The sequence below is a fragment of the Micromonospora fluostatini genome, assembly GCF_050410825.1.
Lineage (GTDB): Bacteria > Actinomycetota > Actinomycetes > Mycobacteriales > Micromonosporaceae > Micromonospora > Micromonospora rosaria.
The window spans coordinates 921,573-979,243 of the sequence record NZ_CP191251.1; the positions used below are offsets into that span (position 1 = coordinate 921,573).

The window sequence follows — 57,671 nt, forward strand, 5'->3', positions numbered from 1 at the left end:
CGGGCGGAGAAGTCGTCCAGGGCGGCGAGCACGTCGGCGAGCGGCCCGGCCGGCCAGTCCCCGCCGAACCCGGTGACCAGGGCGCGCAGCGGGGCGGAGGTGACCCAGGCGGCGACACCGGCCCGCAGGACGTCCCCGGTCGCGCCGGCCGGCCCGTTCGGCAGCGGCACCTGGCCGGCCGGTTCGGCTGGCGGCGGCACCTGGCCGGCCGCCCGCTCGTTCGGCGGCGGCACGTGGACGTCGGGCACCGCCGGATCCTACCGGCGCTCCGGCCCGGCCGTCGGGTCGCCGTGACCCGCCGCGCGCCCGCCGTGGCGGGCGCGGAGCAGCCACAGCACGCCCGCGCCGGCCAGGTACGCCAGCAGGGCGGCGACGGGCATCCCCAGCGCCTCGGGCGCGGCCTTCGCCGTCTGGCTGTTCAGGACCAGGGCGGTGACCAGGGCGGCGTACCCGGCGACGACGAGCGCGCCCGGGACGACGGCGGTCCGGCCGGGGGCGGGCCGGTGCCGGCGCACGGCCCGAGCCTCGATCGGACCGAAGACGGCGACCAGCCCGGTGAGCACCGTGGCGAGCAGCAGCGCCCACGGCAGCCGCCAGGCCAGCCAGGCCGCCGACCCCGCCGGTGGGGTGGGCAGCAGGTGCACCGCGTCCAGCGCGCCGACCAGCAGGATCGCCGCGGTCAGGTGCCACAGGAACATGGTCAGGACCACCGTGTTGACGGCGATCACCGCCTGCCAGGGGCGGCGACGGTGCAGCCACCGCTCGGCCGGCTCGCGCAGCAGCAGAATCAACCCGAGCTGCGCGGTGGTCAGGGTGAGCAGGGCCAGGCTGGGCGGGCCCGCGTTGTCCAGCCGTTCCCCGGGAATGTTGAGCATGCTCACCGGGTACGGGCCGGGCCCGGTGAGCAGCACGGTCCCGGCGAGCCCGACGGCGAGCAGGGCCAGCGCCGCCGGCCGGCCGGTGGGCAACCGGCGGCGGCGTGGCCGCTGCCCGGTGCGGGCGTCGTACCAGGCGAACCCGAGCTGGTGCACGGCCAACCAGCCGAACAGGTAGTTGCCGAACCCCAGGGTCTCGGCCCCGGCGAGCCGGGCCAGGTCACCGACGGCGACCAGGACCACCAACCCCAGGGGTACGGCGAGCCCGAGACGCCGGTGCAGCGCGTACATCGGCGGGGTGAGCGGGACGACGACCAGGTAGGCGGCGAGGAACCAGAGCGGGATGGTGGCGAACCAGACCACCGTGCGTACCTCGGTCGGTGTGGTGCCGAGCAGCGACGCGGCCAGGGCACCGGCCGTGAGGACCAGCAGCAGGGCGGTGGTCGGGCGGACCAGCCGGGCGCTGCGGTCGAGCAGCCACCCGGCGCCGTCCCCGCCCCGGGCCCGGAACGAGTGCAGCGAGGCGGCGTTGGCGTAGCCGCCGACCAGGAAGAAGACCGGCATCACCTGGGCCAGCCAGGTCACCGGGTACGCCCACGGCAGCGCCGGCAGCGCGGAGTGCCCGTTGGGCCGGCCCGCCGGGTCGTACTCGATGACGGTGACCGTCCAGTGGCCGAGGACCACCATGATGATCGCCAATGCGCGGAGCAGGTCCAGGTACCGCTCGCGCTCCGGCGGCGTACGCTCGGCGAGCTGCCGCAGGCGACCCATGCCCCCAGGCTAGAAGAGTCCGTGGACGTGCGGAGGCCGTGCGCCTCGTGGGTGCCCGCTGGCCTGGTGTTCGGGCCGGACGGGTGAGGCGTTTGTCGACACTGTCGAGCTGCCCCGGACGTGAGACCGCCTCCGCGCCGACCGGCAGTCCATGCTGTCCCCGGCCCCGGCCCCGGCCGACCCGGCGACCCCTCCGCGCCGACCCGGCGGCCCAGGCCGACCCGGCGACCCCTCCGCGCCGACCCGGCGACCCTGGCCGATCCGGCGACCCTGGCCGATCCGGCCGACCCGCCGATCCGGCCTCGCGCACCCGCCCTACCCCCTGTCCCGCCCTACCCCGGTGTCCCGTGTCCTTGTCGTCCTGGATCTCGGTGTCGCGGGCCGGCCGTCGGTCACCCGTGTCCTGTCTCGCGGCCTCAGGGGGCGCAGGCGTGCCCCGTCCGTGCGGGCAGCTCCAAAGGGTGCGTGAGTCGTTGTCGCGCCGCGAGCGTCGTCGCGCCACGAGCCTCGTCCGGCGAAACGGTCGCGGTGGTTGGCGTGGACGTTGCGTGGACGTCTCCGGGACATCGACGGTGCGCGACACCGTCGAGGGTGTCGACGTCGCCGGGGGCAGGTCGAACCGAGCCGCTGGTGGCAGCGTGTCGACCGACGGGAGGTCGGCCGGCGGGGTTCGGCCAGGGGTTGGCGGCCAGGGGGTCGGCGGGCGAGGGAGCGGCCGGGGATGTCGAGGTGTGCCTAGCCGGCCGGCGGGGTCCGGGCCGGTTCGGTCGGTGGTCGGGGGAACAGCCGGCGGTGCAGCGCGTCCGGATCGGTGACGTCGGGCAGTTCGCGGGCGGCGAGCCATGCGGCGGCGGCGGCGCCGTCGCCGGCGGTGAGCAGCGGGGTCCGGGGCCACCGGCGGGTCAGCTCGGCCCGGACAGCGGCGGCGAGCGGCGTGTCGCCGGTGAGCAGGCCGCCGGCCAGGACGACCGGGTCGGCGGCGTCGGGTGGGCGGATCCGGGCGACGGTAGCGGCCAGGTGCTCGGCGGCCTCGGTGATCAAAGCGCCGGCCACCGGGTCGCCCCGGTGGGCGGCGGCGACGACCAGCGGGGCGAGGCGGGCCAGCTCGACCGGGGGGCGTCGGGTCACGGCCTGGACCACCGCGTCGACGGTACGGCGGGGGCGGGACGCCACCTCCGGTGAGCCGGTCAGCGCGGTGAGCACCTGGGCGGCGAGGTCACCCGGGGCGTGCGCCCGGTCCAGGTCGGCCAGGAGCCGGCGGACCGCCTCCCGGCCGAGCCAGAAGCCGGATCCGGCGTCGCCGAGCAGCCAGCCGTGCCCGTCGGCGGTCCGGTCCAGCCGCAGGTGACGTACCTCGGCGGCGATCGCCCCGGTGCCGGCGATCAGCACGGTGCCGTCCGGCCGGGCGGTGCCCGAGGCGTAGGCGACCAGGGCGTCGCCGAGGACGGTGTACGGGCAGCGGAGCCCGGCGGCGTGCCAGGCCCGGTCGAAGGCGGCCCGGCCGTCCGGGTCGGCGAGCAGTCGTCCGGCGCCGGCCAGCCCAATGGTGCCGGCCCGGACCCGGGTCGGGTCCACGGTGGCCAGTGCGCCGCGCAGGGCGGTCAGGATCTCGTCGGCGGCGCGTTCGGCACCGTGACTGGTGGGATTGCCACCTCCGCCCCGGCCGGTGCCCAACCGTTCCCCGGTGCGGGTCACGGCGAGCGCCCGGGTGGACGTACCCCCAACATCCAGACCAACCAGGACGGTGTCGGACATCTGCGACGGACCTCCGGTCGGCGGCGTGGAGAGGGCGTATTCATGCTGGTCGGTCGGGGTGCGCGGGGGCAAGGTCCGGCGGGTGCGCCGGGTAACAGTTTGAAAACTTCATCCATGGTCTTGACAGGAAGGGGGCTTCAGTAAGAACTTTTACCACTAACAGTTAACACTCTTTCCCGAAAGGTGTTCCATGGCCGAACACGAAGTCGACGGCGCGGCGGTGACCGCGGTGGTCGACGCCGGGCCGGCCGACCGGCGGAGCACCCGAGGGATCGGCGCCGACAGCGTGCTGGCCAGGGTCAGGTCCGGGGTGGACGACCTGACCGGCGCCCTGCGGCGGGTCGCCGACCACGTGCTCAGCGACCCCGAGACGGCGGCCCGGTCGACCATCGTCGAGCTGGCCGAACGCAGCGGCACCTCGCCGGCCACCATCACCCGGTTCTGCCGGGCGATGGGCTTCGACGGGTACGCCGACCTGCGGCTGGGCATCGCCGCCGAGACCGGCCGGGCCCGCTCGGCCGGCTGGACCGTCGACATCGGACGGGAGATCCAGCCGGGCGACCCGCTCGACCGGGTACTGGAGCAGTTGATGGCCGCCGACACCCAGGCCATGCACGACACCGCCGCCCTGCTCGACCTGACCGAGGTGGAACGGGCGGCGGTGGCGATCGCCGGCGCCGGCCGGGTCACCATCGTCGGTGCCGGCGGCAGTGCCCTGGTCGGTCAGGAGATGCAGCTCAGCCTGCACCGCATCGGCGTGGCCGCCTGGGCGTGGAACGACGTGCACGACGGCCTGGCCAGTGCCGCCCTGCTCGGTGAGGGGGACGCCGCCCTCGGCATCTCGCACACCGGGCAGACCCGGGAGACCGTCGAGATGCTCGCCGAGGCCGGCAGCCGGGGCGCCACCACCGTGGCGCTGACCGGGTTCCCCCGCTCACCCCTGGCGGAGCTGGCCGACGTGGTGCTCCTCACCGCCAGCCAACCCACCACCTTCCGTCCCGACGCGCTCTCCGCCCGGCACCCGCAGTTGGTCGTGCTCGACCTGCTCTACATCGCCGTCGCGCAGCGCACCCACGACCGGGCCCACGCGGCCTTCCGCCGGACCGCCCAGGCGGTCGGCGGGCACAAGGCCTCCACCGGGGCCAGCACATGACCCGCAACCGAACACAGGCCGCCGTCGACCAACTGCGCCACCGTACGGCGAATTCGACAACCCGAGGAGAGACGACGATGTCGGTTACCCCGAACCACCCGGCCGACCTGAGCCGCCGTACGTTGCTGCGCCGCGCCGCCGCCGTGGGCCTGCTGGTCACCCCGGCCGCCGGCCTGCTCAGCGCCTGCGCCGGCAGCGAGCCGAGCCGCCCCGACGACTCCGGCGCGGCGAAGAGCAAGGACAACCCGTTCGGTGTCCAGGACGGCAGCGCCGTCAAGGTGGTCATCTTCAACGGCGGCCTGGGTGACCAGTGGGCCAAGGAGGACCAGGCGATCTTCGCCGCCAAGCACGCCGGCGTGACGGTCAACATGAGCTCCACCCAGAAGATCAAGACCGAAGAGCAGCCGAAGATGGCCACCCAGCCGAGCGACCTGGTGATGAACTCGGGCGCCGACATGATGGACGTCTCCACCCTGGTCAACGAGGGCGCCATCGAGCCGCTGGACGACCTGCTCGCCGCCCCCGCCTGGGACAGCGAGGGCACGGTGGCCGACACGCTGCTGCCGGGCACCGTCGTCGACGGCACCTTCCAGGGCAAGTTCTACGTGGTCAACGTCGCGTACACGGTGTGGGGCAACTGGTACAACGACGCCCTGTTCACCCGGGAGGGGTGGACCCCGCCGACCACGTTCGACGAGTTCTTCGCCCTCGCCCCGAAGATCAAGGCCAAGGGCATCGCCCCGTACGTGCACGACGCGGTGCACGGCTACTACCCGCGCTGGGCGCTGATGGCCACGATCTGGAAGTCCGCCGGCAAGCAGGCCGTCATCGACATCGACAACCTCAAGGAGAACGCCTGGCGGGCCGAGGGTGTCCTGCCGGCGCTGGAGGTCTGGGAGAAGCTGGTCAAGGACAAGCTGCTGCTGCCGGGCAACCTCAACCACACCCAGTCCCAGCAGGCCTGGCTGGACGGCAAGGCGGCGTTCATCCAGGTCGGCACCTGGCTGAAGAACGAGATGGCCGCGACCATCCCGCCGGGCTTCGAGATGAAGATCTCGGACTACTGGGGTCTGGGCGCCACCGACAAGGCCCCCAAGGACGTCTTCGCCGGTGCCGGTGAGGGCCTGGTGGTGCCGAGCAAGGCCCCGAACAAGGCGGCGGCCAAGGAGTTCCTGCGGGCCGTGCTCTCCAAGGCCGGCTCGGCGAAGTTCGCCGAGCTGACCAAGTCGCTGGCCTCCACCAAGGGCTCCGGCGACGCGGTCCAGGACACCGCGCTGGCCAGCGCCAACGAGCTGATGAGCAAGGCCCCGGCGGACCTGATCAAGACCAAGTTCTGGGACTTCTACGCCGACCTGGACAAGGAGAGCCAGAACGCCTCCGCCGAGCTGATGGCCGGTCGCCTCACCGCCGCCCAGTTCGTGGACCGGATGCAGAAGGCGGCCGACAAGGTCGCCAAGGACTCGTCGATCACCAAGCAGACCCGCGCCTGACGGCGTACCGGGGCGATCCGTTCGAGAGAGTAGGTCCGATGCGGCACGGTGTCGCGCGCTTCGTGTCAGGGTTCCTCTTCCTGCCCGTCGCGCTCTACCTCCTGTACGTGGTGTGGCCCTTCGCCCAGGCGGCCGGCTACTCGCTGACCAACTGGGGCGGCTACTCCGACCGGCAGGAGTTCGTCGGGCTGGACAACTACGTCCGGCTGTTCACCGACGAGCTGATCCGTAAGGCGTTCTGGCACAACGTCTTCTTCCTGGTCACCGTGCCGTTGTTCACGATCGCGCTGGCCCTGTTCCTCGCCTTCCTGCTGAACGTGGGCGGGCGCGAGGACAGGGCCGGCGTACGGGGCGTCTTCGGCTCCGGCTTCTACCGGGTGGTGTTCTTCTTCCCGCAGGTGCTGTCGCTCGTGGTGATCGCGGTGATGTGGCAGCAGATCTACCGGGGTGACGGCCAGGGCCTGATCAACGGCCTGCTGATGCGGATCGGGCTGGTCGACGAGGAGAATCCGGTGGCGTTCACCGCCGATCCGGAGCCGTTCCTCGGTGTCCCGGCGGTGCTGTGGTGGCTGCTGCTCATCGCGGTGTGGAGCGGGGCCGGCTTCTACATGGTGCTCTTCTCGGCGGCGATGCAGTCGATCCCGAAGGACATCTACGAGGCGGCGCTGCTCGACGGCGCGGGCCGGGTGCACACCTTCTTCAAGATCACCCTGCCGCTGCTGCGGGACACCGTCTCGGTGGCCTGGGTGTACCTGGGCTTCATCGCGCTGGACATGTACGCCCTGGTCTTCGTGATGACGCCCAGCCAGGGCGGGCCGGACCACGCCAGCGAGATCTTCGCGTCGGTGCTGAACTTCACCGCGTTCCAGAAGGGCCAGTTCGGCTACGCCTGCGCGATGGGTGTGGCGCTGGCCATCTTCACGATCCTGCTGGCCGCGCTCCAGCTCCGGATCACCCGCCGCGAGCGGATCGAGTACTGATGGAGGCGCGAGGAATGAGCACGGTGACCCGTCCTCCCGGCGAGCGGAGCCGGGCGGGCGCACCCGGACCGGCCACCCCCCGTGGTGGGGGCGGCGGTGGACTCGGCGGGCGGTTCTTCAACGGCTTCTCCCACCTGTTCCTGGTGGTCTGGGCCGTCATGGTGATCTACCCGCTGCTGTGGGTGGTGATGTCGGCGTTCAAGAGCGACGCGGAGGTCATCCGCCAGCCCCTGTCGCTGATCCCGGAGAAGCTGAACTGGGACAACTTCTCCCGCGCCTGGGTCGAGGGGCACCTCGGGTCGTTCTTCGGGAACACCCTGCTGGTCCTGGTCGGCAGCGTCGGGCTGACCATGCTGCTCGGCTCGATGGCCGCGTACGTGCTGGCCCGGTACGAGTTCCCCGGCAACCGGGCGATCTACTACCTGTTCCTGTCCGGGCTGACCCTGCCGATCTACCTCGCCGCGGTGCCGCTGTTCAAGGGCGTCTACAACATGGGCGTCGTCTTCCCGCTGCTCGGCCCGAACAGTCACCTGATGCTGATCCTGGTGTACGTCGCCTGGTCGCTGTCGTTCACCGTCTTCTTCATGCACTCGTTCTTCCGGACGCTGCCGAACGCGGTCGCCGAGGCGGCGCTGGTGGACGGGGCCTCGCACAGCCGGCTCTTCTTCAGCGTCATGCTGCCGATGGCCCGGCCGGGCCTGATCAGCATCGGCATCTTCAACGTGCTCGGCCAGTGGAACCAGTGGTACCTGCCGACGCTGCTGATGCAGTCGGTCTCCGGCGAGCCGAAGAACCAGGTGATCGCCCAGGGCCTGATCGAGTTGTCGGTCAACCAGGGCTACAAGTCCGACTGGAGCGGCCTCTTCGCCGGGGTGACCATGGCGATGCTGCCGGTGCTGGTGGTCTACATCGTGTTCCAGCGACAGGTGCAGTCCGGCCTGACCGCCGGCGTCGGCAAGTAAGGAAGGGCCCCCTCTTAACCCATACGGTCGAGAAGGGTTCCCTTCTCACCGCCCGCCGGGCCCGCCCTGCCGGCACGGTCGCCCGCCGGGGAGGGCGGGCGGGCAGGGCGGGCCCGACGCGGGTACGGGAGTGTCGTACGGGCCGGGCAGAATCGTGTTCGTGCTGGTGGCGGTGGTGGCGGACGAGCGGGGCGGCGGCGCGCTGCAACCGCTCGATCCGGCCGGTCACCCCATCGGGGCGGCCGAGCCGGTCACCGACCTGGCCGCCGCGGTGGCCGCCCGGGAGGCCGCCGACCGGCCCCGGTGGCTGTGGGCGTCGACCGCGACGACGTACCCGGCGTTGCTGCGGGCCGGGGTGCGCGTCGACCGGTGCCACGACCTGGAGCTGACCGAGGCGCTGCTGCTCGGCCACGACGGCCGCTGGGGCGAGCCCCGGTCGGTGGCGGCGGCCCTGGCCCGTCACGGCGGGCGGCCGGTCCCGCCCGACCCGCCGCCACGCCCGGCCGACCCGCCCGGCCACGCCCAGGGCGCGCTCTTCGACGCCCGGCCCGGCCCGCCGCCGCCCGACCTCACCGACCTGACCCGGGTGTACGCCGACCAGGTGGCCCGGATCGCCGCGACGGCGCATCCCGGCCGGTTCCGGCTGCTGATGGCCGCCGAGTCGGCCGGCGCGCTGGTCGCGGTCGAGATGGGGGCGGCCGGGCTGCCCTGGCGGGTCGAGGTGCACGACGAGATCCTGGCGGACCTGCTCGGCGAGCCGTCCCCGGTCGGCGGGCCACCCCGGCGGCTGGCCGAGCTGGCCGGTCGGATCGCCGCCGCCTTCGGGCTGCGGCAGGTGCACGCCGAGTCCCCGGCCGAGTTGCTGCGGGCCTTCGCCCGCGCCGGGGTCGAGCTGCCCAACACCCGGGCCTGGGTGCTGCGCGGGGTGGACCATCCGGCGGTGCCCCTGGTCCTGGAGTACAAGGAGCTGTACCGGATCTGGACGGCGCACGGCTGGGCCTGGCGGGACGCCTGGGTCTCCGGTGGCCGGTTCCGCCCCGAGTACGTCCCCGCCGGGGTGGTCTCCGGCCGCTGGGCCAGCCGGGGCGGGGGCGCGCTGCAGATCCCGAAGGTGATCCGGCGGGCGGTGGTGGCCGACCCGGGCTGGCGGTTCGTGGTCGCCGACGCCGGTCAACTGGAGCCGAGGGTCCTCGCCGCCGTCTCCGGTGACGCCCGGCTGGCCGCCGCCGGTGGCGCCGGTGACCTGTACGCCGCCCTGGCCCGGGATTCCTTCGGCGGTGACCGGCCCCGCGCCAAGGTGGCCCTGCTCGGCGCGATGTACGGCCAGACCGGCGGGGAGGCGGTGCCGGCCCTGGCGGTGCTGCGGCGCAACTACCCGACCGCGTTCGGGTACGTGGAGGCGGCGGCCCGCACCGGTGAGGCGGGCGGGCTGGTCCGCTCCTGGCTGGGCCGGACCTGCCCACCCGGATCGGCCGGGTTCGCCGGGCTGACGGGGGTGGGGGAGTCCGATCCGGAGCCGGTCGACCCGCAGTCGAACCGGGCCCGCGCGGCCCGGTCCCGGGGCCGGTTCACCCGCAACTTCGTCATCCAGGCCACCGCCGCCGAGTGGGCGTCCACGCTGCTGGCGACCCTGCGCAGCGCCCTGGCCGGCACCGACGCGGAGCTGGTCTTCTTCCAGCACGACGAGGTGCTGGTGCACTGCCCGGCCGAGCAGGCCGACGCGGTGGCCGAGGCGGTGGCCCGCAGCGGCGACCGTGCCACGGCGTTGCTGTTCGGCGCCACCCCGGTCCGGTTCCCGTTGGACCTCTCCGTCGTCGACTGCTACGCCGACGCCACCTGAGGTCCACGCGGGCGGGCGCTCCGACCGATCCCGGTCGCCTTTAATGTGCGGAATATCCGTTTCGCCCCGACACTCATTCGGGAAGTGCTCGTTGCACCCGGTGTGCGGATCGCAGGAATGATCATCGCTGCCGGTGGCGGGCGCCGGATCGGTGGGCCCGAGGCCCTGCTGCACCAGGGCGAGCAGCCCCTGGTGCGCCGGATGATCGACACCGTGACGGAGGCGGAGTGCGCGCAGGTCGTGGTGGTGCTCGGGGCGGCGGCCGACCAGGTCCGTGAGAACGCGGACCTGAGCGGAGCCACGGTGGTGGTCAACCGGGCCTGGGGGACCGGGGTCGGCTCCTCCATCCGGGCCGGGCTGGGTGCGCTGGCCGACGACGGGATCGAGGCGGTCGTGGTGGTACCGGTGGACATGCCGGGGCTCACCGTCGCCGCGATCCGGCGGGTCGCCGCGTTGCCGTACCCGGACGTGCTGGTCTGCGCCACCTACGGCGGGCTGCGCGGGTACCCGATGTTGTTCGGGCGTCGGCACTGGCCCGGCATCGCCACGCTGGCCAGCGCCGACGTCGGTGCCCGGCCGTACCTGCTGGCGCACAAGGACCAGATCGTCGACATCGCCTGCGACACCGTCGCCGACGGCAGTCGCGTCGACACCCCTGAACTGATGGCCCTCTACGGCCTCACCATCCCACCCCAACGCGTCCCCGCCTGACCCCCTCCCCGCCCCGGGATGCGTTGATCATGGAGTTGGCCGCCTCGGTTCGGGCCGTACGTGCCGCCAACTCCATGATCAACCCTCGGGGACGGGGAGGGGAGGGGGTGGGCAGGGTGGGGGGTTAGGGGGTGGGGAGGGTGTTGGTGCGGGTGAGGGTCTGGTACCAGTGGGCGCTGTCTTTCCAGGTGCGGACCTGGGTGTCGTAGTCGACGCGGATGATGCCGAAGCGGCGGTCGTAGCCGTAGCCCCACTCGAAGTTGTCCAGCAGGGACCAGACGAAGTAGCCGCGCACGTCCGCGCCGCCGTCGATGGCGGCGCCGACCGCGTCGATGTGGCGGTACAGGTAGTCGACCCGGCGGTCGTCGTGGATCCGGCCGTCGGGGGAGACCTCGTCGGGGAAGGCCGCCCCGTTCTCGGTGATCATCAGCGGCTGGTTCGGGTACTCCCGGCTCAGGCGCAGCAGCAGCTCGGTCATCCCGCTCGGGTCGATGTTCCAGCCCATCGCCGTGTACGGGCCCGGCTGGGGCAGGAAGTCGACGTCGTCGGCGGCGATCCACGGGGTGTGCGCCGAGCTGCCGTGGCCGTCGTTGTCCGAGCGGGCCGAGGTGCCGTCCCAGGCCCGGACCAGGGTGGTCGAGTAGTAGTTCACCCCGAGCACGTCCAGCGGCACCGCGATGGTCTTCTCGTCGCCGTCGCGCACGAACGACCAGTCGGTGACCGGCGCGGTGTCGGCGAGCAGGTCCGCCGGGTACGCCCCGGACAGCAGCGGCCCGAGGAACGCCCGGTTGGCCAGGGCGTCGATGCGCCGGACCGCGTCGGCGTCCGCCGCCGAGTCCGACGCCGGCCGGATCACGTGCAGGTTCAGCGTCACCGACAGCTCCGCCGCCGGGGCCAGCTCCCGGACCACCCGGCCGGCCAGGCCGTGCGCCAGGTTGAGATGGTGGACGGCGGCCAGCGCCCCGGCCGGCTCGGTGCGCCCCGGCGCGTGCACCCCGGAGCCGTACCCGAGGTACGCCGAGCACCACGGCTCGTTGAAGGTGGTCCAGGTGTGCACCCGGTCGCCGAGCGCGCCGACGATCCCGGCGGCGTACTCCTGGAAACGCAGCGCGGTGTCCCGGGCCGGCCAGCCGCCGGCGTCCTCCAGCTCCTGCGGCAGGTCCCAGTGGTACATCGTGGCCACCGGCCGGACGCCCAGCTCCAGCAGCCGGTCCACCAGCCGGGAGTAGAAGTCGATCCCGGCCTGGTTGAAGGCCCCCGAGCCGCCGGGCTGCACCCGGGGCCAGGCGATGGAGAACCGGTACGCGTCGAGCCCCAGCTCCTTGATGTGGCCCAGGTCCTCGGCCCACCGGTGGTAGTGGTCGGCGGCCACGTCACCGGTGTCGCCGTTGAGCGTGCGGCCGGGGGTGTGGCTGTAGGTGTCCCAGATGGACGGGCCCCGCCCGTCCTCGGTGGCCGCGCCCTCGATCTGGTACGCGGCCGTGGCCGAACCCCACACAAAGCCCTCGGGAAAACTCCGTGCCGTCATCTACCCTGCCACCTCCGCGTTCACGACCTCACAGGTGTACCCCGACGAGTCGCCGGAGATCAACGAGACGCCGGCCACCCCGCCGACGTACGACACCTCGAACTCCGTGCCCGGCCCGTCGCCGGGGGACGGGACCCGGACCCGGGCCTGTTGCCCCTCCACCGGGGCGTACCAGCGCAGCCGGACCCCGTCGGCCCACTCGTAGTCCGGGCGGTCCTGCACCGCGCCGAACGGGATCACCGCGCCGGGGCGGGCGAGCACCGGCAGGCTGTCGAAGGCGTGCTTCTCGGTGAACCAGCCCGGCCCGTGCACCCGCGCCCCGCTGACCAGGTGCGTCCAGGTGCCGGCCGGCACGTAGTAGGTCACCACGCCGTCGGCGCTCATCACCGGCGCGACCAGCACGTCCGGGCCGAGCATGTACTGCCGGTCCAGGTACTCGGCGGTCGGGTCGTCGGGGAACTCCAGGATCATCGGGCGCATCATCGGCAGCCCCTCGCGGTGCGCCTCGTCGGCCGTGGCGGCCAGGTACGGCATCAGACCGAGCTTGAGCCGGGTGAAGTGGCGCAGCACGTCGACGGCCTCCTCGTCGTAGGCCCACGGCACCCGGTACGAGCCGGAGCCGTGCAGCCGGGAGTGCGAGGAGAGCAGCCCGAAGGCGATCCAGCGCTTGAACACCGCCGGGTCCGGGGTGCCCTCGAAGCCGCCGATGTCGTGGCTCCAGTACCCGAAGCCGGAGGCGGCCAGCGACAGCCCGCCGCGCAGCGACTCGGCCATCGCCACGAAGGTGGACTCGCAGTCGCCGCCCCAGTGCACCGGGAACTGCTGCCCGCCGGCGGTGGCGGAGCGGGCGAACAGCACCGCCTCGCCCCGGCCCCGCTCGGCCTCCAGCAGCTCGAAGACCACCTTGTTGTAGAGGTACGAGTAGTAGTTGTGCATCCGCTGCGGGTCCGACCCGTCGTGCCAGAGGACGTCGGTGGGGATGCGCTCGCCGAAGTCGGTCTTGAAGCAGTCCACCCCCATGTCCAGCAGCACCTTGAGCTTGCCGGCGTACCAGGCGACCGCGTCGGGGTTGGTGAAGTCGACGAGCGCCATGCCGGCCTGCCACTTGTCCCACTGCCAGACCGAGCCGTCCGGGTTGCGGACCAGGTACCCGGCCTGCCGTCCCTCCTCGAACAGGTAGGACCGCTGGGCGATGTACGGGTTGATCCAGACGCAGACCTTCAGGCCCCGCTCGTGCAGCCGGCGCAGCATGCCCTCGGGGTCGGGGAAGGTCGCCGGGTCCCAGACGAAGTCGACCCAGTGGAACTGCCGCATCCAGAAGCAGTCGAAGTGGAACACCGACAGCGGCAGGTTGCGCTCGGCCATCCCGTCGATGAACTCGGTGACCGTCTTCTCGTCGTACGAGGTGGTGAAGGAGGTGGACAGCCACAGCCCGTACGACCAGGCGGGCACCCGGGCCGGGCGGCCGGTCAGGGCGGTGTACCGGCGCAGCACGTCCTTGGGGGTGGGGCCGTCGATCAGGTAGTAGGTGAGCGACTGACCCTCGACGCTGAACTGGGTCTGCGACACCACCTCCGAGCCGACCTCGAAGGAGACGTGCTCGGGGTGGTCGACGAAGACGCCGTACCCGGCGCTGCTGAGGTAGAACGGCACGTTCTTGTACGCCTGCTCGCTGGCGGTGCCGCCGTCGGCGTTCCAGATGTCGACGGCCTGGCCGTTCTTGACGTACGCCCCGAACCGTTCGCCCAGGCCGTAGATCGTCTCGCCGACGCCGAGGGCCAGCCGATCGTGGACGTACTTGCGGCCCTCGCCGTCGGTGACCACGCCGACGCTGCGCTCGGTGGAGGAGGTGACCACCGCGCCGTCGCGCAGGAAGTCCACCTGCCAGGCGTCGACCAGGCGGACCCGGACGGTCAGGTCGCCGGTGGTCAGCGACGCGGTCAGCCCGGTGACGTCGACGGCGACCGGGTGGTCGGTGCCGGTGTTGAGCGCGAAGCGGGGCTCGCGGGGGAGGCCGCCGACGTGGTGGCCGATGGTCACCCCGACGACGCCGGGGGCGGGGGAGAAGAACTTGACCGTGACGACCGGCCGGTTGAGGGTGTCCCCGCGCCCGTTGATCGGGCCGGTGGGGGCGAACACGGTGAAGCCCCGTTTCTCCACCTCGACCGATTCGACGACCCGGGGGCGCAGCACGCTGACCCCGGGGCGCAATAGCCAGTACCCGTCGGTGAACTTCACTTCTCGGCTCCTACGGTGATGCCGCGGCTCAGCGTGCGTTGGAAGATGAGGAAGAAGACGATGGCCGGGACGAGGCTGATCAGGGCCCCGGCGTTCGTCGTCGGGGCGTCCATCAGCCGGTCGCCCTGCAACGACGCGAGGGCCACCGGGATCGTCTGGGTCTGGTTGTCGATGAGCATCACCAGCGGGATCAGGAACTCGTTCCAGGTCCAGATGAAGAAGAAGACCAGCAGGACCGCGAGGGTCGGGCGCACGTTGGGCAGCACCACCCGCCACAGCACGGTCCACGTGCCGGCCCCGTCGAGCGCCGCGGCCTCCAGCAGGCCCCTGGGGAAGGTGCCGAGCACCGAGGCGAGCAGGTAGGTGCCGAAGGCGCTCTGGATGACGGTGAAGATGATGATCACGACGAGTCGGGTGTTGTAGAGGCCGACCTCCTTGGCGACGTAGTAGAGCGGGTAGACCAGTGACTCCTGCGGCAGCATGTTCGCCAGCAGGAACAGGCCCACGATCCAGAGCCGGCCCCGGACCCGGCCGATGCCCAGCGCGTACGCGTTGAGCAGGGAGACCACGACCGCGAGGACCGCGACGGAGCCGGCGATGACTGTGGAGTTCCACAGTTTCAGCGGGAAGTCGACCTGCGTCCAGTACACGCGCAGGCCCTCGGTGTAGAACTCCGACGGCCAGCTCAGCGGCCCCTCGGTGGAGTACTGCCCCGGCGGCTTGAACGCGTTGAGCAGCATGAACGCGAACGGCACCAGCATCAGCAGCGCGCCGACGGTGACCACGGCGAGCACGATCCACCGGCCCGCGCCCCGGTGGTGCCGGTCGCGGGCGCGGGTGGGGCGGCCGGTCGGCGGTGCGGTGACCGGGGTGCCGGTGGGGGTGGTGGTGACCGACATCAGAGGCCCCCGTCCCGGCGCTCGGCCCGGCTCTGCGCCCGGATGAACAGCAGCGCCACCACGACGATGATCAGGGTGAGCATGGTGGAGATCGCCGAGCCGTACCCGACCTGGAGTTTCTTGAAGAAGGTGAAGTACGCGAAGTAGGAGGGGACGTTGGTGGCGTTCTCCGGGCCGCCCCGGGTCAGCGCGTAGATCGGCCCGAACACCTTCATGGCGGCGATGGTGCAGGTCAGGGCGACCACGAAGGTCTCCGGGCGGATCTGCGGCAGGGTGATCGCCCGGAACCGGTGCCACCAGCCGGCGCCGTCGAGCTCCGCCGCCTCGTACAGTTCCGGGTCGACCCGTTGGAGCGCGGCCATGAAGACGACCACCGGGTAGCCGATCTGCACCCAGATCATCACGCCCATCACGGCGGGCAGGGCGGTGTCGGGGTCGCCGAGCCAGTCGTGGCGCAGCGCGCCCAGCCCGATCGCGTCGAGGGCGCCGTTGAGGGCGCCGTCGGGGCGCAGGATCCAGCCCCAGACGATGCCGGCGACCACCACCGGCAGCACCTGCGGGAGGTAGAAGGCGGCGCGCAGGGCGGCGGCGGTGCGGGGTCGGAACCGCCGCCCGATGGTGTCGAAGAGCAGCGCGGCGAGCACCAGCCCGACGACGGTGGGCACCACCACCATCGCCACGATCATGGCGAGGGTGTTGCGGAACGAGGTCCAGAACACCTCGTCGGTCCAGAGTCGTTGGTAGTTCTCCAGGCCGACGAAGGTCGGGTCGCCGACGCCGGACCAGCGGGTCAGCGACAGGTAGCCGGTGAACAGCAGCGGGCCGCCGATGACCAGGACGAACAGCACCGTGCCGGGGACGAGGTAGAACCAGTACGTCGCGTCGCCGCGGCGTCGGCGGCGGGCGCGGCGGGTGCCGTGGTCCGGGGCCGCGCGGTCCGTGGCGGCCAGGGTGTCGGATGCAGCCATGGGGTTTCCCTCCGGTGCCGGGTGGGCGGTTCGCCCCGCCCACCCGCCTCCTCGTCAGCCGCGCTGGATCTCCGTGACTCCCTCGGCGTACGGTTTCGCGATCGAGGTGAGCACCTCGTCGGGGGACTTGGACTGGTTGATCAGGCTCTGGAAGCCGGAGACCAGCACGTCGTAGTAGCCGGGCACCGGCCAGTCCGGGTAGAAGGCGAGGCCGTCGGCGGCGCTGATCGCGTTGAAGTTCTCGATCAGCTTGCGGTCCTTCGGGTCGGTGATCGCCGCCGGGTCGCCCGCGACCGGGACGCCGCCGTTGTTGCCGATCAGGGCCTGGATCTCCGGCCGCATCGTGATGTCGATGAAGTCGTACGCCAGGTCCTTGGCCTTGCTGGTGGTCGGGACCACCCAGAGGTTGCCGGAGGAGCCGGCGTTGAGGGTGTTGCCGGGGAAGAGGAAACTGTCCCAGTCGGCCTTGATCTCGGTCTTGAACCGGCCGAACCACCAGCTCCCGGAGACGATCATGGGGGTCTTGCCGGCGATGAACGCGGTGCCCATGTCCTCGGCCTTGGCGCTGGCGGCGTCCTTGGCGACGTAGCCCTTGCGGACCCACTCGGCGAAGGTCTGCGCGCCGTAGCGCAGCGGGTCGGCGGTGAAGTCGACCGGGTTCTTGTAGAGCTGGTAGTTGTCGACGAAGGAGCGGTCGGCCCTGGCGAGGGCGAGCTGGTAGAAGAGCTGGCCGGCCGGGTACTCGGCGCCGGCGGTGCCCAGCGGGGTGATCCCCTTGGCCACGAAGGTGTCCATCACCGTGGTCAGCTCGGCGAGGGTGGTGGGCACCTGCACGCCGTGCTCGGCGAAGAGGTCCTTGTTGTAGTAGACCATCACGTACTCGCCGTAGTTCGGCACGCCGTACCAGTTGCCGGAGCCCATCACGCCCTTGTCGTCGTAGCGGGCGGTGGTCTGGAGGCTGGGGCTGAGCGCCTTGTCCCAGCCGCGTTCGGTCGCCTCGGCGGTGAGGTCGGTGAGCAGGCCCTGCTTGGACAGCAGCCCGGCGGTGGCGTTGCCCTTGTTGTACTCCATCACGTCCGGACCCTCGTCCGAGTTGATGATCATGCCGGCGTTCTGCTGGATCTGCTCGAACGCCTTGCGCTCGAAGCGCACCTCGACCCCGGGGTGCTCCTCCTTGAAGATCTCGATCGCGCGGTCCCAGGCGATGCCCATCGCGCTGTTGGCGCTCTCGTAGTGCCAGAGTTTGAGCACGCTGGCGTCGCTGCCACTGTCGTCGTCACCGCAGGCGGTCAGGGTCGTCGCCGCGACGGCGGCCAGCGTCACCGCCGCGGCGACCGTACGAAATCGGTGCATTAGCATTCTCCTCGGGAGTATCGAGCCGGTACTCGGGTGGCCCGTCGTCGCGTGGCAGCGCGGCGGCGGGCCGGTGTCATGAGGGATGTTCCGTCCGGGGTGCGCCGACGGCCCGTCGTCGGGGCGGCCCGCTGGATCCCCGGACCTCCAACGTGCAGGGCAGCAACTGCTGGTGCAGCGCCGTACCGTCGTCGCGCACGTGGCGCAGCAGCGCCTCGATGGCGATCCGTCCGACGGCCGTGCCGGGGGAGGTCATCGTGGTCAGGGCGGGGGTGGCCAGCTCGGCCACCTGCGGCGAGGTGACCATCGAGACGACCGACACGTCGTCGGGCACGGTGCGGCCGTGGGCGGTGAGTTCGCCGAGGATGCCGAAGACGGCGCTCTCGTTCATGGCGAGCACGGCGGTGAGGTCGGGGGCCCGGCCGAAGGCCGTGGTGAGAGCCTGTCGGCCGCCGGCCGCGGTGTCCTCGGCGGGGACCATCACCGGCGTCACCCCGTACCCGGTCATCGCGGCGGCGAAGGCGTCGCGCGAGCGCAGCGCCGGGCCGTACCCGCCGGCGAGGGCGGCGGCGGAGTGGTTGACGTAGACGATGCGGCGGTGGCCGAGGTCGACGAGGTGCGCGACGGCGTCGCGGACGGTCCGGTCGAAGTCGATGTCGACGTAGGACAGGCCGGTGGTGTCCCCGGTGCGGCCGATCAGCACCACCGGGACGCGGGCCTCCCGCAGCACCCCGAGCCGGGGGTCGTCGACCTGCACCTCCATCAGCACGACGCCGTCGAGCATGCGCTGACTGGCCAGCCGGCGCAGGCCGTCGAGGTCGCCGGCGTCGACGGGGGAGAGCACCAGGTGGTAGCCGGCCGCGCTGGCGGTGGCCGCGGCGCCGGTGACGAAGGCGGACTCGGTGGCGCCGAGGCCGCGTTCGTCCAGGGGCAGGAGCAGGCCGAGGATGCGGCTGCGCCGGCTGGCCAGGCCCCGGGCCAGCGCGTTGGGTTGGTAGTCCAGCTCGGCCATGGCCGCCAGGACCTTCTCCCGGGTGGCCTGGGAGATCGGGCGGGCGCCGGTGAGCACGTACGACACGGTGCTGACCGAGACCCGGGCGAGCCGGGCGACGTCCTGCATGGTGGCCATGGCGCACCTCCCGCACCGGCTGGCCGGGGCCCGTGGGGCCGTTGTCGAAACGCTTCGACGAAGCGCTTCGACAGACCGTAGGACACGTGTTACGAAGCCGTCAATAGCCGATGACAAAAACGGGCACGCCCGCCCAGGCGGTCGTGAACCGGCGCGATCGCGGACTGTTTCGTGGCCCTTTGCCGGATTTGCGACCGCCGGGCGGGCGGGTGGGCGCGGCGGGTCAGCCGTCGGTGGTGAAGCGCTCCAGCAGCGAGGGGGCGACCAGCCCGATCGCGGCGAGCACCGCGACCGCCGTCATCACGCCGCGCAGCACGACGGTCTCCGTCTTGCTGCCGGTACGCAGCGCCATCCTGCTCGGCAGCCGCACCGGCATCCACATCCGACGCTTGATCGGGATCGGCCACAGGATCGGCACCCCGGCCCGGGTGATCAGGTCGCCGAGGATGTGCACGAAGCAGCCCACCCCGACCGCGAGCCCGATCAGCGGGTAGCCCCGGCCACCGGGGAGGTTGGCGTAGGTGAACCAGGCCGCCCCGGCCGACACCAGGGTCACGACCACCCAGCCGGCCCGCTCCGCCCACTTGTCGAACAGGCCCCGCAGGGCCAGGCCGATCATGAAGAACAGGATGCCGATCACGGCCCACTTGCCGTACGTGGCGCAGAGCCAGGTGGTGCCCCAGCCGACCAGGACGGTGAACGGGATGGTGTGGGTCAACGTGCGGTGCCCGTTGTTACGCCGGGGGTCCTTGCTGAGCTTGGTGGCGTAGTAGACGCCGAGGGAGAGCTTCTCGATCACCTCGGCGGCGAAGAGGCTCACCACGCCGAAGGTACGGGCGACCGTCGCCCCGCCCCGGTTGCGGGTCACCTTGCCGGAGAGGTCCAGGTCGGGAAAGAGCGCGCCGCCGGCGCAGACCGCCGTCCCGACGGCGAGGGCGAGGGGCGACTGCTCGTAGTCGGCGAACTGGTGCAGCGCCCACGAGCCGGTCAGCCACACCGCCGCGCCGGACAGCGCGTGGGACGGTCCCATCATCTCGCGTCACCCTCCCCGGGAATCGTGATCGACAACCTACGCCACCGGGGCGGGGCGCTGTCGAGGGGGATCATGTGAACCGTCCAGGATGGACGGATTCACGCGGCGGGGCGGAAACTCTGCCGGATCATCAGGAAGTAGGTCGCGTTGACCTGCCAGTCGAACTCGCCGGTCCGCCAGGCCACCGTGTACGCCCGGCCCGGCGCGGTGACGACCAGCAGGCGGGCGCTGTGCAGCGGGTCGCCGGCCGCGTCCCGCCACCGGCACTCCCACAACGCCGCCGCGCGGAACAGGTCCAGCCCGGAGATCTCCACCCGCTGGTAGTCGGTGAGCGCGCCGGCGGCGGTGAGCCGGCGCTCCTGCGCCCGCCAGTACCCGACCGGGTCGGCCGGCACCGCGACCTCGCCCACGCTGAGCAGCCGGGCGCCCCGGGGCTCCCGGAAGCAGGTCGTCCCCGCGTCGGTCCACCGTAGCCAGCCCACCGGCGCCGCGATCCGGAACCCGCCCGGATCGCGGTACCAGGTCCAGCCCGGCACCAGGGCGAACTCCCCGTCGGGCGGGGCGGCCGAGCGGACCGGGTCCGCGCCGCCGGGGGCCGGGCCGCCGCAGGGGAACGCCGCCGGCCGGTCGGCGACCGGGGCGACGGCCGTCGCGCCCTGCGGGCCCGGCACCGGTGCCCGGCCGGCGCCGGGGCGCAGCGCCATCGCCGCGCCGACCGTCACGACCAGCGCGACGGTCGAGGTGGCGGCGACCAGGCGGCAGCGGTCCCGCCGGCGGCCCGCCCGGGCCGGGAGCCCGCTGGCCGCCGGTGCGGCCGGGCCGGTGTCGGCGTCCGGCGACGGCCCGACGGACCAGGTGGCGGCCGGACCGTCGCGTGGGGTGGCGGCGCTCCGGGCCCGGCCCAGGTCGGCGGCCATCCCGCCGTCCAGCGAGGTGGTCGCGGTGGGGCCGTCCGCGCCCCGGCCGGTGGCCAGGTCGGGCGTGGCCAGGTCGGTCGCGGCATCGGCAGGCCGGGCCGCCGGTGACCCGCCGGCGGCCACCGCGCGCAGCAGCGGCTCCACCTCGGCAGCGGCGAGCCGCCGCTCGGGGTCGCGGTGCAGCAGGCCGGTCAGCACCGGGGCCAGCGGGCCGGCCCGGCGCGGCGGGTCCGGAGGCTCGGTGGCCAGCGCGCTGAGCGTCGCCATGGCGTTGGCCCGCGCGTACGGCGAGCGGCCCTCCACCGCCGCGTACAGGGTCGCGCCGAGCGACCACAGGTCGGTGCGCGGGTCGGAGACGCCGCTGCGGGCGCGTTCCGGGGCGACGAACTGCGGGGAGCCGAGCACCATCCCGGGGCCGGTCATCGCCCCGTCCCCGCTGGCGAAGGTGGCCAGGCCGAAGTCGGTCAGCACCACCCGGTCGTCGGCGGTGACCAGCACGTTGTGCGGTTTGACGTCGCGGTGCAGCACCCCCGCCGCGTGCGCGGCGCGCAGCGCGGCGAGCACGGCCAGCCCGACCCGGGCGGCGCGGGCCGGCTCCAGCGGCCCGTCGGCGGTGACGATCTGCTGCAACGACCGGGACGGCACGTACTCCATGACCAGCCAGTGGCCGTCCTGGTCGGCGAGGACGTCGTAGACGCGGACCACGTGGGGATGGTCCAGCCGGGCGGCGGTGCGCGCCTCCCGTAACGTGCGGCGGTGCACCTCGTCCCGTTCGGACTCGGCGAGCCAGCCGGGTGGGACGATCTCCTTCACCGCCACGTCCCGGTGCAGCATCTCGTCGCGGGCCCGCCACACCCGGCCCATCCCGCCGGTGCCAACCAGGGCCAGCAGCCGGTACCGGCCGGCGATCAGCGCCTGCTGCACCACGTTCCCCCTCGACTACGTGACGTACACGATAGCCAGCGGGACGGGCCTTCTCATCCTCCGTGCGCACCGTTGCCGACGGTGCGTCGGCTCACCCGGCGACACCCCCGGTCACCAGCAGGTTCCCCTCCGGGATGTGGATCGGCGACCGGGTGCCGCGCAGCCGGTCGGTGGCCCGCCGGACCTGGAAACCGCTGTGCTCCCGGCCGGCCGCCGCGTACGTCGCGGCGGTCCGCTCGGCGATCGTCGCCCAGCCGTACCGCTTGCCGACCATCGCGCGGGCGCTGCGGGCCACCCGGCGGGCGAACACCTCGTCGCCGAGGAGCTGGTCCACCGCACCGGCGAGGGCGTGCGGGTCGCTGTGCGGGAAGGTCACCCCGGTCACGCCCGGCTCGACGATCTCGGCCAGGCCGCCGGTCGCCGCCACCGCCAGGGGCGCGCCGGCCGCCGCCGCCTCCAGCGCGATCATGCCGAACGGCTCGTACAGGCTGGGTATCACCGTGGCGTCGGTGGCCCCCAGCACCGCCGGGAGCTGCTTGGCGTCGAGGAAGCCGGCGAAGCGGATGGTGTCGCCGAGGGCCAGCCGCTCCGCCTCGGCCTGCAACTCCGCCCGGTACGGGCCGTCCCCGGCGATGAGCACCCGCAGCCCCGGGTGCCGCCGGCGCAGGTCCGGCACCGCGCGGACCAGGTGCTGCACACCCTTCTCGTAGACCAGCCGCCCGGCGTACCCGATCAGCGGCCCGTCCCCGGCGAACCGGGCGCGGGCCGAGGCGACCGCCCGGGGCCGGGCGTGCCAGGCCCGGCCGTCCACCCCGTTGGGCACCACGTCGATCCGGCCGGTGGGCACCTCGAAGAGCGTGCTCACCTGCTCCCGCATGTACCCGGAGCAGGCGATCACCCGGCCCGACGCGCCGCTGAGCCAGTGCTCGACGCCGTGGATGGTGCGGTTCATCTCCTCGGGCAGCCAGCCCTGGTGCCGGCCGGCCTCGGTGGCGTGGATGGTGGTGACCAGGGGCAGGTCCAGGTGTTCGGCGAGGGTGATCGCGGTGTGGGCGACGAGCCAGTCGTGGGCGTGGATGACGTCGTAGGTGCCGGTGTCGGCGGCGCGCAGGGCGGCGCGGGTGAGGGTGTGGTTGAAGGCCATGGTCCAGGCGAGGAGGCTGCTGGTGGCGAGGGGGAAGGTGACGGGGTCCTCGGCGGCGCGGAGGATGCGGACGCCGTCGGCGTATTCCTCGTGGGGTGCGCCGTCGGTGTGGCGGGTGACGACGGTGACCTCGTGGCCGGCGGCGGCGAGGGCGACGGAGAGGGCGTGGACGTGGCGGCCGAGTCCGCCGACGAGCACCGGCGGGTACTCCCAGGACAGCATCAGGACGCGCTGACGCCGGCCGGAGTGGATGTCGATCACGTGGGCGTCCGGTGACATGAGGCCCCCTTGAAGTTGTCAACTGCACGGTCCGGCCGGCACCCGGCGGAGGGTGCCGGCCATGGCTGCCCGGGATGGGGCCAATCCTTGCCCAGCCGGGCTAACCAGCGGAGACGCGGCCGTTGCGGTCGTGTAAAGCGCGCCTATCGGATCCGTCGGACACGCAGTAGTTCGGCCACCGACCAGGCCTGGAACGGGCACCCCGTGGCCCGGTACGGGGCGAGCCCGTCGGTGGTCTCGCTGACCGACCCGAGCCCGTGCTCGCGCAGGTGCGCCTCGATGCCCGGGAACAGGTTGTCGACGTCCAGGCCGGCCCGCCGGGCGGCGTCGGTGTACGGGCCGAGCAGCCACGGCCAGACCGTGCCCTGGTGGTAGGCGCCGTCCCGCTCGGCCGGGCCACCGGAGTGCCGGCCGGCGAAGCCGGGCGAGTCCGGCGAGAGGCTGCGCAGCCCGAGCGGGGTGAGCAGGCCGGCGGCGATCCGGCGCAGCGCCTCCCCGTCCGGCTCCAGCGGGGCGTACGGCAGCGACCAGGCCAGGAGCTGGTTGGGCCGGAGCAGGTCGTCGTCGTGGTGCGCCGCCCCGCCCAGCGGGTACGCGGGCGCGGGGGCGTCCACCACGTCGTGCAGCCAGCCCACCGGCGCCGGGAACCGCTGCCGGAACGAGGCGTGCGCCCGGTGGTGCAGCCGCCACAGCTCGGCCGCGTCCTGCCCGGCCAGCTCGGTCAGCTCCGCCAACCCGGCCAGGCCGTTGATCCACAGTGCGTTGACCTCGACCGGCTTGCCGGTGCGGGCGGTCACCGGCACCCCGTACACCCGGGCGTCCATCCAGGTCAGCGCCGCGCCGGGGGCGCCGCAGGTGAGCAGGGCGTCGACCGGGTCGACGACGATGCCGTACCGGGTGCCCTTGAGGTGGGCGTCGGCCACGCCGTGCAGCGCGGGCAGCAGCTCGTCGCCGAGGTCGGTGTCCCCGGTGACGGTGACGTGCCGGGCGACCGCGTGCAGGAACCACAGGGTGCCGTCGACGGTGTTGTACTCCACCCGGCCGGTGTCGGCGGTGTTGGCGAGCATCCCCTCCGACAGGGTCGCCGCGTACCCGCGCAGCAGCGCCGCCCCCTCCTGCGCCCGTCCGGTGCAGAGGAACAGCCCCTCGTACGAGATCATCGTGTCCCGCGACCAGGCCCCGAACCACGGGTACCCGGCGACCACGTCGACCGGCGCGGCGGCGGTGCGGACCACGAACGCGTCGGCGGCCAGGGCGAGGGTCGCCTCGACGTCGTCGACCGGCTTCGCCGCCGCCACCACCCGCCGGTTGCGCTGCCGGGCCGCGGCCACCACCTCGACGGCCGGCACCGGCTCCTGGTCGAGCTGCCCGGCCCAGGCCAGCACCGACACCGTGTCGCCGGGGCGCTCCAGGGTGCCGGAGAACCGCCCCGCGTACCAGAGGTCCTCCTCCGCGGGCAGGCCCCGGGCGGCCTCCTCGCGGTGGCGGACCCCGAGCCACCACTGCCCCTCCGGCACCCACCCCGGGCCGGCCAGCCGGTACGCCCCCTCGACCACCGCCCCGCCGGCCACCGGCTCCACGCGCGGGGCCGGGCCGTCGGCGCGGCGCTCGCCGTGCGCGTCCCGCCAGGTGCAGACGGCGGCCAGGTCGAGCTGCACCGGCCCGCCGGCGACCAGCCGGTGCACCACCGCCACGCAGGGCCGGCCGGGCAGCATGGCGATCTCCCGTTCGATCACCACGTCGCCGATCCGCCACCGCCACCGGGGCACACCGTCGATGATGGCGAAGTGTTCCAGCAGCTCGAAGCCGCGCGGGTCGACCGTGTCCGGGGACCACTCGTGCGCCCCGAGCCGGACCTGCGCCCCGGACGGCAGCACCACCGCCGGGTCCAGGCTGACCAGTCCCACGGTACGGGCCGCCGGGGTCTCCCCGGCCACCACGAGCAGGCCGTGGTACCGGCGGGTGCGCAGGCCACTGACGGTGCCCATGGCGTACCCGCCGAGGCCGTCGGTGACCAGCCACTCGCGGGACGCCCCGCCGGTCAGCTCGGCACAGAGCTGCGGACCGAAACTGATATCGATCAACTTTCCTCCAGCGGCGGCAAGGTGTAACACGCCACGACAACAATGGCCGCAGTGGTCAAGGACTCCCGCGACGTCGAAGATTGGCAGGTGCTCACAGACGTGTCCGCTTCCCACGAACTGTCCCCCGATGCCGAGCGCACCCGGTTGGCCCAGGCCGACTCGGGTGAACAGGCGTGGCGCGCATGGGGTCCCTATCTGTCCGAACGGGCGTGGGGGACGGTACGGGAGGACTACAGCGAGCACGGCACAGCGTGGGACTACTTCCCCCACGACCACGCGCGCTCCCGAGCCTACCGGTGGAACGAGGACGGCATGGCGGGCGTCTGCGACGACCGGCAGACGTTCGCCTTCGCGCTCGCGTTGTGGAACGGGAGGGACCCGATCCTCAAGGAGCGGATGTTCGGGCTCGGCGGCGACGGCGGCAACCACGGCGAGGACGCCAAGGAGTACTGGTGGTACGAGGACTCCACGCCGACGCACTCCTGGATGCGCTGGCGGTACCACTACCCGCAGGCCGCGTTCCCGTACGACGACCTGGTCGCGGTCAACACGCAGCGCGGCCGGGACGACACCGAGTACGAGCTGGTCGACACGGGGATCTTCGACGACGACCGGTACTGGGCGGTGAGCGTCGACTACGCCAAGGCGTCCCCGACCGACCTGTGCATGGTGGTGACCGTCGCCAACCGGGGTGACGCCGACGCCGTCCTGCACGTGCTGCCCACCCTCTGGTACCGCAACACCTGGTCCTGGGGGCTGCCCGGCAGCGACCGGATCCCCCGGCTGGCCGGCGAGCCGGCCCGTCGGGGGCGCAGGCGGGCCAGTTCCCGGGGGCCCGCCGGCCCGGCCACGGCGGCCCGGCTGGTGGGGGAGCACCACGTCCTGGGCCAGCTCGTGCTGACCGGCGACGGTGACCCGACGCCGCTGCTCTGTGACAACGACACCAACGCCGACCGGCTGTGGGGGCTGCCCGGCCGGTCGCCGTACCCGAAGGACGGGATCAACGACCACGTGGTCGGCGGCGCCGCCACGGTCAACCCGGCCCGGGAGGGCACCAAGGGCGCGTTGCACTACGTGCTGGCCGTGCCGGCGGGTGGGCAGCGGCAGATCCGGTTGCGGCTGACCCGCACCGCGCCGCCCCCGGCGAGCGCCCCGCCGCCCCCGGCCGACCTGGGCGCCGGCTTCGACGCGGTGGTCTGGGCCCGGCGGGCCGAGGCGAACTGGTACTTCGCCGGGGTGATCCCCGAGGCGGCCACCCCGGACGAGGCGCTGGTCGCCCGGCAGGCCATCGCCGGGCTGATGTGGGGCAAGCAGTTCTACCACTTCGACGTCAAGCGGTGGCTGGAGGGCGACCCGGGCTCCACGCCCCCGCCGGCCGGCCGCCGGCACGGGCGCAACAGCGCCTGGTGGCACATGACCAGCTTCGACGTCATCTCCATGCCGGACCCCTGGGAGTACCCCTGGTACGCCGCCTGGGACCTGGCCTTCCACTGCGTCAGCATCGCCCGGGTCGACCCCGGTTTCGCCAAGGAGCAGATCCTGCTCCTGCTGCGCGAGTGGTACCTGCACCCCAACGGCCAGATCCCGGCGTACGAGTGGGCGTTCGGGGACGTGAACCCGCCGGTGCACGCCTGGGCGGCGCTGAAGGTCTTCGAGATCGACGGGTCGCGGGACCGGGAGTTCCTGGCCCGGGTGATGCACAAGCTGATGCTGAACTTCACCTGGTGGGTCAACCGCAAGGACACCGGGGGGAACAACGTCTTCGAGGGCGGGTTCCTGGGGCTGGACAACGTGGGCCCGTTCGACCGGTCGGCGGCGCTGCCGGTGGCCGGGGTGCTGGAGCAGTCCGACGGCACCGGCTGGATGGCGATGTACGCGCTCAACCTGCTGGACATCGCGATCGTCCTGGCCGAGCAGGACCGCACCTGGGTGGACACCGCCTGCAAGTTCTTCGAGCACTTCGTCTACATCGCCGCCGCCGCGTACTCGCAGGGGCTGTGGGACGACGAGGACGCGTTCTTCTACGACGTGCTGCGGCTGGCCGACGGCAGCCAGGTCCCGCTGCGGGTACGGTCGGTGGTGGGGCTGCTGCCGCTGGCCGCGACCACCCGGCTGACCGCGCGGACCCTGGACCGGCTGCCCGAGCTGAGCGCCCGGATCCGCTGGTTCCTCACCAACCGCCCCGAGTACGCCCACGTGATCGACGCCCGCCGGCTCGGCCCGGACGGCCGCCAGCAGCGGCTGCTGTCTATGGTCGGCCCGGACCAGGTGGTCCGGCTGCTGGCCCGGATGCTGGACCCCGACGAGTTCCTCTCCGAGTACGGGCTGCGCACGCTGTCCCGCGCGCACCTGGACAAGCCGTTCTCGGTGACCCTCGGCGGGCAGGAGTTCAGCGTCGGGTACGAGCCGGCCGAGTCGACCAGCGGCCTGTTCGGCGGCAACTCCAACTGGCGGGGTCCGATCTGGATGCCGACGAATTTCCTGCTGGTCAGCGCGCTGCGGGACTACGCGGCGTTCTTCGGTGACGACCTCCAGGTGGAGTACCCGACCCGGTCGGGGGTGAAGCGGACGCTCGACGAGATCGCCGACGACCTGTCGGCCCGGCTGATCGCCCTGTTCACCAGGGACGGGTGGGGCCGCCGGCCGATCTACGGCGCCTGTCAGCTCTTCCAGACCCACCCCGACTGGCGGGACCTGATCGCCTTCCCGGAGTACTTCCACGGCGACAACGGGGCCGGCCTGGGCGCCTGGCACCAGACCGGCTGGACGGCGCTGGTGGCCGACCTGATCCTCACCCTGCGCCGCTGAACCGCCCGGCCGGGGCCCGCGCCACGCGGCCCCCGGCGGCGGTCGTCGTCGCTGCTCGCCGCGGTCGAGGGCCGGTCACCAGGGGATTCGCCGCGAGGGCGGTGACGAACAGCGCCGGTGGTGGCGGTGCTGTTACGTCGGTACGCCCCAATTTCGGCTTGCTGGTAATCGGCGGGTGACAGGCTCGTGACGTCTTGTCCGGCCGGACGGGCGGGCCCTACGGTGAGGCCCACGTCACGATCCTCACGGGGTGGGTCGGGGCGTACCGAAGTCCGGGCGCGGGCACCGCGGAACTGAGTGCCGGTGGGTCGGCTCGCCGTGGGAGCCCGGTGTGGAGCGGCGTGCCCTGCCCGCCGGTGCTGCCGCGGTGGGTCCCGCCGCGACCCGGGCTGTTGGGTCAGGACCGGGGAGTTGCGGACCCGGTCCTGACCCGTGGGGCCGGGCGGGCCGAACTGCCGGATCCCCGATTGACATCGTGACCCTCGGTGGTGTCGGCGTTACCATCCATCGCGTGCCCCGGACCCGTCACGGGGCCACCCGGACCGTGAGCCCCTGGCCCGGTGGCCCCACCAGCGGCGCCGCCGACCCGCCGGGCGACCGGGTGGGTGACGGTGGGCCGGCTGACCCGCAGTGGACCGTCCCTCCGTCCCCGGCCGTGTCGAGCCCGGCCGGACAGCCGGCGGCCGGACCGGTCGGGTAATGCGGATGAGCCCGTGCGGTGACGGGCGTACCCTCACCGGCCGGGGCGACGACGGACCGGGAGGTCGGATGAACGGCAGCGGCGGCGGGACGGCCGGGTGGCGGCGGAGCGGGCAGGTGCTGGTCTTCGACGCCGACGACACGCTCTGGGAGAACAACATCCTCTTCGAGCGGGTGATCGACGACTTCCTCGACTGGCTGGACCACCCCACCCTGGACCGGCGCGAGATCCGGCACATCCTCGACGACATCGAGCGGGCCAACACCGTCGCCCACGGGTACGGCAGCAAGGTCTTCCTGACCAGCCTGCACGACTGCATGGAGAAGCTGCGCGAGCGGCCCGCGACCGACCGGGAGCGGCAGGAGATCGAGGCGCTCGCGGCGGCCCTGGCGCAGCGTCAGGTCGAGCTGATTCCCGGCGTGGCCGAGACGCTGACCGCCCTCGCCGACCGGCACGACCTGCTGCTGCTGACCAAGGGCGACGACGACGAGCAGCGCCGCAAGATCGAGGCGTCCGGGCTGGACCGGCACTTCCGGGCCGCCCACGTGGTCGCCGAGAAGGACGTCACGACCTACCGCTGGCTGACCCGGGAGCACGGCCTCGACCCGGCCCGGGCCTGGATGATCGGCAACTCCCCGAAGTCGGACATCCTGCCGGCCCGCGCCGCCGGGCTCAACGCGGTGTTCATCCCCAACGACAACACCTGGGTCCTGGAGCACGACGAACTCGACCCGTCCGACGCCGGGGTGCTGCACCTGGCGGCCTTCACCGACCTGCTGACGCACTTCTGACCCGGCCATCCGACGTCGGACGGCCGGGTCAGCTCACTTCGCCCCGGACGATGGCGATCGCGATCCGGCAGAACTCGTCCATGTCCGGGCTGAACCCGGCCGCGATGTCGGGGTGCAGACCGGCCCGGGTCTCGTCGAGCAGCCGCTGGCACACCTGCTCCACCGGCTCGCCGGCGTAGCTGGCGCGGACCCGGTGGGTGGCCGCCTGCAAAGCCGAGGTCAGCTGTTCCTCGAGCGGGCCGCGCAGCTTCTGCTGCACGGGGTCGAGCCCGCTCGGGTCGAGCGTGACATGTGGCTCCGACATCGGTGCTCCCTTCGTCGGCGTCCGCGGTACCCCACCGCGAGCGCCGGTCAAACCACCGCCGGCGCGGCGGCCACCCGGACCTGGTACGAGAAGTCCTCGGCGGGTTCCTCGGCGTACGACAGCCGGCGGATCTGCCGGTCGTCGGAGTAGAGGGCGACGTCGACGAGGACGCCGAGGTGGGCCAGCCCGATGGTGGCCACCCGCTTCTTGTCCTGCAACACCGCGCAGACCCCGCCCAGCAGGGTGCTGGCGTCGGAGGTGCGGTGCCCGGGCGGGCAGCGCAGGGTCAGGTCGACCTCGATCGGCCCGGTCAACGGCGTCCAGCCGGTACGCTGGGCCGCCGCCAGGGCTGCCTGGAGCAGGGCCCGTACCCTCGTCGCCTGGCGGTGGCCGGCGGCGAAGATGGACAGGGCCTCGGTCTTGACCGGTGGCAGGCCGCTCACCTCGAATGTCAGGGCGAGAGCGCGGGTGTCCTGCACGACGGCACCTCCTCGGAGAACGATCCTGCCCAACCGGTCCCGGTAACAGGGGTGTTCCCGCGATTACCAACCGATCGGACGGTGCTGGGGTCGGCCGGAGGCGTATCGACGTCGACGGCGACGCGCCGGCCCGTGAGGCTTGCGAGAAGCTCGGGTGAGGCTTGCGGAGCGGCTCAGGCGGTGAGGCGTGCGGTGAGCTTGGCACCAGACGCTAGTGCACCCGGCGTGACACCGGAACACCCGGTTGGTCACTGATTCCTATCAGTCGTCACGCTGGGGAGTCGGGCGGGAAGGCACAGAACTCGTTGCCCTCCGGGTCGGCCATGATCCACCACGGCAGGTCCGAGGTGCGCTCGCGCAGCAGCGTCGCCCCGTGCCGGATCAGCGGCGCGGGCGTCGGGTCGGCGAGGGTGACGTCCCAGTGCATCCGGTTCTTGACCGTCCGGCGCTCCGGCGCCGGCTCGAAGATCCAGCGCTGCCAGGGGAAGCCCGCCGCGTCCACCACCGACGCCACGCCCGTCGCCGGCACCGCGCCCGGGACGCCGGAGCCCGCCGGATGTGCGGAATCGGCCGGGCGCAGGTCGGCCCGGCCGCCGAGGGCCCGCGCCCACCAGTGGGCCTGGGCGGCCGGGTCGGCCGCGTCCACCACCAGGTGGCAGGGGCCGGGCCGGGTGTCCGCGCGGGCGGGCAGGGCAGCGAAGAGGTTGCCCTCCGGGTCGGCCAGCACCCACCAGTCGATCTCCGAGTCCGGCTCGCGGACGAGCCGGGCGCCGGCGGCCCGGAGCCGCTCGGGCCCGGCCTCGGCGAGCCGCAGGTCGAGGCGGACCCTCGTCCTGCCGGTGCGGGGCTCGGGCACCCGGTTCACCCAGATCGACTCGGCGGGGGAGGCGGGTGGGGCCGCGTCGACCCGGGCGTCCCCGTCGCCGGTGTCCACCAGCCGACCGCCGAGCACCTCCGCCCAGAACGCCCCCAGCAGACGGGGGTCGGCCGCGTCCAGACAGAGATCCTTGAACCGGGCGATCATCGCCCCATCATCCCCAACCCCGTCCACCCGGCCCGGCCGGCCCCCGCCCGATCCGTGTCCATCGTGGACGCGACGGGCTCGCCCCCGTGTGCCCGGTGGGCGAGGCGGACCCACCGGGCCGGGTGGGAACGGGTGTGCGGTCAGTGGCGGGCGCGCTTGATCTCGTGGAAGGCCGGCATCCGGATCAGCGGGAGCAGGGAGTCCCAGAGCACCAGCGCGTCGTCGGTGTCGGGGACCTCGGTGAGGATCGGCCCGTGGACGCCCCGCTCGGCGCTGGGCACCATCAGGACCGGGGAGCCGATGTCCGGGCCGGCCGAGGAGTACGCGAGGGCGTGCGACTCGTGCACCGCCCGGTCCCAGCTCTCGTCCTCCAGCGCCGACGCCACCGCGTCCAGCCCGGCCGCCTCGACGGCGGTGGCCACGATCTTGTCGGAGAGCGGGTTGCCGGCGTCGTGGCTGTGCTCGCCGAGCGCGGTGTAGAAGCGGCCCGCGTCGTCGTGCCGACCCTGCGCGCGCAGCGCCTCGACCAGCCGCAGCGCCCGGGCGGAGGCGGCCATCGGCTCGGCGAACTGCGGCGGGACCTTCCCGGCGTTGAGGATCGACAGGCTGAACGCCCGCCACTCGACGGCCAGGTTCCGGGCCTCGGCGACCCGGACCAGCCAGCGGGACGCCCGCCAGGTCCACGGGCAGACGGGGTCGAAGAAGAAGGTGGCATCCATCCGCCAGAGCGTACGGGCGCCCGGCGGGCCCCGCACCCGGCACGCCTTCCGCACTCGCCCGCCATCCGCCCGCCGCGCCGCCCAGCCGACCCCGTCCGGCCGGCCTGGGCCAGCCCGCCCGCCGGCCTGGGCCCGGTCGCCGCGCCGGCCCGTCCGACGGGACGCCCGGTACGGGGCGCGGGGAACGGGACGAACGAGGGCGCCGGTGACCCCACGCCGGGGTGGTCCACGCCCGTGTGTCCGATACTTTCCAGTCGCGCTGCGGCCAGGTTTCGCCGCTCGGCAGGTCGGGCAGTGTTGACGCCACGAAACGCCTGGGGGCGGGTCGGACCGGTAACGGTCAGAGGAGTCTCGCCGTGCGCCGGGGCCACGGACCCCTTCCCCGGTTCTCGCCGATGCACATGAGGGGGAGGCGATGACGAACCACGTCGACCAAGCGCGACATCGGCGTCGGCCACGGGTACGGGCCACCGCGGCGGCCGCCGCGGTGGCCCTGCTGGCGCCGCTGGCCGCGTGCGGCTCGGACGAGGCCGGCGGCCCGCCGACGATCAACCTGTACTACGGCCCCGAGCAGAACCTGCAGCAGGTCGTCGACGACTGCAACGCCGAGGCGCAGGGCCGCTACCGGATCGTCTACCGGACGCTGCCGCGCGAGGCCGACGACCAGCGGGTGCAGATGGTCCGCCGGCTCGCCGCCGAGGACAGCGGGATGGACGTGCTCGGTCTCGACGTCACCTGGACCCAGGAGTTCGCCAGCGCGAACTGGATCCGGGAGTGGACCGGGCAGCGCAAGGCCGACGTGGAGCAGGGCACCCTGGCCGGCCCGCTGGAGACCGCGACCTACGAGGACCGGCTCTACGCCGCGCCGAAGAACACCAACGTGCAGCTGCTCTGGTACCGCAAGGACCTGGTGGAGCAGCCGCCGACGACGTTCGACGAGATGATCCAGCAGGCCCAGGACCTCAAGAGCCAGGGCAAGCCGTACCAGATCCTCACCATGGGCGCCCAGTACGAGGGTCTGGTCGTCTTCTACAACACCCTGGTCGCCAGCGCCGGCGGGAACATCGTCAGCCCCGACGGCAAGCGGGCGGAGATGGACGAGGGGGCGGTCCGGGCGCTGGAGACCCTCCAGCGGTTCGCCACCTCCGGGGTCACCTCGCCGTCGTTCAGCAACTCCGCCGAGGACCCGGTCCGGTTGGAGTTCCAGTCCGGCAACGGCGCCTTCCAGCTCAACTGGCCGTTCGTCTACCCGGCGATGCAGGAGGCGAACCCGGAGCTGGCGCAGCAGGTCGCCTGGGCCCGGTACCCGGGCGTCGACCCGGGCACCCCCGGCAAGGTCACCGTCGGCGGGTACAACCTGGCGGTCAGCGCGCACTCGAAGCACCCGGAGGAGTCCTTCGAGGCCGCCGCCTGCCTGCGTAACGAGAAGAACCAGAAGTTCTCCGCGATCAACGACGGTGTCCCGCCGACCATCGAGGCGGTCTACGACGACCCGGAGATGGACGAGGCGTACCCGATGAAGGAGACCATCCTGGCGGAGCTGCAGGACGCGGCGACCCGGCCGCTGACCCCGGCGTACCAGAACATCTCCACCGTGATGTCGGCGTACCTCTCCCCGCCGTCGGCGATCCGGCCGCAGCAGACCGCCGAGGAGCTGCGCGGCGCGATCGCCGACGCGCTGGAGTCGAAGGGAGTGCTGCCGTGAGCGAGCGGACCGTCGCCGCGCCGCCGGACGGGGCCGAGGCCACCGGGACCGGAGGCGAGCAGGCCACCGAGCGGCACCCCTTCGCGCCGCCGCCGCGTGGGCGCCGCCACCGGGCCCCGCTGAGCGAGAACAAGCGGGCCGAGCGTCGGCTCGGCTGGCTGCTCTGCGCGCCCGCCGCGCTGGTGATGCTGGCGGTGACCGGGTACCCGATCCTGTACTCGGTCTGGCTCTCCCTGCAACGGTTCGACCTGCGTTTCCCCGACGAGCGGCAGTTCGTCGGGCTGGAGAACTACGCCACGGTGCTGTCCAACGAGTTCTGGTGGACGGCGTTCGGGGTGACCATGCTGATCACGGTGGTCACCGTCGCCGTCGAGCTGGTACTCGGCATGGGCCTGGCGTTGATCATGCACCGGACGCTGGTCGGGCGGGGGATCGTCCGGACCGCGGCGCTGATCCCGTACGGCATCGTGACGGTGGTGGCCGCCTTCTCCTGGCGGTACGCCTTCACCCCCGGCACCGGCTACCTGGCGGGCCTCTTCGACGGGACCGACCCGTTGACCGAGCGGGCCAGCGCGCTGGGGATCATCATGCTGGCGGAGATCTGGAAGACCACGCCGTTCATGGCGCTGCTGCTGATGGCCGGTCTGGCCCTGGTGCCGGAGGACCTGCTCAAGGCGGCCTCCACGGACGGGGCCACCGCGTGGCAGCGGTTCACCAAGGTGATGCTGCCGGTGATGAAGCCGGCGATCCTGGTCGCCCTGCTGTTCCGCACGCTCGACGCGTTCCGGGTCTTCGACAACATCTTCGTGCTGACCGCCGGGGCCAACGAGACCTCGTCGGTGTCGATGCTCGCCTACAACAACCTGATCCGGGGCCTGAACCTCGGCATCGGCTCCACCATGTCGGTGCTGATCTTCATCACCGTGGCGATCATCGCGTTCATCTTCGTGAAGCTGTTCGGTACCGCTGCCCCCGGCAGCGACGACGGGGAGAGGCGTTGACATGGCGGACACCACCACCCGGGCCAAGTTCCGCTGGGGTCTGCTGGACGTCTTCGTGGTCGTCTTCGCGCTGATCCCGGTCCTCTGGATCGCGTCGCTGTCGTTCAAGACCCCGGCGACGCTGACCGACGGCAAGTTCATCCCGCGCGAGTGGACGCTGGAGAACTACCGGTCGATCTTCAGCACCGACCAGTTCGTCCGGGCCCTGGTCAACTCGATCGGCATCGCCCTGATCGCCACCGTCATCGCGGTGGTGCTCGGCGCGATGGCCGCGTACGCGATCTCCCGCCTGGACTTCCCCGGCAAGAAGCTGCTGGTCGGCGTCTCCCTGCTGATCGCGATGTTCCCGCAGGTCTCGCTGGTGTCGCCGCTGTTCGAGATCGAACGGCAGCTCGGCCTCTTCGACACCTGGCCGGGGCTGATCCTGCCGTACATCACCTTCGCCCTGCCGCTGGCGATCTACACGCTGTCGGCGTTCTTCAAGCAGATCCCGTGGGACCTGGAGAAGGCGGCGAAGATGGACGGCGCCACCCAGGCGCAGGCGTTCCGGCGGGTCATCGCCCCGCTGGCCGCGCCGGGGCTGTTCACCACGGCGATCCTGGTCTTCATCTTCTGCTGGAACGACTTCCTGTTCGCCATCACGCTGACCTCCACCGAGCGGGCCCGTACGGTGCCGGTCGCGTTGTCGTTCTTCACCGGCGAGTCGCAGTTCGAGGACCCCACCGGGGCGATCTGCGCCGCCGCCGTGGTGATCACCGTTCCGATCATCCTGTTCGTGCTCTTCTTCCAGCGCCGGATCGTGTCCGGTCTGACCTCCGGCGCCGTCAAGGGATAGGTGGGTAGACGTGGCTGACATCGTGCTCGACAAGGTGAGCAAGAAGTTCCCGGACGGGACCGTCGCGGTGGCCGACGTCGACCTGGAGATCGCCGACGGCGAGTTCGTGATCCTGGTCGGGCCGTCCGGGTGCGGCAAGTCCACCACCCTGAACATGATCGCCGGGCTGGAGGACATCAGCTCCGGTGAGCTGCGCATCGGTGGCCAGCGGGTCAACGACAAAGCCCCCCGGGACCGGGACATCGCGATGGTGTTCCAGTCGTACGCGCTGTACCCGAACATGACGGTGCGGGAGAACATGGCGTTCCCGCTGCGCCTGGCCAAGCTCGACAAGCAGACCATCAACGCCAAGGTCGACGAGGCGGCGAAGGTGCTGGAGCTGACGCCCCTGCTCGACCGCAAGCCGGCCAACCTCTCCGGTGGCCAGCGGCAGCGGGTGGCGATGGGGCGGGCCATCGTCCGCCAGCCCAAGGCGTTCCTGATGGACGAGCCGCTGTCCAACCTGGACGCCAAGCTGCGGGTGCAAATGCGGACCGTGGTGTCCCGGTTGCAGAAGCAGCTCGGCACCACCACCGTGTACGTCACCCACGACCAGACCGAGGCGATGACCCTCGGCGACCGCGTGGTGATCATGCGGGGTGGGGCGGTGCAGCAGGTCGGCCCGCCGCAGGAGCTGTACGACAACCCGCGCAACCTCTTCGTCGCCGGGTTCATCGGCTCACCGTCGATGAACTTCCTGCACGCCGCCGTGGAGGAGGGCCGGCTGCGGACGGCGTTGGGGGACGTGCCGGTCGGCGACCGGCTCCGCCGCGAGCTGGAGGGCGCCGACGCCCCCCGTGAGCTGATCCTCGGCATCCGCCCCGAGCACTTCGAGGACGCCGACCTGATCGACGACGACACCCGGCAGCGGGGGATGGAGTTCACCGCCCCGGTCGACATCGTCGAGTCGATGGGCTCGGACAAGTACGTCTACTTCACCGTCGAGGGGGAGCGGGCCAGCGCCGCCGAGCTGGAGGAGTTGGCCGCCGACGCCGGTGCCGCCGACTTCGCCGGTGGCGGCTCGAACCTGGTCACCCGCCTGTCGGCGGAGTCGACCGTGACCGAGGGCCAGGACCGGCGGGTCTGGTTCAACCTGGAGAAAATCCACCTCTTCGACCCGTCCACCGGCCGCAACCTGACCCTCCACGAGGGCCGCGCCGCCGGCGCCCTCGCCGCCTGACCCCCACCTCGCCCGCGCCTCACCCCGCCCGAGCCTCGGGCGGGGTGGGGCGGGCGGGGCGCGGGGGTGAGGTCGTGGGGTGGTCAGGGGTGGGGGGTCCAGGTGAGGGTCAGGGGTAGGCCGAGGAAGGTGGCGTAACCGGTCAGGGCCGTCTCCACCTGGGCGCGGGTGGCGGGGGGTAGGGCGACCAGGGGGTGGATTTGCGCGCTGACCCTGGTCCTGGCGACGGTGCGTTTCCAGGTGCCGACCACCCGGCCGTCGTGCACGACGGTGGGCTGGAAGACGCCGTTGCCGCCCGGGATGACCGCCGGCTGGTGCGCCGGGTCCAGCAGCAGCGAGCGGTCCTTGTAGCCGAGCAGGTACTCGTCGAAGCCGGGCAGGGTGTGCACGTCGTCGACCGGGGTCGGGGGCGCGTCGAGCAGGGCCGAGTCGACCAGCGCCGGCACCCCGTCGACGGTGACGGTGGTCAGCGCGTCCCCGGCTTCGGCGATGCCGCGCTTGGCGTCGGCGGCGGTCAGCCCCGTCCAGCCGGCGAAGTCCTGCCGGGTGGTGGGGCCGTGGCTGCGAAAGTAGCGCCGGGCCAGGATGCCCAGGGCCTCGTCCCGCTCGGGCCGGTGCGGGTCGGGTACCCACTCGTCGAGCAGGGCGAAGGTCTGCTCGGTGCCGACGTGCGGGGCGATGCAGGTGACGCCGCGCTGGGCGGCGTACCAGAGCAGGTGGTAGCCGCGCTGACCGGCGGTCTCGACGCCGGCCGCGGTGAGCGCCGCCAGGCACTCGGCCCGGGTGAGCCGGGCCCCGCCGGCCAGGGCCGTGCCGAGCACGTCGGCGGCCTGGTCGGCCTCGGCCTCGGTGAGCCCCAGCACGGCCCGCCGCCGCTGCGCCCCGGCCAGGGCGCGGACCCCGGTCACCGCGAGCATCCAGTGCGCGTCCCGGGACGGCACCAGGTGCACGGTGCCGCGCATTGGCCAGGTGCGCAGCGCCTCCCGCCGTTCCAGGGCCTCCTGCACGTCAACCCGGGTCGCACCGGGCAGGCGGACGCCGAGCGACCAGAGGCCGCTGGCCGCGTCCTGGGCCTGCATCGCGCCGAACCACTCGACGACGTCGGCGACCGTGTCGGGGCGGGTGGCCGGGTGCGGGCGCAGCAGCAGGCTGGTCATCCGCAGCGCGCGGGCCTCGGCTGCGGTGAGGTCCACGGCCATCGGGGGCTCCTTCGTCCGGTCCGCCGGTCAGCCTAGCCGCCGACGCCGGGCCGGGTGACGACGCCGGCCGGGCCAGGCCGCGGAGCGGGACGAGCGGAGTGGTGGAGCGGGGCCGGCGCGCCGGGCGGCGGAGCGGGGAGGGGGCGGTGGGCCCCTGATCGCGTTGCGCCAGCGCCGTTGCCGACGAAACGCGATCCCCCGTTCAGGTACGCCGACGCGGGGCGGCGGGCTGACCTGCCGGCGCCGGTCATCTCAGGATGCGCCGGTGCCGGCCCTGCCGAAAGCGGTTTCGGGTGGAACTTGCGGATATCTTGAGCAACGCCGAGGGTTTGGGCTCAGCCTCGGCGGGGCTGCGGGACCCGGACGGCGGCCATGCCGGCCGCCGTGGCGGACTCGATGCCCAGGTCCGCGTCCTCGAAGACGAGGCAGGCCTGCGGTGGCACGCCGAGCAGGCGGGCGGCGAGCAGGAACGGCTCCGGGTCGGGCTTGGGGCGGGTGTAGTCGCCGGCGCAGACCAGGACGTCGAAGCGGTCGAGGAGGCCGAGCGCGTCGAGGCTGGCGGTGACGGAGTCGCGGGTGCTGCCGGAGACCACGGCGAACGGGATCCGGCCGTGCGCGTCGTCGATGTGCCGCAGCACGTCGGGGATGCCGGTCGCGGTGGGCAGCAACTGCTGGTAGAGGGCCTCCCGGCGGGCGACCACGGCCTCCACCGGCATGGCCAGGCCGTGCCGGTCGTTGAGGGTGGCGACGATGTCGGCGGTGGGCAGGCCGGCGAGGGCGTAGAAGAGGTCCTCGGGGAACGCGCAGCCCCACTCGTCGAGGGTGCGCAGCCAGGCCGTGTAGTGCAGGGGCATCGAGTCGACGATGGTGCCGTCGCAGTCGAACAGGTACGCCTGGAAGTCACCGGTGGGCAGGGGCAGCGTCACCGGCCCAGGCTATCGTCCGGTGGTCGGCCGCCCGCCCGCCGCCCCGCGCCCTGCGGCGCGCGGCACCCGCCGGGGCGGGCTCAGAGCCGCTGGTGCATGACGAGCAGGTCGACGTACCCCTGGGTGGGGTGCTGGAAGGCCTCCGGCACCCGGCCGACCACCTCGAAGCCGAGCGAGCGCCACAGCCGTACCGCCCGGGTGTTGGTGGCCACCACCGCGTTGAACTGCATCGCCCGGTACCCCTGGGCGCGGGCCAGGTCGAGCACGTGCTGGCCGAGTCGCCGGCCGACGCCCCGCCCGGCGGCGGCCGGGGCCACCATGAAGCTGGCGTTGGCGACGTGCGCGCCGGGGCCGAGCTGGTTGGGGGTCAGCTTCGCCGAGCCGAGCACCGTGCCGTCGGGGTCGACGGCGACCACGGTGCGTCCCGGCGCGGGGAGCAGCCAGATGCTGCGGGCCTGCTCCTCGGTGACGTCGCGCGGGTAGGTGTACGTCTCACCGGCCGCGACGATCTCCCGCAGGAAGGGCCAGATGGCGGGCCAGTCGTCGGCGGTGGCGTCCCGGATCTGCACGGTGTCGAGCATGCCAGCGGGGTCCGGCCGGGCGGTGGGCGGGTGCCTCACAGCAGCCCGGCGGCCATCGCCGTGGTGACCGCGGCGGTGCGGTCGGAGACGCCGAGCTTGGCGAAGGTGCGCATCAGATGCGTCTTCACCGTCGCCTCGCCGATGTGCAGTTCCCGGCCGATCTCCGGGTTGGAGCGGCCCTGGGCGACCAGCCGCAGCACCTCGACCTCGCGGGGGGACAGCGTCTCGCGGGTGGGGGCGGGCTGGCGGACCTGGCGCAGCAGCCGGGTCGCCACGGAGGGGGCCAGCACGGTGTCGCCGCGGGCGGCGGTGCGCACGGCGGCGACCAGGTCGGCCCGGGAGACGTCCTTGAGCAGGTACCCGGCCGCGCCCGCCTCGACCGCGCGGAGGATGTCCGCGTCGGTCTCGTAGGTGGTGAGCACCACCACCCGGGTGGCCGGGGACTCGGCGAGGACCCGTTCGGTCGCGGTCGCGCCGTCCAGGCCGGGCAGGCGAAGGTCCATCAGGACCACGTCGGGGCGCAGCGCCCGCGCCGCGGTGACCGCCTCGTGGCCGGAGGCCGCCTCGCCGACGACGGTGATGTCCGGCTCGCCGGCGAGCAGGCCGGCGACCCCGGCGCGGACCAGCGCGTGGTCGTCCACCAACAGGACCGAGATCACGGGTACGGCACCTCCACCCGTACGGTGGTGCCCGCGCCGGGGGCGGAGCGGACGGTCAGGGTGCCGTGCACCTGCTCCACCCGGGCCCGCATGGCGTCCAGGCCGTACCCGCCGGTGCCGTCGGCGGGGGTGAAGCCGGCGCCGTCGTCGGTGACCTCCAGCAGCACGGTGTCCGTGCCCTGGTCGAGCCGGAGCCGTACGGTGCTGGCCCCGGCGTGCCGGCGGACGTTGGCCAGCGCCTCCTGGGCGGCCCGCAGCAGCACCACCTCGACGGAGGTGGCCAGCGGTCGGGGGGTGCCGGTGGCGGCGCAGGTGGCGGTGACGGCGGTGTCCCGGCCGAACCGGTCGACCAGCCGGTGCAGGGCCTGGGCCAGCGGGGAGCCGGTCAGTTCGCCGGGGGTGAGCGCGGCGACGAGTCCGCGGACCTCGGCGAGGTTCTCCCGGGCGGTGCGCAGGGCCAGGTCGAGGTGCCGGCGGGCGCCGGCGGTGTCGCGGTCGAGGTCGGCGTCGGCGGCCTGGACCAGCATGACGACGCTGGACAGGCCCTGGGCGATGGTGTCGTGGATGTCGGCTGCCAGACGTTGCCGTTCGGCGGTGATGCCGGCCTGGTGGGACAGTGTCGCCACCTCCGTTCGGGAGCGGTCGAGTTCGGCGATCAGGTCGGCGCGGTGTTCGCTCTCGGTGACGGTGCGCTGTGACCAGACGCCGAGCACCGATCCCACGAGCACCACCATCGCGGCCACCAGCGCCGGTCCGCCGTACGCGGCCGGGTCGGCGGTGCGGACCACGAGCACGACCACGTGCACGCTGTTGAGCAGCAGCAGGGCGGCGATCGAGGGCAGCGCCGGGAACAGCATGAAGACCTGCGGGCAGAGCGCGAAGAGCACGAACGAGGTGGAGCCGGCCAGCAGCACCGCCGGTCCGTAGAGGGCGAGGACACCGGCGAGGTAGAGGTATCCGCGCCGGTCCTCGACGGAGTCGCGCATCAGCGGCCGGCCGATGGCGGCGTACCAGCCGGCGAGCGCGGCGAAGAGGGCGAGGACGCCGAGGCGGGCGGGGGTGGGGTGGCGGGGGTCGAGGGCCACCAGGGCGCCCACGCCGACGGTGACGGCGGCGAAGTAGGTGTCCCAGATCCAGAACCGGGTCGCCCAGCCGGTGGCGGCTCGGGCGCCGGCCGGGTGGCGCAGGCCGTCGAGGGCCACCGCCGTCGCGCTGCTCACCGGTTCCGCCGGCCCTGCCAGCAAAGGGTGGTCAGACACAGCAGCAGTCCTCCGGTGCACCAGGCGACCAGCACGAGCGCGGTCCGGCCGTGTTCCCAGGAGGGTACGACCTCCTGGGAGAGGACGGTGTCCGGCAGGAACGCCGAGCGGAAGCCCTGTGCCATCCACTTGAGGGGGAAGAGCGCGCCGAGGGTGCGCAACGGTTCCGGCAGCGCGCCGACGGGGGTGAAGAAGACCCCGGGAGACGAAGGCCAGGGCCAGGTAGGGCAGGTTCAGCACGGCGGCGGCGCTGCGGGCCGAGCGGGCCAGGGCGCTGACCGCGATGCCGAGCAGGGCGCAGGCGGTGCCGCCGAGCAGGAACACCCAGCCGAGGGTGAGCCACCGGGCCGGGTCGGCCGGCAGGGACAGGTCGAAGGCGAGTACCCCGACGGCGATCAGCAGGACCGCCTCGCCGACGCTGACCACCAGGGCCATCAGGGTCTTGCCGACGACGTACGCCGCCGGGGGCATGGGCAGGCCGCGTAGCCGGCGCAGGGTGCCGTCGTCGCGGTCGGCGGCGATGCCGGTGCCGAGGTTGACGAAGGTGGTGGAGGCGACCCCGGCGGCGATCATGCTGGGTGCCAGGTACTGGGCGGAGGTGACGTCGCTGCCGGGGTACACGCCGTCGAAGAGCGCGCCGAGCAGGATGAGGATCACCACCGGCATGGCGAAGGTGAAGACCACCGCGTCGCGTTCGCGGCGGAACGCGGTCAGTTCGAGCACGCCCCGGTGCAGCCCGAGGCGCAGGACGGCGCGGGCGGTGGTGGTCACGACGGTGCTCCGATCAGCTCCAGGTAGACGTCCTCCAGGCTGGGTCGGGTGACGCTCAGCTCGGGGACGGTCCCGCCGTACCGGCGGGTCAGGTCGGCGACCAGGGCGGCCGGGTCGTCGGTGTCGCGCTGCCCGCCGGCCCAGCGCACGGTGCTGCGGGCGGTGGCGCGTCCGCCCAGGGTGGCCGGGTCGCCCTCGGCGACCACCCGGCCGGCGGCGACGACCACGACCCGGTCGGCGAGGGCCTCCACCTCGTCGAGGTAGTGGGTGGTGAGCAGGATCGTGGTGTGCTGCGCTCCGGCGAGGTCCCGGATCAGCGCCCAGAACCGTCGGCGGGCCTGCGGGTCGAACCCGGTGGTCGGCTCGTCGAGGAAGAGCAGGCGGGGCCGGCCGAGCACGCCGAGGGCCACGTCGAGGCGGCGGCGTTGGCCGCCGGAGAGGGTACGGATGCGGGTGCGGGACCGGTCGGTGAGGCCGACCAGGTCGAGGACCTCGGCGGGGTCGCGGGGGTCGGGGTGGTAGTGGGCGAAGTGCCGGACGGCCTCGCCGACGGTCAGTTCGGCGAGGTCGGCGGCGCCCTGGGTGACGATGCCGACGCGGGAGCGCCAGGCGAGGCCGGCGCGGGCGGGGTCCTCGCCGAGCACCCGGACCTCGCCGTCGTCGCGGGCCCGCAGGCCGGCGAGGATCTCCACGGTGGTCGTCTTGCCGGCGCCGTTGGGGCCGAGCAGGGCGAGCACCTCGCCGGGGGTGACGTCCAGGTCGATGCCGGCCAGGGCGACCCGGTCGTCGTAGGCGCGGCGGAGTCCGCGGACCCGCACCGCGGGGGTTTCGGTCATGTTCCGATCGTCGGTGCGGGGTCGGGCCGTGCGCGACGACCGGTGGCAGGAACGGTGGTGTCCGTCGACCGGGGGACGCCCCCTGCGGGTGTTTGACGGGGCAAGTATCGGGTAGTCGCCGGAGTTGATCCCTGACGAGGAGGAACCACCTGATGGACGGCCAGACCAAGGTTGCGGTGATCTACTACAGCGCCACCGGCATCACGTACCAGATGGCGCAGTCGGCGTGCGAGGCCGCCGGGGAGGCCGGTGCCGAGGTCCGCCTGCGCAAGGTGCGGGAACTCGCCCCGGACGAGGCGATCCGGTCCAACTCGGGCTGGCAGGCGCACCGGCTGGAGACCCAGGACGTGATGGAGGCCGAGCCGGACGACCTGTCGTGGGCCGACGTGGTGATCTTCGGCTCGCCGACCCGGTACGGCATGATCGCCGCGCAGCTCAAGCAGTTCATCGACACCACCGGCCCGCTGTGGGCGCAGGGGGCGCTGGCCAACAAGGTCTACTCCGGCTTCACCTCGACGGCCACCGCCAACGGTGGGCAGGAGTCGACGCTGCTGGCCCTGTTCAACGTCTTCTACCACTGGGGCGGCATCGTGGTGGCGCCCGGGTACACCGACCCCAGCCAGTTCGTCGCGGGCAACCCGTACGGCGCCTCGCACACCAGCAACAACGGGGAGATCCCGCCGGACCACGTGGCGCTGGCGGCGACCGCGCTGACCGCGAAGCGGGCCGTGGAGATCGGTACCGCGCTGCGTCGGGGCCTGGCGGCCGGCTGACCAGGGTGGAACAGCGGTCGGGGCCGGACGGGTCCGCTCCCGTCCGGCCCCACCGGCTAGCCCCGCTCCGTCGCGGCCCGGTCCGTCGGGTGGTGCGTGGCCAGCGTGCGCTCCGGGCGGGCCAGCAGGTGTGCGAGCAGGTCGGCCAGGACGGCCAGGCCGTCCGGGCTGAGCACCGACTCCGGGTGGAACTGCACCCCGGCGAAGCCGGGGCCGCGCAGCGCGTGCACCGCGCCGTCGGTGTCGTCGCGGGCCACCTCGACCGGCCCGTACCGGGTGGGCAGCCGGTCGGTGTCGGCCAGCGCGGTGAACGTCGAGTAGAAGCCGACCCGGCGGCTCGTGCCGAAGAGCCGGATCCGCCGCTGCACCCCCTGGTAGGGGCTGGCCCGCCGGTGCAGGGGCAGGCCGAGCAGCCCGGCGAGGACCTGGTGGCCCAGGCAGACCGCCAGGGTGGGCCGGCCGGCGGTGAGCAGCCCGGTCAGCAGCGTGCGCAGCGCTGCGGTCTTCGGTTCGTCGCCGCCCGGGTCACCGGGGCCGGGGCCGACCACCACCAGGTCGTGGGGGTCGAGGGGGCCGGGCTGTTGCCAGGGGCGGACCTCGACGGTGAGGCCGAGGGCGGTGAGCTGGTGGGCCAGCATCGCGGTGAAGGTGTCCTCGGCGTCCACGATCAGCGCCCGGCGTCCGGCCAGGCCGGGCAGCACGGTGCTGCCGGGTGGGCGCTGGTCCAGCCAGAACCGGGCCAGCGGCTCGTTGCGGGCGGCCAGTGTGGCGCGGACCTCGGGGTCGTCGGCGAGGCGTACCGCCGGGTCGGGGCCGGCGGCGGGGGCGTCCGGGCCGAGTCCCAGCGCGGCCAGCACGCCGGCGGCCTTGGCGTGGGTCTCGGCGACCTCCCCGGCGGGGGTGGAGTGGCGGACCAGGGTGGCGCCGACCTTCACCCGCACCTCGCCGGTGGGGGCGAACTCGGCGGTGCGGATCAGGATCGGCGCGTCGAGGGTCTGCCGGCCGGCGTCGTCGCGGCCGAGCAGGGCCAGCACCCCGGCGTAGTGGCCCCGGCCGGTGCGTTCGTGCCGGGCGATCACCCGGCAGGCGTTCTCCATCGGGCTGCCGGTGACCGTCGGGGCGAACATCGTCTCCCGCAGCACCTCGCGCACGTCCCGGGAGCTGCGGCCGGCGAGCAGGTACTCGGTGTGGGTCAGGTGCGCCATCTCCTTCAGGTACGGGCCGACGACCTGCCCGCCGTGCTCGGCGACCCGGGCCATCATCTTCAGCTCCTCGTCGAGCACCATGTACAGCTCCTCGACCTCCTTGGGGTCGTGCAGGAACCGCAGCAGGGCGGCCCGGTCGGCAGTGGTGCCGGTGTGCCGGAAGGTGCCGCTGATCGGGTTCATCATGACCAGCCCGTCGTCGACGCTGACGTGCCGTTCCGGGCTGGCCCCGACCAGGGTGCGGGTGCCGGTGTGCACGAGGAAGGTCCAGTACGCGCCGCGTTCGCGGGTCAGCAGCCGGCGCAGCGCGGTCAGCGCGGCGCGCAGCGGCGTCCCCTGCGCCCGGGCGGTCAGGGTGCGGTGGATGACGAAGTTGGCCCCCTCGCCGCGTCCGATCTCCTCGGCCAGCACCCGGGCGACGGTGGCCGCGTACTCCTCGTCGGTGCTGTCGAACGCGGCGTCGGTGGCGACCAGCGGGTCGGCCGGCAGCGCGGCGAGCGCCCGTGCCGTGCCGATCCGTTCGGCGGCGTCGACGACCAGGCACTCCAGGGGGGTGCCGTCGTCGACGCAGGCGAACCCGCGTTCGGTGACCTGCCGGTAGGGCACCAGGGCCAGGGTGTGCGGCCCGGCCCCGGTGGCGGGCAGCGGGATGTCGGCGAGCCGGTCGGCCACGCGCAGCGTGCCGGTGAACAGGTCCAGGTGGTCGGCGCCCTCGCGGCGGACGAGGGCGAACGGCCCGGGGTCGCGGCCGTCGGTGACGGCGGCGAGCAGGTCGGGCAGGCGGGACATGGGGTGCTCCTCGGGGCTCGGGTGCCACCGTCGGGGGCGGCCCGGGAGCCGGGAGGGACCGGCGGCCGCCTGGTCGGCGGCCGCGTCGGGGTAGCTACGCGCGGGAGGTGGCCGCCGGGTCGGCGGGCCACCAGCAGGACGTCAGCGCGGGCATGTGCCCACCCTACGCGGCGGGGGCGGCGACCGGAAGCGTTGCGGCGACCCGACCGGAGGCAGCGGTCGGGCGGGACTGCCGGCAGCGGCGGACAGGGCCACCGGCAGCCGTGGTCGGGACGATCGGAAACGGTCCGCGGGGTCGATTCGCGCCGGACCGGGTTCCCGCACCCGCCCGGCTGGGTACGGTGACCCGCGATGAGGATTCTCGCGCTGGACCTGGGGACGTCCTCGGTGCGGGGGCTGGTGCTCGACGCGGACGCCGAGGTGCTGCCGGGTGCCCTGGTCCGGCGGCGGACGGCGGTGAACACCACCGACCACGGGGCGGGGACCCTGGACGGTGCGGGTTACCTGGCCGGTCTGGTGGAGTGCCTCGACGAGTTGGGGGCGGGCGGGCACCTGCGCGGGGTGGCGCGGGTGGCGGTCTGCGCGCAGTGGCACTCGGTGGTGCCGCTGGACCGCCGGGGCGCGCCGCTGGGGCCGGTGCTGACCTGGCTGGACACCCGGGCGGTGCCGCCGCCGGGGGCGGTGGGGCCGGTCGACGCGGACGCCTTCCACCAGCGCACCGGCGCCTGGTGGCACCGGACCTACTGGTCGATGCGGCTGCCCTGGCTGCGGGAGCGCTCCTCGGTCCCGGTGGCCCGGTTCGTCGGGCTCGCCGAGTTCGTGCTGGCGGCGCTGCTGACCGAGGCGCCGATGTCGATCTCGTTGGCCTCCGGCACCGGCCTGCTCGACCTGCGCAGCCTGGACTGGGACGCGGAGGCGTGCGAGCTGGCCGGGGCGGGCCCGGGGGAGCTGCCGGAGCTGGCGCCGACGTCGTGGTCGGGCCGGTTGCGCCCGGAGTACGCGCGGCGCTGGCCGGACCTGGCGGGGGCGCGCTGGCAGGCGCCGATCGGCGACGGTGCGGCGTCCAACATCGGGTCGGCCTGTGTCGACGGGAGCCGGGCGGCGGTGACCGTGGGGACCTCGGCGGCGGTGCGCATGATGCAGGCGGTGCCCGCCGGGGTGCCGCTGCCGCCGCTGCCCGAGCGGCTCTGGCGGTACCGGGTGGACCACGACCACGTGGTCACCGGGGCGGCGTACTCCTCCGGGGGGAACCTGTTCGCCTGGGCCGACCGGGAGCTGCGGCTGCCCTCCGGCGCGGAGTTGGACGCGGCGCTGGCCCGGGTGCCGGCCGACGGTGGGACGCCGACCGATCCCCGGCTCGGTGGGGACCGGCCGCCGGGCCTGGCCCCGGCGGGATCCGGGCGGATCGGTGGGCTCAGTTTCGGGACCAGCGCAGTGGAGATCCTGGCCGGGCTGATGCGGGGGCTCTGCGACCAGGTCGCCGAGGACCTGACGGTGCTGGAGTCCACGGTGGATCGCACGGTGACGGCGGTGCTGGGCGGCGGCGCGTTGGCGGCGTCGCCCTGGTGGCGGCGGGCTTTCGGGGCGGCGCTCGCGCCGCGCACGGTGTGCTGGCAGCCGGATCCGGAGATCGGCGCGGCGGGTGCCGCGTTGGCCGCGGTGGGCCGGTTGACCGACGCCGCGGAGCCGGTCGACATCGGCCGGATGGATGAGCCGCATCCACCGACCACGCCAGCTTCCGCGCGCCCTGCGTATCCTTCCTGAGCCGCATCTCCCCCCGGGGCGTTGACACAGCTCACAGGCCTGGTTGGATAAAGCCCGCTCGCCGGCTCGCGGTTTGAGCGGCGGCGAGGCGAGGAGGCAGGGTGGGCACACGTCCCGACGCGAATCCCGGTGGGGTCTCCAGCCACCGCCGGCGCAGGTTCGACGTCCGGGTCGTGCCCCACCGGCGGCGCTCCGCGTTGCGGCTGCGGGACTGGCGGATGGGCACCAAGCTCACCGCCGTGTTGATCATCCCGTCGTTGGCGTTCCTGGTGCTGGCCGGCGTGCAGACCGCCAGCCTGGTCGGGCGGACGACCACGTTGAGCGACTTCGCCGGGCAGGTGGCCGTCGGTGTGGAGATCAACGCCGCGGTGCACGCCTTGCAGCAGGAGCGGGACCGCACCGCCGGGGAGCTGGCCGAGCTGCGCGCGTCCGGCCGGCGGCTCAGCGGTGACGCGGCGGCCAGTTCGTTGCGGCCGTTGCAGGAGGCGACCGACCGGGCGATGGCGGACCTGCGCCGGGCCGCCGCGCCGCTGGCCGACTCGGACCCCTCCTGGCAGATCGCGTACGCGGAGGTGCTGGAGGCCGCCGAGCAGGTGGTCTTCATCCGGGGTGCGGTGCCGGCGGCGGTGCTGAGCAGCGACACCATCCTGAGCAACTACCACCGGGCCATCAACACGCTGCTCGACCTGCTCGCCGAGCCGTCCCCCGGTGAGGGGCAGCCGGTGCTCACCGACGCGGTGCTGCGCTACGTGCAGTTGGCCCGGGTCAAGGAGCTGTCCTCCCGGGTCAGCGCCCAGTTGCACGAGGCCGCCCGCGCCGGCGAGTACGGCCTGGAGGACCAGGTCACCCTGACCGACCTGCGGGCGCAGCAGCTCACCGCGCTGGGGGCCTTCCGGGTCGCGGCGACCAACGGGCAGATCGCCCGTTACGACCGGGCGTCGGTCGACCCGGCCTTCGTCGCGGCCACCACGTTGGAGGAGAAGAGCCTGCCCGGCGACGGCAGTGAGGCGGCGGTGCTGCCCGCCGGGGAGTGGTGGTCGGCCAGCGAGCAGCGGCAGGCGCTGCTCGGGCAGGTGCTGTCCGGTGTGCTCGACGACGCGGTGACCCAGGCCGAGGACGCCAGCGGCAGCCAGTTGCGGCAGACCCTGCTGGTGGCCGGGGCGGTCGCGACCGTGCTGGGGGCGGCGGTGCTGACCTCGGTGCTGATCGGCCGCTCGATCGCCCGGTCCATGCGTCAGCTACGTGGTCAGGCCCTGCGGATCGCGCAGGTGGAGCTGCCCGACACGCTGGACCGGCTGCGCACGGTCAGCGGTGGGGTGCCGGAGATCGAGGTGGCCCCGGCGGTGGTCCGGTCCCTCGACGAGATCGGCGAGCTGGCCGAGGCGTTCGTCGCGGTGCACCGCAGCGCGGTCAGCGTCGCGGTGGAGCAGGCGACCATGCGGCGCAACGTCAACGCGATGTTCGTCAACCTCGCCCGCCGCAGCCAGGTCCTGGTCGAGCGGCAGTTGAAGCTCCTCGACGACCTGGAGCGGGAGGAGAGCGACCCGGACCAGCTGGAGAACCTGTTCAAGCTGGACCACCTCGCGGCGCGGATGCGCCGCAACGACGAGAGCCTGCTGGTGCTGGCCGGGACCGATTCGACCCGGCGGTGGAACCGGCCGGTCGGGCTGGGCAACGTGCTGCTGGCCGCCAGCGCGGAGATCGAGCAGTACCAGCGGGTGCGGCACGACTCGGTGGTGGAGCTGCAGCTCGTCGGGCACGCGGTGGGTGACCTGGTGCACCTGGTGGCCGAGCTGCTGGAGAACGCCACCTCGTTCTCCCGTCCGGAGACCACGGTGGTGGTCAGCGCCTGGGCGGAGGAGGACGGGGTGAGCGTCCAGATCACCGACCAGGGCCTGGGGATGAGCGCCGCCGCGCTGGCCGAGGCGAACGCGTTGCTGGCCAGTCCGCCGGCAGCGGACGTGGCCGCCTCCGAGCGGATGGGTCTGTTCGTGGTCAGCCACCTGGCGGTGCGCCACGGTGTCCAGGTGCGGCTGCATCCGGGGGAGTCGGCGGGCCTGGTGGCCCGGATCCGGCTGCCGGGTGGCCTGCTGGCGCCGGCGGGGTCGATCGAGCTGGACCTGCCGGGGATGGTGGTGGGGTCGCCGCCGGTCTCCCTGGTGGACGCGCCGACCGTCGCCACCAACACGCCGGGCGGGCCGGCCGCCGGTGCGCCGGTGGGGTCGCCGGTGTCCGGGCCGGTCGGCGCGCTCGACGAGGCGATCGCCCCGGAGGTGGCGGAGCTGCCGGTGGCGGGGCGCCGGCCCCGACCGACGACGGTGCCCCGGCCCGCCCGCACGGTGCCGGTGCGCGCCGAGGACGTGCTCGCCCCGGCCGCCGGGCGGCCGGAGAAGAGCGGGTGGTGGTCCCCGAAGGGGCCGGCCCCGTCGATGACGCCGTCGGGGGCGCCGCCGGAGCAGCCGGTGACCGGGGGCATCAACGCGCAGGGACTGCCGGTGCGGGTACCGATGGCGCAGCTCGCCTCGGTGTCTCAGTCGGCGCGGCCGGAGCAGCCGGCACCGAGGTACGAGCCCGACCCCGAGGCCGTCGGCGGGATGCTGTCGCGCTTCTACAGTGGGGTGCGCCGGGCCGAGAACGAGGAGACCACCGAAATAATGATGCCGCCGGCCGGCGTACGCAGTGAAGGGGGACACCAGTGACGACGACACTGAGCCAGGAGGCGCGCGACCTGAGCTGGCTGGTCAGCGCGTTCACCGAGCGGGTGCCGGGTGTGGCGCACGCGATCGTGGTCTCCTCCGACGGGTTGCTCGTGGCGATCTCCGACAACCTGCCCCGGGACCACGCCGACAAGCTGGCGGCGGTGACCTCCGGGTTGATGAGCATCACCGCCGGGGCGGCGCAGATGTTCGACGGTGACATCGTCAAGCAGACGGTGGTGGAGATGGGGCGGGGCTACTTCCTGGTCATGCAGATCCGGGACGGGTCGATCCTGGCCACGCTGGCCGCCGGGGACGCCGACATCGGCGTGGTCGGGTACGAGATGGCCCGGCTGGTGAAGCAGGCGGGGGAGATCCTCACCCCGGCGTTGCGCGCCGAACTGCAGCAGGCGCTGCCGCGCTGAGCCACCGGTGCGGGGGCGGCCCCGACCCTCGGGTCGGGGCCGCCCCCGTGTCGTGCGGCGGTCAGACGCCGTTGTCGCGGATCACCTGCCGGTACCAGTGGGCGCTGCGCTTGAGGATGCGGCGCTGGGTGGGGTAGTCGACGTAGACGATGCCGAAGCGCTGGTCGTAGCCGGCTTCCCACTCGAAGTTGTCCAGCAGCGACCAGACGTGGTAGCTCTCCAGCGGCACCCCGGCGGTGATGGCCCGGTGCGCGGCGCTGAGGTGGTCGCGCAGGAAGTCGACCCGGGCGGCGTCGTCGACGGTGCCGTCGGCGGCGAGGACGTCGATGGTGGGCAGCCCGTTCTCGGTGACGGTGAGCGGGATCGGCCCGTAGTCGCGGGTGACCCGGGTGAGGATGTCGTAGAAGCCGTCCGGGTAGATCTGTTGCCAGGCCGCGACCGAGGTGGGCCAGCGGCGCTCGGTGCCGCCGTCGGCGGTGACGTAGATCGGGGTGTAGTACTGCACCGCGAGCAGGTCGACGGGGGCGGAGATGACGGCCAGGTCGCCGTCGGCGATCCCCCGGACGAGCCGGCTGTCCGGCCCGAGGTCGGCCAGGACGTCGCTGGGGTAGCTGCCGCGCAGGATCGGGTCGAGGTAGAGGCGGTTCTCGTACCCGTCGTAGAGGCGGGTGGCGGCGGCAGCGGCCGGTGAGTCGTCGGCGGGGTAGCAGGGGTGCAGGTTGATGGCGGGGCCGATGCGTCCCGGCTCGCCGGTGGCGCGGAAGGCCTGCACGGCCAGCCCGTGGGCGAGCTGGAGGTGGTGGGCGACCAGGTAGGCGGCGTCCGGGTCCTTCTTGCCGGGGGCGTGGTGGCCGGTGAGGTAGCCGTTCTGCACCACGGTCTTGGGCTCGTTGACGGTGAGCCAGACGGGGATCCGGTCGCCGAGGGCGCGGAAGACGGTGTCGGCGTAGTCGGCGAAGCGGAGGGCGGTGTCCCGGTTCTCCCAGCCGCCGGTGTCCTGGAGGGCCTGGGGCAGGTCCCAGTGGAACAGGGTGGCCATCGGGGCGATGCCGCGTTCGTTGAGGCCGTCCACCATGCGCCGGTAGAAGTCGAGGCCGCGCTGGTTGGGCTTGCCGGTGCCGTCGGCCTGGACGCGGGGCCAGGAGATGGAGAACCGGTAGCTGTGCAGCCCGAGGTCGCGCATCAGGTCCAGGTCCTCGGGCCACCGGTGGTAGTGGTCGGCGGCCACGTCGCCGGTGTCGCCGTTGAGGGTGCGCCCGGGGGTCCGGCTGAAGGTGTCCCAGACCGACTCGCCCCGGCCGTCCTCCTTCGCCGCCCCCTCGATCTGGTACGCGGAGGTGGCCGCGCCCCAGCCGAAGTTCTCCGGGAAGCGGAGCACGTCGCGCGGCGCGGGGGCCGGGTCGTGCTCGTCGCCGGAGGCGGTGTCCGCGCCGGGCCCGGTGGCGCCGGCCGCGAGGGCGGCGGCGGCACCCAGGGGGGTGCCGGTGGCACCGGTGGGCGCGGGGAGGGGCGCGGCGCGGTGGAGCAGGCGCCGCCGGGTGAGTATCGACATCGGGTGTTCTCCTCACAGCTTTTGCCTGCCACCGACGACCGGGAGCGCTCCCATACTAGGGTAGGCGCGGCCGGTCCGCGGCACTGCGTGCGGTGAGCCGCGTTCGTGGCGGCATGGTCACCGGCAGTCGGCGGCCGGGCGGGGAAAGGTGGGGCGGTCGACGGCGTCTGCCGAGGTCGACGCGCCCGGCGGGGGTGCTGCCGGAGGCGAACGAGGTCGGCGGGGTGCGCCGGTACAGCGATCGAGGCCGGCCGGGTGGCATACGCCTGTCCCGTCGGCCTCTTTTCCCGTCAGAGACGGAGGGTTAGTGTGGGGACGGGGGAGGGCAACCCCCGTCCCCAGCATTGGTACAGCACACGCACTGTGATTGTGGGATCCGCGTGCGTGGTGCGCGGGAGCCGGGCCACGCGAGTGGCTCTGGTTCCACCTCCCTCCATGTCGGTGGGTCATCGGCTGGCGGCGGCGTCCGGGCTTGGCCCGCCGTCAGCCATTGGGGCTGGTCCGGGGTCGTCCGAGGACGGCCCGGGCAGAACGTAACCTACATCTCCGTCGATGGAAGCGCTCCCATCGGCGATGCAGCGACTGTAACGCCCGTCACCGCTTTGTGAAAGCCCCTAAACGAGATTGAAACATCCGGTGGGTCCGGCCTTGTTGTGGGAGCGCTTCCATGCGAGACTGTCGAACTACTGCGACGCGGAGCCAGTGCGCGCGAGTGCGGGTCGCCGAGGGCAATCCGGTCCCTGACCGGGTACGGCACCCGACGACGGTGGGTCCCTGCGGGGGTCCGCCGAGCCCGGCCGATACCGCCGGGTTACCACCCCATTCCGGGCGCCTCCGTCCCCTACGTGTGACGCACGCGTGGAGGCGCTCTGCCGGGACTCGCGCCCGGCCTGGCCCGAGGAGACACCGCGCACATGAAACTCATGGCAAGACGTCGCCGGCTGGCGATGCTCGCCGCCACCGCGCTGGCCGTCGGCGGGGTGACCCTGCCCGCTGGTCCCGCGCAGGCCGCCCCCGCCTGCGACGTGGTCTACGCGACCAACGACTGGGGCAGCGGCTTCACCGCCAACGTCACCATCAAGAACCTCGGTGACGCGATCAACGGCTGGACGCTGAAGTTCGCCTTCCCCGGCAACCAGCGGGTCACCCAGGGCTGGTCGGCCCGGTTCACCCAGACCGGCAACGAGGTGACCGCGACCAACGAGGCGTGGAACGCCAGCCTCGCCACCGGCGCGTCGACCAGCATCGGGTTCAACGGCACCTACACCGGCAGCAACCCGAAGCCCACCTCGTTCTCGGTCAACGGTGTCACCTGCGGCGGCACGGTGCAGAAGCCGCCGACGGTCACCCTCAACGTGCCCGCCGGCCCGTTCGTGGCCCCGGCGGACGTGCCGCTGACCGCCACCGCGGCCGACGAGGACGGCACGATCAGCAAGGTCGAGTTCTACCGCAACGGGCTGCTGGTCAACACCGACACCACCGCCCCGTACGCGTACACCCTCGAGGACCTGCCGGCCGGCAACTACACCGTCCAGGCCAAGGCGTACGACAACGCCAACCTCAGCGCGGTCTCCGAGAAGACCTTCACCGTCAGCCCGGCCACCGGGCCGACGCTGGTGGCGACCCCCTCGGCGGTCAGCGTCAACGAGGGCGGCAGCACGACGTTCAACCTGAAGCTCAGCGGCGCCCCGTCGGGCAACGTCCCGGTCACCCTGGCGCGCACCGGTGACTCGGACATCACCGTCTCGCCGACGTCGCTGACCCTGACCACGGCCAACTGGAGCACCGGGGCCACGGTCACCGTCGCCGCGGCCGAGGACGCCGACACCGTCGGCGGCACCGCGACGATCACCGCCTCGGCCACCGGGTACGCGCCGCTGGCGATCACCGCGACCGAGATCGACAACGACGTGCCCGGTGGTGGCGACAACGTCTACGTCGAGCGGTTCCTCCAGCAGTACGGCAAGATCAAGAACTCCGGGTACTTCAGCCCCGAGGGCGTGCCGTACCACTCGATCGAGACCCTGATCGTCGAGGCTCCCGACCACGGCCACCAGACCACCTCGGAGGCGTTCAGCTTCTGGCTCTGGCTGGAGGCCAACTACGGGCGGGTGACCCAGAACTGGGCGCCGTTCAACAACGCCTGGACGGTGATGGAGAAGTACATCATCCCGTCCAACGCCGACCAGCCCACCGCCGGCTCGCCCGGCACCCCGCAGTACGCCGCCGAGCACGACCTGCCCAGCCAGTACCCGTCGGCCCTGGAGCCGAACGTGCCGGTCGGCCAGGACCCGCTGCGCAACGAGCTGCAGGCCGCCTACGGCACCGGCAGCATCTACGGCATGCACTGGCTGCTCGACGTGGACAACGTCTACGGCTACGGCCGCTGCGGCGACGGCACCACCCGCCCGGCGTACATCAACACCTTCCAGCGGGGCACCCAGGAGTCGGTGTGGGAGACCGTGCCGCAGCCCTCCTGCGACACCTTCCGCCACGGCGGCCAGTACGGCTACCTGGACCTGTTCATCAAGGAGTCCAACGCCCCGGCCAAGCAGTGGAAGTACACCAACGCCCCGGACGCCGACGCCCGCGCGGTGCAGGCCGCCTACTGGGCGCTGGTCTGGGCCAAGGAGCAGAACAAGCAGGCCGACGTCGCCGCCACGGTCGCCAAGGCCGCCAAGATGGGTGACTACCTGCGGTACGCGCTGTTCGACAAGTACTTCAAGAAGGTCGGCAACTGCGTCGGGGCCAGCACCTGCCCGGCCGCCTCCGGCCGCGACTCGGCGCACTACCTGCTCTCCTGGTACTACTCGTGGGGCGGGGCGTACGAGGCCAACCAGAACTGGTCGTGGCGGATCGGCTCCAGCCACAGCCACTTCGGCTACCAGAACCCGTTCGCGGCCTGGGCCCTGACCAACACCCCGGAGCTGGCGCCGAAGTCGCCGACCGCGGCGGCGGACTGGACCAAGAGCCTGGAGCGGCAGCTCGAGCTGTACACCTGGCTGCAGTCCGCCGACGGCGGCATCGCCGGTGGCGCCACCAACAGCTGGGGCGGCCACTACGGCCAGCCGCCGGCCGGCACCGCCACCTTCCACGGCATGTACTACGACGTGGACCCGGTCTACAACGACCCGCCGTCGAACCAGTGGTTCGGCATGCAGGCGTGGTCGATGCACCGGATCGCCGAGCTGTACCAGCAGACCGGCAACGAGCGCGCCAAGGCGCTGCTGGACAAGTGGGTGCCGTGGGCGATCGCCAACACCACCCTGGGCGCCAACTGGTCGATCCCGGCCGACCTGAAGTGGACCGGCCAGCCCACCACCTGGGCCGGCTACCCGCACACCAACCCCAACCTGCGGGTCGAGGTCCTCTCGACCGGCCAGGACGTCGGCATCGCCGCCGCCTACGCCCGGACCCTGATCGCGTACGCGGCCAAGTCGGGCAACACCGCGGCGAAGAACACCGCCAAGGGGCTGCTGGACGCGCTGCACGCGGCCAGTGACGCACAGGGTGTCTCCACCCCGGAGACGCGCGGCGACTACCGCCGCTTCGACGACACCTACAACGCCTCGACCGGCCAGGGTCTGTACATCCCCCAGGGCTGGACCGGGCGGATGCCCAACGGCGACGTGATCGCCCCGGGCAAGAGCTTCGTCGACATCCGGTCCTTCTACAAGAACGACCCGGCCTGGCCGAAGGTGCAGGCGTACCTCGACGGTGGGCCGGAGCCGGTCTTCAACTACCACCGGTTCTGGGCGCAGGCGGACGTGGCGATGGCCTACGCCGACTACGGCAAGGCGTTCCCGAACGGGTGATCGGAGTTCCTCCGGGCGGACGGCGGCGTCCGTCCACCCGGAGGTGCCGACCGGATCCGGGGATGGACGACTCCCGGTCGGCAGCGGGCCTGATTCCCACGATCAGGCCGTGGTGGGCCGGTCGTCCGGCCAACGCAGCGGCGCGGCCGGCCCACCACACCCACACCGTCCGGCGTTCGGCGGTGAAACGCGAGGACATCCCATGGATCCGGATGAAAAAAGGCGGGCCCGTGGGATAACGCTCCGGCTCAAAACGGAGTAACGTACGTCACCGGAGAGGCCGCTCCCCCCGTGGCGGCCTCTCCCTCAACTCCACCGGGCCCCGCAGCATCTGCTGCGGGGCCCGGCTGCGTCCACGGCCCGTCCGGCTGCGCCTGCGGTTCCTGCGCCTGTGGCTGCGGTTCCTGCGCCTGCCGTCCGCTGGGCGCGGTCCGCGGCCCCTACGTCTGCTCTGCCCGCGGCGGGGGCTGAGATCCGTGCGGCGGGGGCGGCGACCCGGCCGGGTGCCGCAGCCCCGGGTGCCCGGCCGGCAGCGACCGCTGGATCACCAGCCAGCTCACCGCCAACGCCGTGGCCACCAGCGGCCAGGTCAACGCGACCCGGGCGACGACCAGCGCGACCACCTGCCCGCCCAACCACAGCGGGACGAAGACCGCCAGGCGCAGCACGTAGGTCGCCGCCCACACCCAACTGCCCCGGGCGTACGCGCGCACCAGCGCCGGATCCCGCCGCCACCGGCCACGCTGACCGAGCACCGCCCCGACGATCACCCCGAGCAGAGGCCAGCGCACCACGATGCTGACCGCCCAGGCGAGCGCGCTGGCGGCGTTGGACAGCAACTGGAGCAGGAAGAAGTCGGTGGCCCGGCCGGTGCGCAGCGCGATCAGCGCGGCCACGCAGACAGCCAGCAGCCCGATCAGCACCGAGCGGGGCCGGTCGCCCCGGTGCAGCCGCCAACCGGCCAGCACCACCCCGGTCGCCACGGCGGCGCCCACCCCGCCCCAGAGCGAGTGGCCGCCGGCGAGCCACCCGACGGCGAACGCCACCGGCGGCAGCGTCGCGTCGACCGCGCCCCGCCGCCCGCCGAGCAGGTCCGCCAGCGACTCCGGCCGCTCCTGCTCCTGCGCCGGTCCCTGCGCCCGCTCCTGCGCCCGTTCTTGGTCCTGTCCCTGCTCCCGACCTGTGGTGCCGGTCACGTCACCCCCCTCGCCGTCCACTCCACCTAAGCACCCGACACCACCGGCGGGCCACCGGACCTCCGGTGGTGTCAGGCCGCTACGGTGTGCGGGTGCGAGCGACGGCAAGGGGTTGGACCGCGGTCTGGTTGGTCGTGCTGGCCCTCGTCCAGGTGGCCGCCTTCCTCGCGGTGTGGCACCTCGCCGTGCACACCTTCCTCGGCCAGTGGCTCGACACGGTGGCGCTGACCGGCAACAAGATCGGCCAGAGCCGCATCGAGAGGCCGATGGACCACGTCCTCAACGCGATGTCGGTGGTCTCCCTGCTGGCGGCCACCGCCGTGATCGGGTTCATCGCGCTGATCCGGGGCCGGGTGGCGCTGGCCATCACGGCGACCCTGCTCATCGCCGGCGCCAACGTCACCACCCAACTACTCAAGTACGGACTGGCCCGGCCCGACTTCGGCGTCGACCCGGAACGGGCGTTCGTCGGCAACAGCCTGCCCAGCGGGCACACCACCGTGGCCGCCTCGGTGGCGATGGCGTTGATGCTGGTCCTGCCGCCGAAGGTCCGGGTCCTCGGGGCGTACCTCGCCGCCGGCTACGCGGCCATCGCCGGGGTGGCCAC

The 57,671-nt window shown here is 73.2% G+C and carries 44 protein-coding genes and 1 pseudogene (2 of these 45 cut by a window edge); 18 read left to right on the forward strand and 27 right to left on the reverse strand.

Annotation, left to right across the window (positions count from 1 at the left end; all coding sequences use genetic code 11):
- From ACQUFX_RS04200 to ACQUFX_RS04210, 3 genes are all read right to left on the reverse strand, one after another.
- Window positions 1-248 carry the start of a hypothetical protein gene (locus tag ACQUFX_RS04200; protein WP_428964705.1) on the reverse strand. 787 nt of this gene lie to the left of the window's left edge, so only the first 248 of its 1,035 coding nucleotides appear in the window; the start codon lies at window positions 246-248; its stop codon lies beyond the left edge, outside the window.
- Between the two features lie 9 nt (window positions 249-257).
- Window positions 258-1,646 (reverse strand): acyltransferase family protein, encoded by a 1,389-nt coding sequence (locus ACQUFX_RS04205; protein WP_428964706.1) that lies wholly within the window; start codon window positions 1,644-1,646, stop codon window positions 258-260.
- Window positions 1,647-2,381: 735 nt separating this feature from the next.
- Window positions 2,382-3,401: an N-acetylglucosamine kinase gene (locus ACQUFX_RS04210; RefSeq protein WP_428964707.1), complete on the reverse strand. Its 1,020-nt coding sequence runs from the start codon at window positions 3,399-3,401 to the stop codon at window positions 2,382-2,384.
- 190 nt (window positions 3,402-3,591) lie between these two features.
- On the opposite strand from ACQUFX_RS04210, the gene ACQUFX_RS04215 reads away from it, so the two are divergent.
- From ACQUFX_RS04215 to ACQUFX_RS04240, 6 genes are all read left to right on the forward strand, one after another.
- Complete coding sequence (locus ACQUFX_RS04215) at window positions 3,592-4,554, forward strand: MurR/RpiR family transcriptional regulator (protein ID WP_428964708.1); 963 nt, start codon at window positions 3,592-3,594, stop codon at window positions 4,552-4,554.
- A gap of 77 nt (window positions 4,555-4,631) precedes the next feature.
- Window positions 4,632-6,044 carry an N-acetylglucosamine/diacetylchitobiose ABC transporter substrate-binding protein gene (ngcE, locus tag ACQUFX_RS04220; protein WP_428964709.1) on the forward strand — a complete coding sequence of 471 codons (1,413 nt, stop codon included), beginning with the start codon at window positions 4,632-4,634 and terminating at the stop codon, window positions 6,042-6,044.
- 38 nt (window positions 6,045-6,082) lie between these two features.
- Window positions 6,083-7,024: a carbohydrate ABC transporter permease gene (locus ACQUFX_RS04225; protein ID WP_428964710.1), complete on the forward strand. Its 942-nt coding sequence runs from the start codon at window positions 6,083-6,085 to the stop codon at window positions 7,022-7,024.
- 14 nt (window positions 7,025-7,038) lie between these two features.
- A complete protein-coding gene (locus ACQUFX_RS04230; protein ID WP_428964711.1) occupies window positions 7,039-7,986 on the forward strand; it encodes a carbohydrate ABC transporter permease in 948 nt (315 codons plus the stop codon).
- A 130-nt stretch (window positions 7,987-8,116) separates the two neighbouring features.
- On the forward strand, window positions 8,117-9,826 hold the full coding sequence (locus ACQUFX_RS04235) for a bifunctional 3'-5' exonuclease/DNA polymerase (protein ID WP_428964712.1): 1,710 nt from the start codon (window positions 8,117-8,119) through the stop codon (window positions 9,824-9,826).
- 117 nt (window positions 9,827-9,943) lie between these two features.
- Window positions 9,944-10,537 (forward strand): nucleotidyltransferase family protein, encoded by a 594-nt coding sequence (locus ACQUFX_RS04240; protein WP_428964713.1) that lies wholly within the window; start codon window positions 9,944-9,946, stop codon window positions 10,535-10,537.
- 124 nt (window positions 10,538-10,661) lie between these two features.
- Here ACQUFX_RS04240 and ACQUFX_RS04245 read toward each other — a convergent pair whose 3' ends face one another.
- From ACQUFX_RS04245 to ACQUFX_RS04290, 10 genes are all read right to left on the reverse strand, one after another.
- Window positions 10,662-12,065, reverse strand: a complete 1,404-nt coding sequence (locus ACQUFX_RS04245; protein ID WP_428964714.1) for a GH1 family beta-glucosidase — start codon at window positions 12,063-12,065, stop codon at window positions 10,662-10,664.
- Window positions 12,066-14,303, reverse strand: coding sequence for an alpha-xylosidase (gene yicI / locus ACQUFX_RS04250; RefSeq protein ID WP_428964715.1), 2,238 nt, complete (start codon window positions 14,301-14,303; stop codon window positions 12,066-12,068).
- Entirely contained in the window at window positions 14,300-15,202 is a 903-nt protein-coding gene (locus ACQUFX_RS04255; protein WP_428964716.1) for a carbohydrate ABC transporter permease, read from the reverse strand. Before ACQUFX_RS04255 ends, yicI begins: the two co-directional genes overlap by 4 nt.
- Window positions 15,202-16,170, reverse strand: a complete 969-nt coding sequence (locus tag ACQUFX_RS04260) for a carbohydrate ABC transporter permease (protein WP_428964717.1) — start codon at window positions 16,168-16,170, stop codon at window positions 15,202-15,204. Before ACQUFX_RS04260 ends, ACQUFX_RS04255 begins: the two co-directional genes overlap by 1 nt.
- 54 nt (window positions 16,171-16,224) lie before the next feature.
- Window positions 16,225-17,523: an ABC transporter substrate-binding protein gene (locus ACQUFX_RS04265; RefSeq protein WP_428964718.1), complete on the reverse strand. Its 1,299-nt coding sequence runs from the start codon at window positions 17,521-17,523 to the stop codon at window positions 16,225-16,227.
- 76 nt (window positions 17,524-17,599) lie between these two features.
- Entirely contained in the window at window positions 17,600-18,652 is a 1,053-nt protein-coding gene (locus ACQUFX_RS04270; RefSeq protein ID WP_428964719.1) for a LacI family DNA-binding transcriptional regulator, read from the reverse strand.
- Between the two features lie 223 nt (window positions 18,653-18,875).
- Window positions 18,876-19,685, reverse strand: coding sequence for a metal-dependent hydrolase (locus tag ACQUFX_RS04275; protein ID WP_428964720.1), 810 nt, complete (start codon window positions 19,683-19,685; stop codon window positions 18,876-18,878).
- Window positions 19,686-19,783: 98 nt separating this feature from the next.
- The gene (locus ACQUFX_RS04280) at window positions 19,784-21,526 is read right to left on the reverse strand and encodes a serine/threonine-protein kinase (RefSeq protein ID WP_428964721.1); all 1,743 of its coding nucleotides are present in this window, start codon (window positions 21,524-21,526) and stop codon (window positions 19,784-19,786) included.
- A gap of 91 nt (window positions 21,527-21,617) precedes the next feature.
- Window positions 21,618-22,949 (reverse strand): glycosyltransferase family 4 protein, encoded by a 1,332-nt coding sequence (locus ACQUFX_RS04285; protein ID WP_428964722.1) that lies wholly within the window; start codon window positions 22,947-22,949, stop codon window positions 21,618-21,620.
- A gap of 143 nt (window positions 22,950-23,092) precedes the next feature.
- A complete protein-coding gene (locus ACQUFX_RS04290; RefSeq protein ID WP_428964723.1) occupies window positions 23,093-25,033 on the reverse strand; it encodes an amylo-alpha-1,6-glucosidase in 1,941 nt (646 codons plus the stop codon).
- A gap of 42 nt (window positions 25,034-25,075) precedes the next feature.
- Here ACQUFX_RS04290 and ACQUFX_RS04295 point away from each other — a divergent pair, with 42 nt between their 5' ends.
- Together ACQUFX_RS04295 and ACQUFX_RS04300 are read left to right on the forward strand one after the other, a co-directional pair.
- Window positions 25,076-27,841: an MGH1-like glycoside hydrolase domain-containing protein gene (locus ACQUFX_RS04295; RefSeq protein WP_428964724.1), complete on the forward strand. Its 2,766-nt coding sequence runs from the start codon at window positions 25,076-25,078 to the stop codon at window positions 27,839-27,841.
- Between the two features lie 768 nt (window positions 27,842-28,609).
- Window positions 28,610-29,332 (forward strand): HAD family hydrolase, encoded by a 723-nt coding sequence (locus ACQUFX_RS04300; protein ID WP_428964725.1) that lies wholly within the window; start codon window positions 28,610-28,612, stop codon window positions 29,330-29,332.
- Between the two features lie 28 nt (window positions 29,333-29,360).
- Here the strand turns inward: ACQUFX_RS04300 and ACQUFX_RS04305 are convergent, their stop codons facing one another.
- From ACQUFX_RS04305 to ACQUFX_RS04320, 4 genes are all read right to left on the reverse strand, one after another.
- Window positions 29,361-29,636, reverse strand: a complete 276-nt coding sequence (locus ACQUFX_RS04305) for a hypothetical protein (protein ID WP_428964726.1) — start codon at window positions 29,634-29,636, stop codon at window positions 29,361-29,363.
- Window positions 29,637-29,683: 47 nt separating this feature from the next.
- Window positions 29,684-30,115: a RusA family crossover junction endodeoxyribonuclease gene (locus tag ACQUFX_RS04310; protein ID WP_428964727.1), complete on the reverse strand. Its 432-nt coding sequence runs from the start codon at window positions 30,113-30,115 to the stop codon at window positions 29,684-29,686.
- A 268-nt stretch (window positions 30,116-30,383) separates the two neighbouring features.
- On the reverse strand, window positions 30,384-31,139 hold the full coding sequence (locus ACQUFX_RS04315; RefSeq protein ID WP_428964728.1) for a VOC family protein: 756 nt from the start codon (window positions 31,137-31,139) through the stop codon (window positions 30,384-30,386).
- Between the two features lie 140 nt (window positions 31,140-31,279).
- Window positions 31,280-31,858: a mycothiol-dependent nitroreductase Rv2466c family protein gene (locus tag ACQUFX_RS04320; protein ID WP_428964729.1), complete on the reverse strand. Its 579-nt coding sequence runs from the start codon at window positions 31,856-31,858 to the stop codon at window positions 31,280-31,282.
- 415 nt (window positions 31,859-32,273) lie between these two features.
- Here ACQUFX_RS04320 and ACQUFX_RS04325 point away from each other — a divergent pair, with 415 nt between their 5' ends.
- The 4 genes from ACQUFX_RS04325 to ACQUFX_RS04340 are packed head-to-tail and all read left to right on the forward strand — an operon-like array spanning window position 32,274 to window position 36,618.
- Window positions 32,274-33,563, forward strand: a complete 1,290-nt coding sequence (locus tag ACQUFX_RS04325) for an ABC transporter substrate-binding protein (protein ID WP_428964730.1) — start codon at window positions 32,274-32,276, stop codon at window positions 33,561-33,563.
- A complete protein-coding gene (locus ACQUFX_RS04330) occupies window positions 33,560-34,564 on the forward strand; it encodes a carbohydrate ABC transporter permease (protein ID WP_428964731.1) in 1,005 nt (334 codons plus the stop codon). Before ACQUFX_RS04325 ends, ACQUFX_RS04330 begins: the two co-directional genes overlap by 4 nt.
- 1 nt (window position 34,565) lies before the next feature.
- Complete coding sequence (locus ACQUFX_RS04335; protein ID WP_428964732.1) at window positions 34,566-35,399, forward strand: carbohydrate ABC transporter permease; 834 nt, start codon at window positions 34,566-34,568, stop codon at window positions 35,397-35,399.
- Between the two features lie 10 nt (window positions 35,400-35,409).
- Window positions 35,410-36,618 (forward strand): ABC transporter ATP-binding protein, encoded by a 1,209-nt coding sequence (locus ACQUFX_RS04340; protein WP_428964733.1) that lies wholly within the window; start codon window positions 35,410-35,412, stop codon window positions 36,616-36,618.
- A gap of 83 nt (window positions 36,619-36,701) precedes the next feature.
- Here ACQUFX_RS04340 and ACQUFX_RS04345 read toward each other — a convergent pair whose 3' ends face one another.
- The 7 genes and pseudogenes from ACQUFX_RS04345 to ACQUFX_RS04375 form a co-directional block, all read right to left on the reverse strand.
- Window positions 36,702-37,817, reverse strand: coding sequence for a winged helix DNA-binding domain-containing protein (locus tag ACQUFX_RS04345; RefSeq protein WP_428964734.1), 1,116 nt, complete (start codon window positions 37,815-37,817; stop codon window positions 36,702-36,704).
- A gap of 335 nt (window positions 37,818-38,152) precedes the next feature.
- The gene (locus ACQUFX_RS04350) at window positions 38,153-38,743 is read right to left on the reverse strand and encodes an HAD family hydrolase (RefSeq protein ID WP_428964735.1); all 591 of its coding nucleotides are present in this window, start codon (window positions 38,741-38,743) and stop codon (window positions 38,153-38,155) included.
- 80 nt (window positions 38,744-38,823) lie between these two features.
- Window positions 38,824-39,324 (reverse strand): GNAT family N-acetyltransferase, encoded by a 501-nt coding sequence (locus ACQUFX_RS04355; RefSeq protein WP_428964736.1) that lies wholly within the window; start codon window positions 39,322-39,324, stop codon window positions 38,824-38,826.
- Between the two features lie 35 nt (window positions 39,325-39,359).
- Window positions 39,360-39,983, reverse strand: coding sequence for a response regulator (locus tag ACQUFX_RS04360; RefSeq protein WP_428964737.1), 624 nt, complete (start codon window positions 39,981-39,983; stop codon window positions 39,360-39,362).
- Window positions 39,980-40,969, reverse strand: a complete 990-nt coding sequence (locus tag ACQUFX_RS04365; RefSeq protein ID WP_428966856.1) for a sensor histidine kinase — start codon at window positions 40,967-40,969, stop codon at window positions 39,980-39,982. Before ACQUFX_RS04365 ends, ACQUFX_RS04360 begins: the two co-directional genes overlap by 4 nt.
- Window positions 40,970-41,199: 230 nt before the next feature.
- Window positions 41,200-42,013: pseudogene (locus tag ACQUFX_RS04370) on the reverse strand (ABC transporter permease).
- Complete coding sequence (locus ACQUFX_RS04375) at window positions 42,010-42,849, reverse strand: ABC transporter ATP-binding protein (protein WP_428964738.1); 840 nt, start codon at window positions 42,847-42,849, stop codon at window positions 42,010-42,012. The pseudogene ACQUFX_RS04370 and the gene ACQUFX_RS04375 overlap by 4 nt, the downstream one beginning before the upstream one ends.
- Before the next feature lie 152 nt (window positions 42,850-43,001).
- Here ACQUFX_RS04375 and wrbA point away from each other — a divergent pair, with 152 nt between their 5' ends.
- Entirely contained in the window at window positions 43,002-43,622 is a 621-nt protein-coding gene (gene wrbA, locus ACQUFX_RS04380; protein ID WP_428964739.1) for an NAD(P)H:quinone oxidoreductase, read from the forward strand.
- Window positions 43,623-43,678: 56 nt separating this feature from the next.
- Here wrbA and ACQUFX_RS04385 read toward each other — a convergent pair whose 3' ends face one another.
- Window positions 43,679-45,616, reverse strand: a complete 1,938-nt coding sequence (locus tag ACQUFX_RS04385; RefSeq protein ID WP_428964740.1) for an anthranilate synthase family protein — start codon at window positions 45,614-45,616, stop codon at window positions 43,679-43,681.
- 351 nt (window positions 45,617-45,967) lie between these two features.
- Between ACQUFX_RS04385 and ACQUFX_RS04390 the strand changes: the two genes are divergently transcribed.
- The 3 genes from ACQUFX_RS04390 to ACQUFX_RS04400 all read left to right on the forward strand — a co-directional run bounded on the left by ACQUFX_RS04390 (window position 45,968) and on the right by ACQUFX_RS04400 (window position 50,501).
- Window positions 45,968-47,380: an FGGY family carbohydrate kinase gene (locus ACQUFX_RS04390; protein WP_428964741.1), complete on the forward strand. Its 1,413-nt coding sequence runs from the start codon at window positions 45,968-45,970 to the stop codon at window positions 47,378-47,380.
- Window positions 47,381-47,481: 101 nt separating this feature from the next.
- Window positions 47,482-50,079 (forward strand): sensor histidine kinase, encoded by a 2,598-nt coding sequence (locus tag ACQUFX_RS04395; protein WP_428964742.1) that lies wholly within the window; start codon window positions 47,482-47,484, stop codon window positions 50,077-50,079.
- The gene (locus tag ACQUFX_RS04400) at window positions 50,076-50,501 is read left to right on the forward strand and encodes a roadblock/LC7 domain-containing protein (protein ID WP_428964743.1); all 426 of its coding nucleotides are present in this window, start codon (window positions 50,076-50,078) and stop codon (window positions 50,499-50,501) included. The genes ACQUFX_RS04395 and ACQUFX_RS04400 overlap by 4 nt, the downstream gene beginning before the upstream one ends.
- A 61-nt stretch (window positions 50,502-50,562) precedes the next feature.
- Here ACQUFX_RS04400 and ACQUFX_RS04405 read toward each other — a convergent pair whose 3' ends face one another.
- Window positions 50,563-52,053 carry a GH1 family beta-glucosidase gene (locus ACQUFX_RS04405; RefSeq protein WP_428964744.1) on the reverse strand — a complete coding sequence of 497 codons (1,491 nt, stop codon included), beginning with the start codon at window positions 52,051-52,053 and terminating at the stop codon, window positions 50,563-50,565.
- Between the two features lie 923 nt (window positions 52,054-52,976).
- Here ACQUFX_RS04405 and ACQUFX_RS04410 point away from each other — a divergent pair.
- Window positions 52,977-55,868, forward strand: a complete 2,892-nt coding sequence (locus ACQUFX_RS04410; protein WP_428966857.1) for a glycoside hydrolase family 48 protein — start codon at window positions 52,977-52,979, stop codon at window positions 55,866-55,868.
- A gap of 440 nt (window positions 55,869-56,308) precedes the next feature.
- Here ACQUFX_RS04410 and ACQUFX_RS04415 read toward each other — a convergent pair whose 3' ends face one another.
- Window positions 56,309-56,959 carry a DUF3159 domain-containing protein gene (locus tag ACQUFX_RS04415; RefSeq protein WP_428966858.1) on the reverse strand — a complete coding sequence of 217 codons (651 nt, stop codon included), beginning with the start codon at window positions 56,957-56,959 and terminating at the stop codon, window positions 56,309-56,311.
- 191 nt (window positions 56,960-57,150) lie between these two features.
- Here ACQUFX_RS04415 and ACQUFX_RS04420 point away from each other — a divergent pair, with 191 nt between their 5' ends.
- Window positions 57,151-57,671, forward strand: partial view of a phosphatase PAP2 family protein gene (locus ACQUFX_RS04420; RefSeq protein ID WP_428964745.1) — the 5' portion only. The gene runs 367 nt beyond the window's last position; 521 of the gene's 888 nt are visible here — the first part of the coding sequence; its start codon is at window positions 57,151-57,153; the stop codon falls past the right edge of the window.

Coding starts and splice junctions, on each gene's coding strand:
- ACQUFX_RS04205 (WP_428964706.1), bottom strand. CDS start 1,646: ATGGGTCGCCTGCGGCAGCTCGCCGAGCGTACGCCGCCGGAGCGCGAG.
- ACQUFX_RS04210 (WP_428964707.1), bottom strand. CDS start 3,401: ATGTCCGACACCGTCCTGGTTGGTCTGGATGTTGGGGGTACGTCCACC.
- ACQUFX_RS04215 (WP_428964708.1), top strand. CDS start 3,592: ATGGCCGAACACGAAGTCGACGGCGCGGCGGTGACCGCGGTGGTCGAC.
- ngcE (WP_428964709.1), top strand. CDS start 4,632: ATGTCGGTTACCCCGAACCACCCGGCCGACCTGAGCCGCCGTACGTTG.
- ACQUFX_RS04225 (WP_428964710.1), top strand. CDS start 6,083: ATGCGGCACGGTGTCGCGCGCTTCGTGTCAGGGTTCCTCTTCCTGCCC.
- ACQUFX_RS04230 (WP_428964711.1), top strand. CDS start 7,039: ATGAGCACGGTGACCCGTCCTCCCGGCGAGCGGAGCCGGGCGGGCGCA.
- ACQUFX_RS04240 (WP_428964713.1), top strand. CDS start 9,944: ATGATCATCGCTGCCGGTGGCGGGCGCCGGATCGGTGGGCCCGAGGCC.
- ACQUFX_RS04245 (WP_428964714.1), bottom strand. CDS start 12,065: ATGACGGCACGGAGTTTTCCCGAGGGCTTTGTGTGGGGTTCGGCCACG.
- ACQUFX_RS04255 (WP_428964716.1), bottom strand. CDS start 15,202: ATGTCGGTCACCACCACCCCCACCGGCACCCCGGTCACCGCACCGCCG.
- ACQUFX_RS04260 (WP_428964717.1), bottom strand. CDS start 16,170: ATGGCTGCATCCGACACCCTGGCCGCCACGGACCGCGCGGCCCCGGAC.
- ACQUFX_RS04265 (WP_428964718.1), bottom strand. CDS start 17,523: ATGCACCGATTTCGTACGGTCGCCGCGGCGGTGACGCTGGCCGCCGTC.
- ACQUFX_RS04270 (WP_428964719.1), bottom strand. CDS start 18,652: ATGGCCACCATGCAGGACGTCGCCCGGCTCGCCCGGGTCTCGGTCAGC.
- ACQUFX_RS04275 (WP_428964720.1), bottom strand. CDS start 19,685: ATGATGGGACCGTCCCACGCGCTGTCCGGCGCGGCGGTGTGGCTGACC.
- ACQUFX_RS04285 (WP_428964722.1), bottom strand. CDS start 22,949: ATGTCACCGGACGCCCACGTGATCGACATCCACTCCGGCCGGCGTCAG.
- ACQUFX_RS04295 (WP_428964724.1), top strand. CDS start 25,076: ATGGCCGCAGTGGTCAAGGACTCCCGCGACGTCGAAGATTGGCAGGTG.
- ACQUFX_RS04300 (WP_428964725.1), top strand. CDS start 28,610: ATGAACGGCAGCGGCGGCGGGACGGCCGGGTGGCGGCGGAGCGGGCAG.
- ACQUFX_RS04305 (WP_428964726.1), bottom strand. CDS start 29,636: ATGTCGGAGCCACATGTCACGCTCGACCCGAGCGGGCTCGACCCCGTG.
- ACQUFX_RS04315 (WP_428964728.1), bottom strand. CDS start 31,139: ATGATCGCCCGGTTCAAGGATCTCTGTCTGGACGCGGCCGACCCCCGT.
- ACQUFX_RS04320 (WP_428964729.1), bottom strand. CDS start 31,858: ATGGATGCCACCTTCTTCTTCGACCCCGTCTGCCCGTGGACCTGGCGG.
- ACQUFX_RS04325 (WP_428964730.1), top strand. CDS start 32,274: ATGACGAACCACGTCGACCAAGCGCGACATCGGCGTCGGCCACGGGTA.
- ACQUFX_RS04335 (WP_428964732.1), top strand. CDS start 34,566: ATGGCGGACACCACCACCCGGGCCAAGTTCCGCTGGGGTCTGCTGGAC.
- ACQUFX_RS04345 (WP_428964734.1), bottom strand. CDS start 37,817: ATGGCCGTGGACCTCACCGCAGCCGAGGCCCGCGCGCTGCGGATGACC.
- ACQUFX_RS04355 (WP_428964736.1), bottom strand. CDS start 39,324: ATGCTCGACACCGTGCAGATCCGGGACGCCACCGCCGACGACTGGCCC.
- ACQUFX_RS04365 (WP_428966856.1), bottom strand. CDS start 40,969: ATGCGCGACTCCGTCGAGGACCGGCGCGGATACCTCTACCTCGCCGGT.
- ACQUFX_RS04375 (WP_428964738.1), bottom strand. CDS start 42,849: ATGACCGAAACCCCCGCGGTGCGGGTCCGCGGACTCCGCCGCGCCTAC.
- wrbA (WP_428964739.1), top strand. CDS start 43,002: ATGGACGGCCAGACCAAGGTTGCGGTGATCTACTACAGCGCCACCGGC.
- ACQUFX_RS04385 (WP_428964740.1), bottom strand. CDS start 45,616: ATGTCCCGCCTGCCCGACCTGCTCGCCGCCGTCACCGACGGCCGCGAC.
- ACQUFX_RS04390 (WP_428964741.1), top strand. CDS start 45,968: ATGAGGATTCTCGCGCTGGACCTGGGGACGTCCTCGGTGCGGGGGCTG.
- ACQUFX_RS04405 (WP_428964744.1), bottom strand. CDS start 52,053: ATGTCGATACTCACCCGGCGGCGCCTGCTCCACCGCGCCGCGCCCCTC.
- ACQUFX_RS04410 (WP_428966857.1), top strand. CDS start 52,977: ATGGCAAGACGTCGCCGGCTGGCGATGCTCGCCGCCACCGCGCTGGCC.